This window comes from Paraplanobispora takensis (assembly GCF_016863195.1).
In the GTDB taxonomy this organism is placed as follows: Bacteria; Actinomycetota; Actinomycetes; order Streptosporangiales; family Streptosporangiaceae; genus Planobispora; species Planobispora takensis.
This window is the reverse complement of the sequence record NZ_BOOK01000013.1, coordinates 113,201-170,669: the sequence shown is the minus strand read 5'-3', so window position 1 is coordinate 170,669 and position 57,469 is coordinate 113,201. Positions and strand designations below refer to the sequence as shown.

Annotated in this window: 48 protein-coding genes and 1 riboswitch (2 of these 49 cut by a window edge); of the genes, 22 read left to right on the top strand and 26 right to left on the bottom strand. The window is 72.6% G+C overall.

The features are described from left to right. From Pta02_RS10270 to Pta02_RS10255, 4 genes are all read left to right on the top strand, one after another. On the top strand, positions 1-838 hold the 3' portion of the coding sequence (locus Pta02_RS10270; protein ID WP_203874494.1) for an ABC transporter ATP-binding protein. 233 nt of this gene lie to the left of the window's left edge; only the last 838 of its 1,071 coding nucleotides appear in the window; the start codon falls outside the window, past its left edge; its stop codon occupies positions 836-838. A gap of 96 nt (positions 839-934) precedes the next feature. Then, a complete protein-coding gene (locus tag Pta02_RS10265) occupies positions 935-2,149 on the top strand; it encodes a CehA/McbA family metallohydrolase (RefSeq protein WP_203874493.1) in 1,215 nt (404 codons plus the stop codon). After that, positions 2,140-3,210 carry a Gfo/Idh/MocA family protein gene (locus tag Pta02_RS10260; RefSeq protein WP_239130065.1) on the top strand — a complete coding sequence of 357 codons (1,071 nt, stop codon included), beginning with the start codon at positions 2,140-2,142 and terminating at the stop codon, positions 3,208-3,210. The genes Pta02_RS10265 and Pta02_RS10260 overlap by 10 nt, the downstream gene beginning before the upstream one ends. After that, positions 3,200-6,040 carry a glycoside hydrolase family 38 N-terminal domain-containing protein gene (locus tag Pta02_RS10255; protein WP_203874492.1) on the top strand — a complete coding sequence of 947 codons (2,841 nt, stop codon included), beginning with the start codon at positions 3,200-3,202 and terminating at the stop codon, positions 6,038-6,040. The genes Pta02_RS10260 and Pta02_RS10255 overlap by 11 nt, the downstream gene beginning before the upstream one ends. 36 nt (positions 6,041-6,076) lie before the next feature. On the opposite strand, the gene Pta02_RS10250 is transcribed toward Pta02_RS10255, so the two are convergent. Continuing rightward, entirely contained in the window at positions 6,077-6,286 is a 210-nt protein-coding gene (locus Pta02_RS10250; RefSeq protein ID WP_203874491.1) for a ubiquitin-like protein Pup, read from the bottom strand. A 213-nt stretch (positions 6,287-6,499) separates the two neighbouring features. Between Pta02_RS10250 and Pta02_RS10245 the strand changes: the two genes are divergently transcribed. The 4 genes from Pta02_RS10245 to Pta02_RS10230 all read left to right on the top strand — a co-directional run bounded on the left by Pta02_RS10245 (position 6,500) and on the right by Pta02_RS10230 (position 11,723). After that, entirely contained in the window at positions 6,500-6,904 is a 405-nt protein-coding gene (locus Pta02_RS10245; RefSeq protein WP_203874490.1) for a hypothetical protein, read from the top strand. A gap of 99 nt (positions 6,905-7,003) precedes the next feature. Further along, entirely contained in the window at positions 7,004-7,798 is a 795-nt protein-coding gene (locus Pta02_RS10240) for a serine/threonine-protein kinase (RefSeq protein WP_203874489.1), read from the top strand. Positions 7,799-7,985: 187 nt separating this feature from the next. Continuing rightward, a complete protein-coding gene (locus tag Pta02_RS10235; protein WP_203874488.1) occupies positions 7,986-8,876 on the top strand; it encodes a serine/threonine-protein kinase in 891 nt (296 codons plus the stop codon). A 99-nt stretch (positions 8,877-8,975) separates the two neighbouring features. Further along, a complete protein-coding gene (locus Pta02_RS10230; RefSeq protein WP_203874487.1) occupies positions 8,976-11,723 on the top strand; it encodes a putative bifunctional diguanylate cyclase/phosphodiesterase in 2,748 nt (915 codons plus the stop codon). A 78-nt stretch (positions 11,724-11,801) separates the two neighbouring features. On the opposite strand, the gene Pta02_RS10225 is transcribed toward Pta02_RS10230, so the two are convergent. The 6 genes from Pta02_RS10225 to Pta02_RS10200 form a co-directional block, all read right to left on the bottom strand. Beyond that, positions 11,802-13,172, bottom strand: coding sequence for a cobyrinic acid a,c-diamide synthase CobB (locus Pta02_RS10225; RefSeq protein ID WP_203874486.1), 1,371 nt, complete (start codon positions 13,170-13,172; stop codon positions 11,802-11,804). 46 nt (positions 13,173-13,218) lie between these two features. Then, entirely contained in the window at positions 13,219-13,821 is a 603-nt protein-coding gene (gene cobO / locus Pta02_RS10220) for a cob(I)yrinic acid a,c-diamide adenosyltransferase (protein ID WP_203874506.1), read from the bottom strand. Positions 13,822-13,875: 54 nt separating this feature from the next. Beyond that, positions 13,876-16,254, bottom strand: coding sequence for a magnesium chelatase subunit D family protein (locus Pta02_RS10215; RefSeq protein WP_203874485.1), 2,379 nt, complete (start codon positions 16,252-16,254; stop codon positions 13,876-13,878). A 110-nt stretch (positions 16,255-16,364) separates the two neighbouring features. Next, positions 16,365-16,934: a histidine phosphatase family protein gene (locus Pta02_RS10210; RefSeq protein ID WP_203874484.1), complete on the bottom strand. Its 570-nt coding sequence runs from the start codon at positions 16,932-16,934 to the stop codon at positions 16,365-16,367. Then, a complete protein-coding gene (locus Pta02_RS10205; RefSeq protein WP_203874483.1) occupies positions 16,931-17,722 on the bottom strand; it encodes a CbtA family protein in 792 nt (263 codons plus the stop codon). Before Pta02_RS10205 ends, Pta02_RS10210 begins: the two co-directional genes overlap by 4 nt. 7 nt (positions 17,723-17,729) lie before the next feature. Then, the gene (locus Pta02_RS10200) at positions 17,730-17,927 is read right to left on the bottom strand and encodes a CbtB domain-containing protein (RefSeq protein ID WP_203874482.1); all 198 of its coding nucleotides are present in this window, start codon (positions 17,925-17,927) and stop codon (positions 17,730-17,732) included. A 16-nt stretch (positions 17,928-17,943) separates the two neighbouring features. Further along, a riboswitch (adenosylcobalamin (AdoCbl) riboswitch) is annotated at positions 17,944-18,073 on the bottom strand. A 221-nt stretch (positions 18,074-18,294) separates the two neighbouring features. Here Pta02_RS10200 and Pta02_RS10195 point away from each other — a divergent pair. The 6 genes from Pta02_RS10195 to Pta02_RS10170 are packed head-to-tail and all read left to right on the top strand — an operon-like array spanning position 18,295 to position 24,572. Beyond that, positions 18,295-18,885, top strand: a complete 591-nt coding sequence (locus Pta02_RS10195) for a hypothetical protein (RefSeq protein WP_203874481.1) — start codon at positions 18,295-18,297, stop codon at positions 18,883-18,885. Beyond that, the gene (locus Pta02_RS10190) at positions 18,885-19,748 is read left to right on the top strand and encodes an SAM-dependent methyltransferase (protein ID WP_203874480.1); all 864 of its coding nucleotides are present in this window, start codon (positions 18,885-18,887) and stop codon (positions 19,746-19,748) included. The genes Pta02_RS10195 and Pta02_RS10190 overlap by 1 nt, the downstream gene beginning before the upstream one ends. A gap of 22 nt (positions 19,749-19,770) precedes the next feature. Then, on the top strand, positions 19,771-21,261 hold the full coding sequence (locus tag Pta02_RS10185; protein ID WP_203874479.1) for a Stf0 family sulfotransferase: 1,491 nt from the start codon (positions 19,771-19,773) through the stop codon (positions 21,259-21,261). Position 21,262: 1 nt separating this feature from the next. Then, entirely contained in the window at positions 21,263-22,039 is a 777-nt protein-coding gene (locus Pta02_RS10180; protein WP_203874478.1) for a 2OG-Fe(II) oxygenase family protein, read from the top strand. Continuing rightward, entirely contained in the window at positions 22,027-22,749 is a 723-nt protein-coding gene (locus tag Pta02_RS10175) for an SDR family NAD(P)-dependent oxidoreductase (RefSeq protein WP_203874477.1), read from the top strand. Before Pta02_RS10180 ends, Pta02_RS10175 begins: the two co-directional genes overlap by 13 nt. After that, complete coding sequence (locus Pta02_RS10170; RefSeq protein WP_203874476.1) at positions 22,746-24,572, top strand: RiPP maturation radical SAM C-methyltransferase; 1,827 nt, start codon at positions 22,746-22,748, stop codon at positions 24,570-24,572. The genes Pta02_RS10175 and Pta02_RS10170 overlap by 4 nt, the downstream gene beginning before the upstream one ends. A 46-nt stretch (positions 24,573-24,618) precedes the next feature. Here the strand turns inward: Pta02_RS10170 and dop are convergent, their stop codons facing one another. The 4 genes from dop to Pta02_RS10150 all read right to left on the bottom strand — a co-directional run bounded on the left by dop (position 24,619) and on the right by Pta02_RS10150 (position 30,432). Further along, positions 24,619-26,136, bottom strand: a complete 1,518-nt coding sequence (dop, locus tag Pta02_RS10165) for a depupylase/deamidase Dop (RefSeq protein ID WP_203874475.1) — start codon at positions 26,134-26,136, stop codon at positions 24,619-24,621. Positions 26,137-26,224: 88 nt separating this feature from the next. Then, the gene (locus tag Pta02_RS10160) at positions 26,225-27,367 is read right to left on the bottom strand and encodes an acyltransferase family protein (protein WP_203874474.1); all 1,143 of its coding nucleotides are present in this window, start codon (positions 27,365-27,367) and stop codon (positions 26,225-26,227) included. 231 nt (positions 27,368-27,598) lie between these two features. Continuing rightward, positions 27,599-29,362, bottom strand: a complete 1,764-nt coding sequence (gene arc / locus Pta02_RS10155) for a proteasome ATPase (protein ID WP_203874473.1) — start codon at positions 29,360-29,362, stop codon at positions 27,599-27,601. 200 nt (positions 29,363-29,562) lie between these two features. Continuing rightward, entirely contained in the window at positions 29,563-30,432 is an 870-nt protein-coding gene (locus Pta02_RS10150; protein ID WP_203874472.1) for a tRNA (adenine-N1)-methyltransferase, read from the bottom strand. Positions 30,433-30,528: 96 nt separating this feature from the next. Between Pta02_RS10150 and Pta02_RS10145 the strand changes: the two genes are divergently transcribed. After that, the gene (locus Pta02_RS10145) at positions 30,529-31,632 is read left to right on the top strand and encodes a GNAT family N-acetyltransferase (RefSeq protein WP_203874471.1); all 1,104 of its coding nucleotides are present in this window, start codon (positions 30,529-30,531) and stop codon (positions 31,630-31,632) included. Positions 31,633-31,920: 288 nt separating this feature from the next. Next, positions 31,921-32,490 carry a hypothetical protein gene (locus tag Pta02_RS10140; RefSeq protein ID WP_203874470.1) on the top strand — a complete coding sequence of 190 codons (570 nt, stop codon included), beginning with the start codon at positions 31,921-31,923 and terminating at the stop codon, positions 32,488-32,490. A 93-nt stretch (positions 32,491-32,583) separates the two neighbouring features. Here the strand turns inward: Pta02_RS10140 and Pta02_RS10135 are convergent, their stop codons facing one another. Further along, entirely contained in the window at positions 32,584-33,819 is a 1,236-nt protein-coding gene (locus tag Pta02_RS10135; RefSeq protein WP_203874469.1) for an aminotransferase class III-fold pyridoxal phosphate-dependent enzyme, read from the bottom strand. Between the two features lie 83 nt (positions 33,820-33,902). Beyond that, positions 33,903-34,811: a carbohydrate kinase family protein gene (locus tag Pta02_RS10130; RefSeq protein WP_203874468.1), complete on the bottom strand. Its 909-nt coding sequence runs from the start codon at positions 34,809-34,811 to the stop codon at positions 33,903-33,905. Positions 34,812-34,905: 94 nt separating this feature from the next. Between Pta02_RS10130 and Pta02_RS10125 the strand changes: the two genes are divergently transcribed. Next, entirely contained in the window at positions 34,906-35,559 is a 654-nt protein-coding gene (locus Pta02_RS10125) for a TetR/AcrR family transcriptional regulator (protein WP_203874467.1), read from the top strand. 79 nt (positions 35,560-35,638) lie between these two features. Here the strand turns inward: Pta02_RS10125 and Pta02_RS10120 are convergent, their stop codons facing one another. Continuing rightward, complete coding sequence (locus Pta02_RS10120) at positions 35,639-36,424, bottom strand: serine/threonine-protein kinase (protein ID WP_203874466.1); 786 nt, start codon at positions 36,422-36,424, stop codon at positions 35,639-35,641. Between the two features lie 119 nt (positions 36,425-36,543). Between Pta02_RS10120 and Pta02_RS10115 the strand changes: the two genes are divergently transcribed. Beyond that, positions 36,544-38,526: a cation:proton antiporter gene (locus tag Pta02_RS10115; RefSeq protein ID WP_203874465.1), complete on the top strand. Its 1,983-nt coding sequence runs from the start codon at positions 36,544-36,546 to the stop codon at positions 38,524-38,526. Between the two features lie 58 nt (positions 38,527-38,584). Here Pta02_RS10115 and Pta02_RS10110 read toward each other — a convergent pair whose 3' ends face one another. The 4 genes from Pta02_RS10110 to Pta02_RS10095 all read right to left on the bottom strand — a co-directional run bounded on the left by Pta02_RS10110 (position 38,585) and on the right by Pta02_RS10095 (position 43,296). Beyond that, positions 38,585-40,045: an FHA domain-containing protein gene (locus Pta02_RS10110; RefSeq protein ID WP_203874464.1), complete on the bottom strand. Its 1,461-nt coding sequence runs from the start codon at positions 40,043-40,045 to the stop codon at positions 38,585-38,587. Further along, a complete protein-coding gene (locus Pta02_RS10105; protein WP_203874463.1) occupies positions 40,042-40,479 on the bottom strand; it encodes a hypothetical protein in 438 nt (145 codons plus the stop codon). The genes Pta02_RS10110 and Pta02_RS10105 overlap by 4 nt, the downstream gene beginning before the upstream one ends. Positions 40,480-40,490: 11 nt before the next feature. Next, entirely contained in the window at positions 40,491-42,026 is a 1,536-nt protein-coding gene (locus Pta02_RS10100; RefSeq protein ID WP_203874462.1) for a hypothetical protein, read from the bottom strand. Between the two features lie 178 nt (positions 42,027-42,204). Next, positions 42,205-43,296, bottom strand: a complete 1,092-nt coding sequence (locus Pta02_RS10095; RefSeq protein ID WP_203874505.1) for a site-2 protease family protein — start codon at positions 43,294-43,296, stop codon at positions 42,205-42,207. Between the two features lie 168 nt (positions 43,297-43,464). On the opposite strand from Pta02_RS10095, the gene Pta02_RS10090 reads away from it, so the two are divergent. From Pta02_RS10090 to Pta02_RS10075, 4 genes are all read left to right on the top strand, one after another. Beyond that, positions 43,465-44,334, top strand: coding sequence for a RecB family exonuclease (locus Pta02_RS10090; RefSeq protein WP_203874461.1), 870 nt, complete (start codon positions 43,465-43,467; stop codon positions 44,332-44,334). Positions 44,335-44,422: 88 nt separating this feature from the next. Then, entirely contained in the window at positions 44,423-45,721 is a 1,299-nt protein-coding gene (locus Pta02_RS10085) for a sensor histidine kinase (RefSeq protein WP_203874460.1), read from the top strand. After that, a complete protein-coding gene (locus Pta02_RS10080) occupies positions 45,721-46,404 on the top strand; it encodes a response regulator (RefSeq protein ID WP_203874459.1) in 684 nt (227 codons plus the stop codon). Before Pta02_RS10085 ends, Pta02_RS10080 begins: the two co-directional genes overlap by 1 nt. Positions 46,405-46,640: 236 nt before the next feature. Beyond that, on the top strand, positions 46,641-48,314 hold the full coding sequence (locus Pta02_RS10075; protein ID WP_203874458.1) for a GGDEF domain-containing protein: 1,674 nt from the start codon (positions 46,641-46,643) through the stop codon (positions 48,312-48,314). A gap of 44 nt (positions 48,315-48,358) precedes the next feature. Here Pta02_RS10075 and Pta02_RS10070 read toward each other — a convergent pair whose 3' ends face one another. The 8 genes from Pta02_RS10070 to Pta02_RS10035 all read right to left on the bottom strand — a co-directional run. Beyond that, positions 48,359-49,510 (bottom strand): ABC transporter ATP-binding protein, encoded by a 1,152-nt coding sequence (locus Pta02_RS10070; RefSeq protein WP_203874457.1) that lies wholly within the window; start codon positions 49,508-49,510, stop codon positions 48,359-48,361. Continuing rightward, positions 49,507-50,499 (bottom strand): ABC transporter ATP-binding protein, encoded by a 993-nt coding sequence (locus Pta02_RS10065; protein ID WP_203874456.1) that lies wholly within the window; start codon positions 50,497-50,499, stop codon positions 49,507-49,509. Before Pta02_RS10065 ends, Pta02_RS10070 begins: the two co-directional genes overlap by 4 nt. A gap of 3 nt (positions 50,500-50,502) precedes the next feature. After that, entirely contained in the window at positions 50,503-51,399 is an 897-nt protein-coding gene (locus Pta02_RS10060) for an ABC transporter permease (RefSeq protein ID WP_203874455.1), read from the bottom strand. Between the two features lie 130 nt (positions 51,400-51,529). Continuing rightward, on the bottom strand, positions 51,530-52,534 hold the full coding sequence (locus Pta02_RS10055) for an ABC transporter permease (protein ID WP_203874454.1): 1,005 nt from the start codon (positions 52,532-52,534) through the stop codon (positions 51,530-51,532). Between the two features lie 3 nt (positions 52,535-52,537). After that, positions 52,538-54,217: an ABC transporter substrate-binding protein gene (locus Pta02_RS10050; protein ID WP_203874453.1), complete on the bottom strand. Its 1,680-nt coding sequence runs from the start codon at positions 54,215-54,217 to the stop codon at positions 52,538-52,540. Positions 54,218-54,549: 332 nt separating this feature from the next. Beyond that, a complete protein-coding gene (locus Pta02_RS10045; protein ID WP_239130060.1) occupies positions 54,550-55,644 on the bottom strand; it encodes an ABC transporter ATP-binding protein in 1,095 nt (364 codons plus the stop codon). After that, on the bottom strand, positions 55,641-56,696 hold the full coding sequence (locus Pta02_RS10040; RefSeq protein ID WP_203874452.1) for an ABC transporter ATP-binding protein: 1,056 nt from the start codon (positions 56,694-56,696) through the stop codon (positions 55,641-55,643). Before Pta02_RS10040 ends, Pta02_RS10045 begins: the two co-directional genes overlap by 4 nt. Then, a protein-coding gene (locus Pta02_RS10035; protein WP_203874451.1) for an ABC transporter permease crosses the window boundary here: on the bottom strand, positions 56,693-57,469 show its 3' portion. Its footprint extends 237 nt past the window's final position; 777 of the gene's 1,014 nt are visible here — the last part of the coding sequence; the start codon falls outside the window, past its right edge; its stop codon occupies positions 56,693-56,695. Before Pta02_RS10035 ends, Pta02_RS10040 begins: the two co-directional genes overlap by 4 nt.

Here is a 57,469-nt window from a genome sequence, read left to right as displayed (position 1 = left end):
CATGGTCTTCCAGGACTACGCGCTGTTCCCGCACATGGACGTCACCGCCAACATCGCCTACCCGCTGCGGATCAAGAAGGTGCCGCGGGCCCGGCGCGAGGCCGCGGCGGCGGAGGTGGCCGGCCGCCTCAGCCTGTCGGAGCTGCTCGGCCGCCGCCCCGCGCAGCTGTCCGGCGGGCAGCAGCAGCGGGTCGCCCTGGCCCGCGCCATCGCCTGCCGCCCCCAGGTGTTCCTGTTCGACGAGCCGCTGTCCAACCTCGACGCCCGGCTGCGGCTGGAGGCCCGCACCTTCCTCAAGCGCCTGCAGGACGACCTCGGCGTCACCACCGTCTTCGTCACCCACGACCAGAGCGAGGCGCTGGCCCTGGCCCACCGGATCGCCGTCATGGACGCCGGGCGGATCGCCCAGGTGGGCACCCCCGCGGAGATCTTCCGCCGGCCCGCCACCACCTTCGTCGCCTCCTTCATCGGCTCCACCCCGATGAACCTCCTGCCCGGCCGGGTCGCCGGCGGGACCCTGCGCGTCGCCGGGGCCGTCCTGCCCGCCCCGTCCGGCCTGCCCGACGGAGAGGAGATCGTCTACGGCGTCCGCCCGGAGTACGCCGAACTGTCGCCCATCCCCCGCGACGACGCCTTCGCCGGCGCCGTCACCGTCCTGGAGAACCTCGGCACCTCCACCCTCGTCACCCTGGAGGGCGGCGGACAGGACGGGGACCTGCTCGTCCAGGTCGTCGTCCCCGAGGGGGAGGAACCCCCCGTGGGCACCTCCGCCTGGGCCGTCCCGCACACCGGCCGCGCGCTGGTCTACCACGGCGACCGGCTGGCCGGGCCCGGGTGAGGGCGGCGCACCGCGCCGGACCCCGGACCCTGGAGGACCGCCCCGTAGAAAGACGGCGCACCGCGCCGGACCCCGGACCCTGGAGGACCGCCCCGTATGAAGGTGACGCGCCGCACCGGAACCTGGACCCTGCGGGACCGGCTGTCCGAACCGGTCCGCCAGATCCCCTTCGAGCTGCCCGCCGGGACGCGCGCCTTCACCGTCCGGCTGGCCTACGACCGCTCGGCCGGCGTGCTGGACCTGGGCTGCATGGGGCCCTCGGGCTTCCGCGGCTGGTCCGGCGGCGCCCGGTCCGAGTACACGATCACCCCCACCTGGGCCACCCCCGGCTATCTGCCGGGCGAACCCGAGCCCGGCCTCTGGCACGTCATGCTGGGCCTGTACCGCGTCCCGCCCGGCGGCCTGCCGTACCGGCTGCGGATCATCCCGCATCCCTCGCCGCCGGCCGTCCCGCGCCACGGCCGGCGCGGCCTGCGGCCCCCTCCCCCGCCGCCCCGCGCGCCCGCCGCGGTCAGGCGCGGCCTGCCCTCCCTGGGCGGGCTGCGCTGGCTGGCCGGGGACCTGCACACCCACACCGTGCACTCCGACGGCTCCCTCACCGTCGCCGAGCTGGCCTGCCTGGCCGCCGACCGGGGGCTGGACTTCCTGGCCGTCACCGACCACAACACCGTCAGCCACCACGCGGAGCTGCCCGCCGCGGCCGCCTACGCCGCCATCACCCTCATCCCCGGCCAGGAGATCACCACCGACCTCGGCCACGCCAACGCCTTCGGTCACCTGGGCTGGATCGACTTCCGTCAGCCGCCCGGCGCGTGGGCGTCCGCCGTACGGGAAGGAGGCGGAGTGATGTCGGTCAACCATCCCGTCGCCGCCGACTGCTCCTGGCGCCATCCCATGATCGAGCGGCCCGCCGTCGTCGAGACGTGGCACTGGAGCTGGCTCGACCGCACCTGGGGCGCGCCCCTGGCCTGGACCGGCGCCTGGACGCCCGAGCCCGTGATGATCGGCGGCAGCGACTACCACCGGCCCGAGGAGGGCCACCCGCCGGGCGAGCCGACCACCTGGATCCTCGGCGGCGCCGACCCCCTGGAAGGGCTGCGCGCCGGCACCGCCGCCGTCTCGACCGGCCCCGACGGGCCGCTCCTGCTGCGCCACGGCGAGGAGTTCCTCGTGCTGGACGCCGACGGGCTGATCCTGTGGGGCCCGGAGACCCGCCGGGTGATCGTCGGCGACCGGCTCGTCCTGCCCGCCCGGCCGGGACCGCACCGGCTGGAGACCTTCCGCAACGAGGTGGTGGCGCTGTGCGCGTGAACGTCGCGGTGGCCGGGCTGGGCGTGGCCGCCCAGGTCATGTACCTGCCGCTGCTGGCCAGGCGGCCGGAGCTGTTCGAGATCACCGCCGTGTGCGACCTCGACCCCGCCCGGGCCGACCTGGCCGCGCGCCGGACCGGGGCGCGCGCCTTCACCGACCCGTGGGCCATGCTCGGCCACGGCGGGTTCGACGCGCTCGTCGTGCTCACCGCCGGATCCCACGGCGCGCTCGTCGCCGCCGCGCTCTCCTCCGGGCACGCCGTCCTGTGCGAGAAGCCGCTGGCCTACAGCCGCGCCGAGGTCGCCGGGCTGGACCACGCGGACCGGCTGATGGTCGGCTACATGAAGCAGTACGACCCGGCCGTCCGGCGGGCCGTCGCCCTCCTGGACGGGCGGGCGATCCGCCACTTCGACGTCACCGTCCTGCACCCCACCGGCGAGTCCCAGCTCGCCTTCGCCCGGGTACTGCCCTCCCGGCCCTCCGCCGAGGCGCTGGAGCCGTGGCTGCGGGCCGACGAGGAGGCGCTCGACACCGCCCTCGGCCCCGCCGCGCCCGCGCCGTGGCGGTCGCTGTACGCCGACGTCGTGCTCGGCAGTCTCTGCCACGACCTGGCGCTCATGCGGACCTTCGCCGGCCCGCCCGCCACCGTCGAGCACGCCGCCGTCTGGGAAGGCCCCTCCATCGAGGCCGCCGGCGCGCTGGAGCACGGCCGATACGGCCTGCGCTGGCACTATCTGCCCGGCCACCCCGCCTACCGCGAGACCGTCGCGGTCCACCACGAGGACGGCTCCCTGGAGCTCGTCTTCCCCTCCCCCTACCTGCTGAACGCCCCCACCGTCCTGACCGCCGCCTCCCCCTCCGGCGCGGGCGAGACCAGGGCGGTCTTCCGCGACGTGTCCGAGGCCTTCGAGCTGCAGCTGGAGGCCTTCCACGCCCTGGTGACCGAGGGCACGCCCCCGCTCACCGGGCTCGGCGGCGCCCTCGCCGATATCGTGACCGCGCAGGCAATCATCAGAGCGGCAGCCGGAAACGCCATCGGAGGCGAAGCCAATGACGCATGACGCCGCCGGGCCCCGCGGCACTTCCCATGACGTCCCCCGTGACATCGTCGTCGTCCCGCACACCCACTGGGACCGCGAGTGGTACCTGCCCTTCCAGCGCTTCCGGCTGGGCCTGGTGCGCATGCTCGACGAGGTCCTCGACACCATGGCCGCCGACCCCGGCTACCGCTTCACCATGGACGGCCAGCTCGCCGCCCTGGAGGACTATCTGGAGATCCGGCCCGAGCGGCTGCCCCGGGTCGGGGAGCTGGTCGCCGAGGGCCGCCTGGCCGCCGGGCCCTGGCTCATCCTCGCCGACGAGTTCCTGTGCGCCGGGGAGACCCTCATCCGCAACCTGGAGTACGGCATGCGGGGGGCTCAGGCCCTGGGCGGCGCGATGCGCGTCGGCTATCTGCCCGACCAGTTCGGCCACTGCGCCCAGATGCCGCAGATCCTGCGCCTGGCCGGGCTGGAGCACGCCTGCCTGTGGCGCGGCGTGCCCGCCCGCGTCGACCGCGACGCCTTCGCCTGGACCGGCGCCGACGGCAGCGTCGTCCGCACCCAGTACCTGCCCGGCGGGTACGGCAACGCCGTCGCCCTGTTCAGCGGCCCCGCCGAGGCGCTGGGCGACCGGCTGGCGGCCTTCACCGAGACCATGCGCCCGTGGCGGCCCGACGGTCCCCTGCTGGCGATGTACGGCGCCGACCACAGCGCCCCGGCCGCCGACATCACCGCCGCCGGGCTGCGCCTGGCCACCCTCGGCGAGTACGTCACGGCGCAGGATCCCTCCGTCGCGGGCCTGCCCGTCGTGGAGGGCGAGCTGCGCTCCCACGCCCGCGCCAACATCCTGCCCGGCGTCATCTCCGCCCGCATCCCCGCCAAGCGGGCCATGGCCCGCGCCGAACGCGTCGTGACCCGCTACGCCGAGCCGCTCACCGCCCGCTGGCTGCCCGGCGACACCGCCGCCGCCAAGCTCCTCGACATGGCCTGGCGCCGCCTGATCGCCTGCAGCGGCCACGACTCCATCACCGGCTGCGGCGCCGACGAGACCGCCCAGCAGGTCGCCGCCCGCATCGCCGAGGCCGAGCAGATCGGCCAGGCCGTCGTGGACATGGTCAGCGCGTCCCTGGCCGACGGCGCCGGCCGCGGCGACCTCGTCGTGGTCAACCCCTCCCCCTTCACCCGGACGTCCCTGGTCCTGGCCGACCTGCCCGAGAGCCGTGCCCGCCTGCTGGACGCCGAGGGCCGGCCGGCGCCGCTGCAGCGGCTCGAACTCGCCCCGACCCTGCTCGACGAGAGCGTCATGGACGACCTCACCCGGCTCCTCGGCCGGATCCACGAGCGCGAGCTGTTCGGCCAGGAGATCGTCTCCTGGGAGGTCTCCGAGGACGGCCGCGGCAACGTCTTCACCGTCGTGGTCGGCCGCCACGCCACCACCGGGTACGACTACGCCGACCTGCGCCGAGCCGTCGTGGCCGCCGCCGGGCACCCCGGCCCGTGGACCGTCCGGACCCGGGCCGAGAGCGTCGTGACCGTCGCCGCTCTGGTCACCGTCCCCCCGCTGGGCCGCAGCGTGCTCACCTCCGCGCCCCCGGTCGCCGGGGAGTCCGGCGAGGCCGTGCGATTCCCCGAGAGCGCGGAACCCCGGGAGCCCGCGCCCGCGGAGCACCTGCCGGCGGGCCCGCGCGCCGCGCGTCCCACGGAGCGCATCCCCCCTGCGGCCGCGGCCGGCGGGCCCGTGCTCGACAACGGCCTGCTGCGCGTCACCGTCGAGGCCGACGGCACCCTCTCACTCGTCTCCGCCACCGGGGCGCGGGCCCGCGGCGCCGGTCGGATCGTCGACGGCGGCGACGTCGGGGACACCTACAACTACGCGCCTCCCGGCCGTGACCTGCTGGTCGGCACGCCCCTGTCCGTCGAGGTCGAGAGCGTGCACTCCGGGCCCCTGGTGTCGGTGCTGGAGATCCTGCGCACCTACCGCTGGCCCGCCTGCGAGGCCCCGGGAACCCGCTCCGGCGACACCGAGGCCGTCGTCGTCGCCACCCGCGCCGAGCTTCGCGCCGGCGAGCCGTACCTGCGCCTGGAGGTCTCCTTCGACAACCGCGTCCGTGACCACCGCGTCCGCTGGCACGCGCCGCTGCCCGGGCCCGCCCCGGAGTCGTTCTCCGAGGGACAGCTCGCGGTCGTCCGGCGCGGCACGGCCGGCGAGGGCGGCTGCGGCGAGGAGCCGCTGCCCACCTTCCCGGCCGAGGGCTTCGTCGCGGCCGGAGGACTGGCCGTCCTGCTCGACCAGGTCACCGAGTACGAGCTGACCGGCGGGGAGCTCGCCCTGACGCTGATGCGCTCGGTGGGCCACCTGTCCAGGAACCGCAACGCCTATCGTGACGAGCCCGCGGGTCCCCAGCTGCCCACCCCTGCCGCCCAGTGCCCCGGCCCCGCCGTGATGCGCTTCGCCGTGCTCCCCCTGGCCGGGACCTGGGACGAGGCCGGGCTGCCGCGCCTGGCCGAGCAGTACCGTCACGAACTGCTCGCCGTACCGGGCTCGGGCCGCACGCCCTCCCCAGGCGAGGACGCGCCGCCCGCCTTCCACGCCTCCGGAGCCCCGCTGGAGATCGAGGGCACGGGTGTTGTCATGGCGGCCCTGCGCGAGCGGGACGGCGTGCTGGAGATCCGTCTGGCGGCCGAGCATCCCGCCGCCACCGAGGCCGTCATCCGCGGGCCCTTCACCGCCGCCCGCCGCGCCGACCTGCTCGGCGTGGCGGGCGAACGGCTGGAGGTCGCCGGCGGCGCCGTACGGCTGCCGCTACGCCCCTTCGAGATCGCGACCGTCCACCTTCACCCCGGCGGGTGAGGGCGGCGCCGCGCTGCGCGAGTCAGACCTCTGCCGTCACTGCCCGCCCTTCTGGATGTAGGACCTGACGAACTCCTCGGCGTTCTCCTCGAGGACCTCGTCGATCTCGTCCAGGATCGCGTCCACGTCGTCCGACAGCTTCTCGTGGCGCTCCTGGACGTCGGTGGACTCCGCGGCCGCGGTCTCCTCGACCTCCTTGTCGGTCCGGCCGGTCTGCTTCTGCCCGCCGGTGTCCTTGCTCGCCATCTGTGGCACCTCCGCCTGGGGGACGTCTGTACTTCATATCTTCCCCGAACCGGGGGACATTTCGCGCGGATCGCTCCACGACCTTCGACCTCCCGCCTCGGGTGCTGCCCAGACAACCTCCCCACGCCCTCGGGGGGCAAATCCATTCTCTTGACTGGATAGCAGAACTATCCAATAATTGGGCAGCGACGCTATCCAATTGGGAGGCCAACCATGTCCCCGTCGTCCCTGAGCACCGCCGGTGTGCTGTTGATCACCGTGCCGGCCGTCGCCTTCGGCGGCGTCTCGCTTCTGGCGCACATCATGCGCTCCATCCCCGGCTACCTCGACAACCCCGTACGCCGGGGGCTGTGGCGGGCCGGGCACGCCCACGCGGGCGTGCTGGTGCTGTTCGCGCTCGTCGCGCTGCTCTACATCGACCAGGCGGACCTGTCCGACGGCCTGAAGAGCCTGACCAGGGTGCTGATCGTGGCGGCCCCGATCCTGATGCCGCTGGGGTTCTTCCTGTCGGTCGTCCGGCCCTCCGACACCAAGCCGAGCAAATTGATCTGGCTGGTGCCCCTGGGCGGGGCGTGCCTGGCGGCCGGAACCCTGCTGCTCGGGCTGGGTCTCGTGTGAGGCTCTTTACAACGTAGATTCATACCTGTTCGGCAGGTTATGTCCGCCACGGACCGTTCCAAGTAGGTCTCCACTCCCGATTGCTGAGATCATGCCGGGGTGAGCACCATCGTCGACGATCGCTACCAGCTCCTCGCGCCCGTGGGCAAAGGCGCGACCGGCGTCGTGTGGCGGGCCTACGACCTGTTACTCGAGCGCGACGTGGCCCTGAAGGAGATCGCCCTGCCCCCGGGACCCGAGGCGGCCGAGCGGCGCCGCAAGGTGGTGCGGGAGGCCAGGATGGCGGCCCGGCTCAGCCACCGGGGCATCGTGACGGTGCACAACCTGGCCGAGGAGTCCGAGCGGCTCTGGATCGTCATGGAGTTCCTGGAGGCGCTCACCCTGCACGACACCCTGGTGCAGGCGGGCCCGCTCCCCGTCGACCTGGTGGCCAAACTGGGCCGGCGCCTGCTGGAGGCACTGCGCCACGCGCACGCCGGCGGAGTGGTCCACCGCGACATCAAGCCCGCCAACATCATGCTGACCGGCGACCGGGTGGTGCTGGCGGACTTCGGTTTCGCCGCCTTCGAGAACGCCGCGACGACGTCGATGCGCGGCACTCCGGCCTTCATCGCCCCGGAGGTCCTGCAGGGCCGGGGCGGGACCCGCGAGGCCGACATGTGGTCGTTCGGGGCGACGCTGTACATGGCGGTGGAGGGCAGGACCCCGTTCAGGACCGTCGACTCGATGGCCGCCCTGGTGGAGGCGCTGCGGGAGCCCCCGCGCACGCCGCGCCGGGCGGGCGCCCTGGAGCCGGTGCTGCTGGGCCTGCTGCGCAAGGATCCGGCCGCCCGGCTGAGCTCCGAGCAGACGCACGCGATGCTCATGAATGTGCGCAGGCACAGCGCCGCATAGCCGTTCCGCTGCGGCGGCCCCGATTCCGGGAGCGCTTCTTTCTGGATCAAGAAAGGGAAACAATACTCCATTCACGAACGCGCCCGAATTGTTATGCGCAATGCGCAGAGCGGACGCGTCAATCGCGCTTCGGGATGAAAACATGAATCACTGAGGGGCCCGGTCTCTACGTGAAAACAGGTGGTTCATGGGGACGGAAACGGGAAAGCCTCGACCTCTCGGGGGGCGTTACCAACTGCTTTCACCGACCGGCAGGGACGGTGTGGGCATCATGTGGCGCGCGCACGACCTGCGGCTGCGCCGGGACGTGGCGGTCAAGGAGATCCAGCCGCCTTTCCGCGCCGACGGCGCCGATCTCGAGGAGGCGCGGCGGCGCGCGTTGCGGGAGGCGCGCTCGGCGGGGCGGCTGAGCCATCCGGCGGTCATCTCGGTGCACGATCTCCTGGAGGAGAACGGCCGGCTCTGGATCGTGATGGAACTGCTGGAGGCCCTCACTCTTGAGGAGACGGTCGGGCACCTGGGCCACCTGCCGATCCACTGGACGGCCTGGATCGGTTTCCAGCTGCTCTCGGGGCTGCGGCACGCGCACGGGGCGGGGGTCCTGCACCGTGACATCAATCCCGGCAACATCCTGCTGACGGGCGACCGGGTGGTGCTGTCGGACTTCGGCATCGCGGCGCTGGGCGGGGACCCGGCCATGTCCACGACGGTGCCGATCGGCTGCGCCCCGGCCTACGTCGCGCCGGAGCGGCTGCGCGGCGGCCGGGCCGACCCCGCGACGGATCTGTGGTCGTTCGGGGCGAGCCTGTACTTCGCGGTGGAGGGCCGCCCGCCGTACCCGGGATCGGACACGCTGACGGTGCTGGGCAGGGCGATGAGCGGCGAGCCCGACCCGCCGGTGAAGGCGGGACCGCTGCGCCGGGTCCTGGAGGGACTGCTGCGGCGCGACCCGGCCGAGCGCCTCTCCGCCGGCCGGGCGGCGCGGATGCTCTCGGAGATCCTCCGGTTGGAGGGCGTGACGGTGGCGCCGCCCTCCCTGCCGGGGCAGAGATTCCCGCCCGGCGCCTTCACCCGCTAGGCCCCTTTACACCGTAGATCGGGGAAAACCCCTCAGAACCCTCTCCCGGCCGCCGATGGACACCGGAGACATCGAATCGACCGGGAGAGGAGTCCAGGCATGAATGTCGGCCGGCACGAGCGCGCCGCCGCGTCGCGCGGCTTCATGGCCGCAGTCATGGCGCAACCGCTCCCGCGCGTCACCGCCGCGCTGGCCGTGTTCGGCGCGGGGTGGTTCGTCTTCAACGTCGGATCCCCCTCGGGGGCTCCCCTCGTCGCCTGGGCGCTGTCGGCGCTCTGCTGCTCGCTGGCCGCGCTCGCCTGCGTGCGCGTCGCCCGTTTCCCCGATCTGGCCGCGCCGACGCGGATGTTCTGGCGGCACTTCGCCGTCACCCTGACCGTCGCCGTGCTCGCACTGGCCAGCAACGCCTATGACGCGCTCGCCGGACCGCAGGCGCCCACCCAGCGCGTCAGCGGGCTGACCACGGCGCTGTACCTGACCGCCGTGACGGTCTTCCTGTGGGCGCTGCTGCGGCTGCCCGTGACCCGGCGCTCGCGTGAGGCCTGGCTGACCCTGGGCCTGGACGCCGGTGTCGTGGTCCTGGCCGCCGGGCTGTTCGCCTGGTACTTCATGTTGCGCGGCTCCTCGGAACTGGCTCTCACCACGGGTTCGGACCTGACCGCGGTGGCGATCATCACGCTGGGCGGCATCGACATCCTCGCCGCCGTCAAGCTGGCGCTGACCGGCACCGGCCCGATGGACCGCGGCGTCCTGTGGATCATGGGGCTGGCGGTCCTGGTGGGCGCCGGCGGCGGAGCCCTCATGCCGCTGATGCAGGCCAGCCCGCATATCACCACGACCCACCTCAGCATCCCGATCATCGCCTTCCTCGTCGCCGTGGCGGCCGAGCGGCAGCTGCGCGCCTCGGGCACGGGCACCGCCCGCCGCGCGGCCCGCCGCCGCCCGTTCAGCCTGCTGCCGTACGCCGCGATCGCGGCGACCGACGTCCTGCTGCTGGTCTCGACCTGGAACGCGGGCCAGGAGATCCGCCTGGTCGTGGCCGGCTCGATCGCCCTGACCGGGCTGGTGGTGGTACGCCAGATCACGGCGTTCTACGACAACGCCAGCCTGCTGGCCCGGCTGGACGCCAGCATGCTGGAGCTGAGCCGGCACGAGCAGCGGTTCCGCTCGCTCGTGCAGAACTCCTCCGACGTCATCACGGTCACGGCCATGGACGGGACCTACACCTACATCAGCCCGAGCTTCGAAAGCGTCCTGGGCCATCCGGCCGATTTCTACATCGGCCGGACGCTGCGGGAGTTCACCCACCCGCAGGACCTGCCGATCCTGCAGGACATGCGCGACCGCCTCGCCCGCGACCCCGGCCTCACGGTCACCTGCCAGGCGCGCATGCGCCACGTGGACGGGAGCTGGCGCTGGCTGGAGGTCGTCGCCACCAACCGGGTGGACGACCCCAGCGTCCAGGGCATCGTGGGCAACACCCGCGACATCACCGAGACCAGGCGCGCCCAGGACGAGCTGGCCCACCAGGCCACCCACGACGCGCTGACCCGGCTCGCCAACCGGACCCTGTTCACCCGGCGGGCCGCAGAGGCCCTGGCCGAGGCCGGGACCCGTGGCGTCGCCCTGGCGCTGGTCGACCTCGACGACTTCAAGGCGATCAACGACCGGCTCGGGCACGCGGTCGGCGACGCCCTGCTGACGGTCGTCGCCGACCGGCTGCGCCGGTGCGTACGGCCCGGCGACACGGTGGCCCGGCTCGGCGGCGACGAGTTCGCCGTCCTGCTGCGCGACGCCTCCCCGCAGGAGACCTGCCGCGTCGCCGGGGAGATCCTCGCGACGCTCCGCACGCCCATCAGCGCCCAGGGGCACGACATGCTCGTGCAGGCCAGCATCGGGCTGGTCGACGGCGCCGAGGGCATGGACGCCAGCGAGCTGCTGCGCCGCGCCGACGTGGCCATGTACGCCGCCAAGGAGCAGGGCAAGAGCCGCTCGGTCCGCTACTCGGCGGACATGGACGACCGGGCCGCCGAGGACGCCCGGCTGGGCGCCGACCTGCTGCAGGCGATGCTCTCGCAGGACCAGCTGTTCCTGCTGTACCAGCCGGTGGTCCGGCTGCCCCACGGCGACATCGCCGGCGTGGAGGCGCTGATCCGCTGGCGCCATCCGGAGCGAGGGCTGGTCTCCCCCGTGGAGTTCATCCCCGTCGCCGAGCGCAACGGGATGATCGTCCAGCTCGGCGACTGGGTGCTGCGCGAGGCGTGCCGTCAGATGGCCGAGTGGCGGCGGCTGCACGGCGACGGCGCGCCCTCGCGGGTGGGCGTCAACGTCTCGGCCCGGCAGCTGCGCGAGCCGGCGTTCGCCCGGACCGTGGCCGACGTGCTGGCCGAGACCGGGCTGCGCCCGGACGACCTGCTGGTGGAGATCACCGAGACGGCCGTGTTCGACGACGGCCCCGCGGTGGAGACGGTGGCCGCCATCCAGGCCCTCGGCGTCGCCATCGCCCTGGACGACTTCGGCACCGGGCACTCCTCGCTCGGCCTGCTGCGCACCTGCCCGGTCGACGTCCTGAAGGTGGACAAGCTGTTCGTCGAGGAGGTCACCGGCACGGCCGAGCAGGCGGCGATCGCCACCTCGCTGGCGCAGATCGCCCAGGCGCTGGGGCTGCGCGCCGTGGCCGAGGGCGTGGAGACCCCCGCGCAGGCCATGCGGCTGTACCAGATGGGCTACCGCCTGGCGCAGGGGTACCACTTCTCCCGGCCGCTGTCGGCCGAGGACCTGGGCGGTCTGCTGGCCGCCGAGGGCCGCGATCCCGACACGTGGGAGCCGCCCGCCCTGGCCGGCTGACGGCCCGGCCCATCGGCCGGCCGGGGCGGGCCGATGGGCCGGGCCTGCCGGTGGCGGGCCGCGGCGGACACCGGCCCGTCAGCGGCGGTCGCGGTGGACCGGCCCGCCGGCGGCGGCCGCGGTGAACCTGGCCGCCAGGTGCGGGCTGCCCGCCCAGTGCAGGTGCAGGTAGGAGGCGGTGACCCCGCCCTCGGCGAACCCGTCGGCGCCCGAACGCCAGCGGAACAGCGGCCGGTCGGGCGCGGGCCGGACGGCGGTGCGGTGGAACTCGTGCCCCCGGTAGCGCTCGCCGTCCCTGGTGAGCACCGAGTCCCGTACGGCCACCGCGTCGCGGTAGCCCAGGGTGAGCGTGCCCGTCATCCCGGCCTCGATGCCGAGGATCCCGCACATCGGCCGGCCGTCCAGCGTCCGCGCGAGATAGAGCAGGCCGGCGCACTCCGCCGAGATCGGTCCCCCGAACGCGGCGACCTCTTTGCGCAGCGGCTCGTTGGCGGACAGCTCCGTCGCGTACACCTCGGGGAACCCGCCCCCGATGACGATCCCCCGGGTCCCCTCGGGCAGGGCCTCGTCGGTGAGCGGGTCGAAGGTGACGACCTCGGCCCCGGCCGCGCTCAGCAGTTCGGCCTGCTCGGTGTAACCGAAGGTGAAGGCGGGACCGGCGGCCACGGCGATCCTGGTCCCCTCGGGGACGGAGGGCCCGGCCGCGGCGCCGGGATCCCGCGGGTCGGGCGTCCACGGGCGGGCGGCCAGGGGCGGCGCCGTGCGCGCGAGCCGCAGGAGCCCCTCCAGGTCGCAGGAGGAGGCGACGAGGTCCTCGGCGGCCTTCATGGTCTCCCGCGCCAGGGCGCGGCGCTCGGCGACGGGCACCAGGCCGAGATGACGGGAGGGCGTGGCGACGGCGTCGGTGCGGCGGATCGCGCCCAGGACCGGGACGCCGCTCTCGGCCAGGGCCTCGCGCAGGAGATCCTCGTGGCGTTCGGAGCCGACCCGGTTGAGGATCACCCCGCCGAACCTGAGCCGGGTGTCGTAGGAGGCGAACCCGTGGACCAGGGCCGCCACCGAGCGGCTCTGCCTGGCCGCGTCGACGACCAGGACGACCGGGGCCTGCAACAGCCGGGCCACGTGCGCGGTTGAGGCGAACTCGCCGGCGCCGGCGCCGTCGTACAGACCCATGACGCCTTCGACCACGGCGATGTCCGCCCCGGCCGCGCCGTGCAGGAACAGCGGAGCGACGAGGTCCTCCCCCACCAGCCACGGGTCGAGGTTGCGCCCCGGGCGGCCGGTGGCCAGGGCGTGGTAGCCGGGGTCGATGTAGTCGGGCCCGACCTTGTGCGGGGACACCGCCAGCCCGCGCCCGGCCAGCGCGGCCATGAGCCCGGTCGCGACGGTGGTCTTACCCGCCCCCGAAGCCGGAGCCGCGATCACCAGCCTCGGCACCGAGGCGCTCATCCGCCCGCCTCTCCCGCACCCGGCGCCGCCGTACGGCGGGACGGGGTCACCACTCGATGCCCTTCTGACCCTTCTGGCCGGCGTCCATGGGGTGCTTGACCTTGCCCATCTCGGTGACGAGGTCGGCGGCCTCGATCAGGCGCGGGTGCGCGTCGCGGCCGGTGATGACGACGTGCTGGTTGCCGGGGCGCGCCGTGAGGGCGGCGACCACGTCCTCGACGTCGATCCAGCCCCACTTCAGCGGGTAGGTGAACTCGTCCAGCACGTACAGCCGGAAGGTCTCGGCGGCCAGGTCGCGCTTGATCTGCTCCCAGCCCTCGCGCGCGTCGGCGGCGTGGTCGGCCTCGCTGCCGGGGCGCTGGATCCAGGACCAGCCCTCCCCCATCTTGTGCCACGACACCGCCCCGCCCTGGCCCGACTCGCCGAGGACGCGCAGCGCCCGTTCCTCGCCGACCCGCCACTTGGCGGACTTGACGAACTGGAACACCCCGATGGGCCAGCCCTGGTTCCACGCGCGCATGGCCAGGCCGAAGGCCGCGGTGGACTTGCCCTTGCCGGGGCCGGTGTGCACCATCAGCAGCGGCCGGGTACGGCGCTGCCGGGTGGTCAGGCCGTCCTCGGGCACCACGGCCGGTTTCCCCTGCGGCATGTTCATGCCCCCTTCCGCATGCTCACCGCATGCCGGTGTCTGCTCGGTACGTGCTCACGCGGCGGTCCGCCGTTCGCGGATCATCCCGGCGAGATCGGTGAGGTCGTCGAGGCGCACGGTCTCGGCGCCCATCCGGCGGGCCAGGGAGCGGGCCAGGCCGAGGCGGACGTGCCCGCCCTCGCAGTCGACCACCACGCTCGTCACCCCGGCCAGCAGCCCGGCCGCGCGGTGGGCCTCCCCGACGGTGCCGGAGGTGGCCCGGCCGTCGGTGACCACGACCAGCAGCGGCCGCCGGACCGGGTCGCGCAGGCGTTCCACGCGGAGCACGTCGGCGGCGCGCAGGAGCCCGGCGGCCAGCGGGGTGCGCCCGCCGGTGGGCAGCTCGCGCAGCCTGGCGGCGCCGGCCTCGACCGAGGAGGTCGGCGGCAGGACGAGGTCGGCGCGGGCGCCCCGGAAGGTGATGAGGCCGACCTTGTCGCGGCGCTGGTAGGCGTCGAGCAGGAGGCTGAGCACGGCCGCCTTGACGGCGCGCATGCGCTGCCGGGCGGCCATCGAGCCGCTGGCGTCCACGACGAAGAGCACCAGGTTGCCCTCGCGTCCCTCCCGTACGGCCTCGCGCAGGTCGCCGCGGTTCAGCAGCAGGCCCGGCCCGTTCCTGCCGCGTTCCCGCTGGTACGGCGCGGCGGCCAGGACGGTCGCGGTGAGGTGGACCGAGCCGGGACGGCCCTGGGGGACGCGGGCGCCGGTGGTACGGCCGAGCGGGGTCCGGGCCCGGGACCTGCGGCCGGGGGCCCCGGCGCCGATCCCCGGCACGGTGAACAACCGGGTCCGGCGGGACGCCTCGACGTCGGCGCCGGAGACCCGCCCCTCGCCCGCCGGGGACCCGCCGTCGAGTCCCTCACCCGCCGCCCCGCCGGGACGGACGCGCCCGCCCCCCCGGCGGACACCGTCTCCGCCCGGCGGGCACCCGTCCGGCCGGACGCCGTCCCCTCCGGACTCCTCGGGCCGGTCACGCCACCAGTCCTCTTCCCGCGCACCGCTCCCGTCCGGCCGGGTACGCCACCGGCCCTCCTCGCGCGAGCCGTCTCCGTCCGGCGAGTGCGCGTCCGGCCGGGCGCCGGCTTCGCCGGACCCGTCACCCCGGGCATCGTCCCGGCCGGAGCCGTCGGGCCGGGTGCCGTTTCGGCCGGACTCGTCGGCGCGGGCCCCGTTCCGGCCGGGACCGTCCGGCAGGTGGCCTTCGGAGCCGGGGCCGTCTCCGTCCGGGGAGGGGCCGTCCGGGCCCGGGGTGCCGGGGCCGGGGTCGTCGTCCTCGGGGTCGTCGGGGACCTGGGCCAGCAGGTCGTCGAGCCGGGACTCGTCCAGGCCGGGGGCGTCGAAGGGGTCCCTGCGGCGGCGGTGCGGCAGGGCGAGTCTGGCGGCCTCGCGGACGTCCTCGGCGGTGACCCGGGTACGGCCCCGCCAGGCGGCGTGGGCGATGGCCGCGTTCGCGGTGATCAGGTCCGCGCGCAGGCCGTCCACGTCGAATCCGGCGCAGACCGTGGCGATGCGCCGCAGCGCGGAGTCCGGCAGGACCACCTCGGCGACCCGGGCGCGGGCCTCGGCGATCCGGGTCGCCAGCTCCGCCTCCCCGCTCGCCCAGTCCGCGGCGAAGGCGGCCGGGTCCGTCTCGAAGGCCAGGCGCCGCCGTACCACCTCGGCCCGCTCGGCCGGGTCCCGCGAGGCCCTGACCTCCACGGTGAGCCCGAAGCGGTCGAGCAGCTGCGGGCGCAGCTCCCCCTCCTCCGGGTTCATGGTGCCCACCAGCATGAACCGGGCGGCGTGCCGCACCGAGACGCCCTCGCGCTCGACGTAGCAGGTGCCCAGGGCGGCCGCGTCCAGGAGCAGGTCGACGAGGTGGTCGTGCAGCAGGTTGACCTCGTCGACGTACAGGACGCCGCGGTGGGCCGCGGCCAGGAGACCGGGCTCGAACGCCTTCACGCCCTCGGTCAGGGCGCGCTCGATGTCGAGCGAACCCGCCAGGCGGTCCTCGGAGGCGCCCACGGGCAGCTCGACCAGCCGGGCGGGCCGAACGGCCGCCGCCCCGGTCCGGTGCGGCCCGTCCCCGTGGGGTCCGTCCTCGTGCGGCCCGTCCGGGCATCCGGGGTCGGGCGCGGCCGGGTCGCAGGAGAACCGGCAGCCGCGCACGACCCCGACCGGCGGCAGCAGCGCGGCCAGCGCCCGCACGATCGTGGACTTGGCGGTGCCCTTCTCGCCGCGGACCAGCACGCCGCCCGCGCGCGGGGAGACCGCGTTGAGGATCAGGGCGAGCTTGAGGTCGTCGAGGCCCACGACCGCGGTGAAGGGATAGCGCGCGTCCCGCGCCGGGGCGGCCGCCGTCACCGGGGCCGCCGTGGAGGTGTCGCGCACCGTCGGGTTCTCCTTGAGGTTCATGGTCCGGCGAGGTTCATGGTCCGGCGAGGTTCATGGTCCGGCGAGATTCACGGCCTGGAGAGATTCACAGTCCGGATTCACAGTCCGGCGAGGTTCACGGTCGGGTGAGTTCATGGCCCCGGGTAGCCGAGCCGCCAGCGCCCGCCGCGGCCGGTGAGGGTCACGCGGGCCAGCGGCGCGACGTCGACGCGCCAGAAGGACAGGGCGGGGGCGCCGAGGGCGTGGACGATCGCCGCGCGGATGACCGAGGAGTGGGTGATCGCGACGGTCCTGCCCGGGCCCCTGGTGGCCAGCCACGCGGAGACCCGGCCGAGCAGGCCGACGACCGTCTCCCCTCCGTGCGGCGCGGCGGCGGGGTCGGTGAGCCAGGCGGCCAGCGCCTCCGGTTCGGCCGCCTCGACCTCGCCGAGCGTCAGTCCGCGCCAGCGGCCGTAGTCGTACTCGGCCAGCAGCGGGTCCGGAGCGGACTCGATCCGCAGGCCGAGCGCCTCGGCGGTCTGCACGCACCGCCGTTCGGCCGCGCAGACCGTCACCGCGCCGCCGGGCACGCGGGTGCGGGCGGCCCGGCGCAGGCCGGCCTCGTCGAGGGGCTCGTCGGCCGGGAACGCGGCCCGGACCGTCGCCCGCGTCGAGGCGTGGCAGACCAGCAGCAGGCGGGCGACCCCCGAGGGGGGCCTCACGCCGGGCTGGGCACGCGCGAGGCCGGGACGCGCCCGCGCGCGGCGAAGGCGAACAGGGTGCCGACGGCGAGCCAGAACACCGCCTGGGTGCCGAGGGAGGCGATCCGGAAGTCCCACAGCAGGTCGGCGGGGAAGCCCGGGGGCACCTCGCCGATCTCCGGCAGGAGGATCCAGGCCGCGATCACGGGCAGGAGCGTGCACGCGCCCGCCGCCAGCCAGCGCAGCCGGGGCTCCGCGCCGGCGGCGTACCGGTGGGTGGCGGCGCCCGCGGCGACGGAGAGGATCCCGACGGCCACGGCGACGAGGTAGAGGACGGTGCGCTCGTTGATCGTCTCGGGGTCGCCGACGGCCGGCGGGTTGGCCGGGTACTTCAGGAAGGGCACCAGGACGACGGCGACGAACGCGGCCGCCGCCAGGGTCACCGCGAGCGCCGGCTCGGAGCGGGGACCGGCCCTGCCGCGCACGGCCGCGTAGGCGAGGGCGAACAGGCCGCCGACCGCCAGGCCGTACAGGGCCAGGGCGAGGAACAGCCCGAACCGCTGCCCGTCCCGGCTGACGAGGGCGTCCTCGCCGTGGGAGTGACCCCCGGCCGCCGCCTCATCGTGGGAGTGGCCGTCCGCCCCTTCCCCGGAGTGCGCGGCGGCCTGCGCCGGGGAGCTCGCGGCCGCCTCCTCCAGCGCGATGGCCCGCTCGATGTCCGGCTCGCCCACGGCGTAGGCGAACACGGCCGCGAGCAGGCCGGCGAGCAGCCCGGCGAGCATGCCCCGGACGAAGAGTTTGGTGATCACCTGTGGCTCAGTGGCACGGAACGCCGAGGAGGTGGCGTCCGTCGTGCATGAGCTCGTGCAGGTAGTTCCCGGCCTGGGAGATCGCGCCCTGGTCGAAGGTCACCAGGTAGGCCAGGAGCAGCAGCGCCGGTACGGCGAGCAGCATCCAGCCGGTGAGCGAGGACCACGGAACGGGGCGGCTGTGCGGAGCCGAGATCTGGCTCACGGCTACCTCCTTCAGGGATTACGCGTCCCTCTCGTAGGTAGTGGCGGCCGAGTGACCTGACTCCCGGCACGTAGGGCCGGTCACAGTGGCGCGACCGCACCGGAATCTCACCGGATTTCCCTCGCACCGCCACAAAACACCCGGACCGTATCCCGTGATCCTCTTCCCCGTCAATTCCGTGTGCGACCGGCCGGGTGCACCGGCGGCGGCCGCCGGGGCGGGGGCCGGTTCCATGTCCAGTTTTGAAGGCGCGTTGACGTGGCGGTCCCTGCCGCGATCGTCGGGAGCGGAAGGATGGCGGTGATGCTTGAGACGCTGCCGGGCACCATGCGTCAGCAGTACGGTGCCCGTCGAGAAGAGGGCCATCGTGGACGACTTCCGTCGCGTTCTTGACCGCGTTCAAACGGACTACGACTTTTATCTCTCGATCCTCACCGACCCGGACGGGGCGCTGGCTCCGTTCGAGCTGACGGACGCCGAACGGGCCGTGTTCACCTCCGGCCGGGAACGGCTCTGGGACCGGCTGGCCGGGCACCGCCTGGAGGACGACCCCCCGCCGCCACCGCCGGGACCACCGCCGCCCGGCCCGCCGCCACCGCCACCGCCGGGACCCCCGCCACCCGATCCCCCGCCGCCACCCGGCCCGCCGCCACCGCCGCCACCACCGCCGCCACCCGGTCCACCGCCGCCGCCGGGACCGCCGCCCGGCCTGCCCGTGCACATCGGCATCGGCCCGGTCCCGCCGGGTCCGCCCCCACCGCCGCCGCCCCCGCCGGGGATCGGCATCAACATCAGCGGTCACCACAACTTCTTCAACATCTTCAGGAGGGAGAAGGAGGAGGAGATCGAGGACATCATCCGGGATCCGGAGGTGGTGACCGCGGTGCGCGACATCCGCGCGGCCGGGAGCCCGGCCGAGCGCGCCGAGGCCGTCGGCCGGCTCGTGGGGAGGCTGTGATGACGGACTGCACGCCGCTCCCCTGGGACATCGCCGTCGTCGGTCTCGGCATCCGGGGGATCCACCAGATGACCCGGGAGGTCGAGGAGACCGTACGCCGGTGCGCCAAGACCTTCGTCACCGACATGGCGCTGGGCGTCGTGGACCACCTGCGCACCCTGTGCCCCGAGGTGGTCGACCTGTCCTCGGCGTACCGGCCGGGCAACCACCGGGTGCTCATCTACCGGCAGATGGCCGCCCAGGTGGTCACCGCGGCGCTGGAGAGCCCGCCGGTCTGCTTCGCCTCCTACGGCCACCCCAAGGTGTACTGCTATCCGACGACCCTCATCCAGCGGGCGGCGCGGGTGCTCGACCTGAAGGTGACCGTGCTGCCGGGGATCTCCTCCCTGGACTCGCTGCTGGTGGACCTCAACCTGGACCCGGCGCTGGACGGCCTGCAGGTGTACGAGGCCACCGACCTCGTCGTGCGCGAGCGTCCGCTCCAGACCGACGCGCCCTGCGTGCTGCTCCAGGCGCCGATCGTCCTGGACGCCTTCAACAGCGGCGGGGTGCCCCGCGTGGACGACGTCGGCCGGGTGCAGGAGTACCTGCTGCGCTTCTACCCGCCCGATCACTGGGTCACGCTGCTGGTCTCGGCCGTCCACCCGCTGCTCGAACCGATCCGCAAGGGGGTGCGCGTGGCGGATCTGACCCGGGCGCTGCGTCAGGCGCCCACCGTGTCCACGCTCTACATCCCGCCGGTCGGCAGCCGTCCCGTCGCCGACAGGGAGCTGGCGGAGCGGATGCGGCTGCCGGACACGGGGAACGGGAACGGGCCGCCGCGCCGGCCCGGACGCCCGCCCATCGGGCCGCGGGCCGAGTGACGCAGTGGAACGGGAGACACCGATGACGGCACCCGAACCGGTGGTCCGGTACATCGTGGCGGCGACCCCGCGGACGGGCAGCAGCCTGTTGTGCGACGGCCTGTTCGGAACGGGCGTCGCGGGCAGGCCGGGAGAGGTGTTCGCACCGCTGTTCCGGCCCGTGTGGCGCGAGCACCTGGGGCTGTTCGGCCACCCCTCGTTCGAGGACTACCTGCGGGCGGCGGTGCGCTACGGCACCACGGACAACGGCGTGTACGGGATGAAGATCCAGTGGATGCACGTCTCCGCCCTGGCCGGCGAGGCCGGTCAGGAGGGCCCGCCGGCCGGGGTTCTGGAGCGCCTGTTCCCCGGCTCCCGGTTCGTCAACATCGTGCGGCGGGACCGGCGCGCCCAGGCGCTGTCCTGGTACCGCGCCGGGAAGACCCGGGAGTGGTGCCGGTGGGCGGGGGAGGCGCCCCCGCCCACGTCGGGCCTCACACTCGACGCGGCGGCCGTGCGGTCCATCGAGGACACCATCGCCGGGCACCAGGCGGCCTGGGAGCGGTACTTCACCGCTGAGGGCATCGAGCCGCTGACGGTCGAGTACGAGTCGCTGGTACGGGACTACCGCGGGGAGATCGAACGCGTCATGACGTTCCTGGGGCTGGACGCCGGGAGAGCCAGGACCCTCCCGGCCCCCCGGCTGACCCGGCAGGCCGACGAGCTCACCCTCCGCTGGCGCGAGGAGATGGACGCCGGCGAGCGGCGGACCCGGCCCCGGCCCCGGAGCCGGGAGCGGGACGGAACGGCGGAGGCACGGCCCAGCGTCATCGTGCTCGACAACTTCTACCGGCACCCCGGGACGGTGCGCGAGTACGCGCTCCGGCAGTCGTACTACACCCCGTACGAGGACGGCACGGAGGTCGCCGAGGGCCGGCGGCGGGCGACCTGGTGGGCCAGCGGGTTCCGGCCCGCCGACAGCTGCCCGTTCAAATCCTCCGCGGCGCTGCTCTCCGTTCTGGAGCGGGCCGTCGGCGAGCCCGTCGACATGGGGCACTGGCGCGGGGACTTCCCGGTGGACGCCGGCTCCAGGCCGCTGCCGGAACCCGGTCGCGAACGGCGGACCTGCCTGTGGAACGCCTGTTTCCACGTCAAGCCGGCCAACGGCCAACGGCTGGGGGACGGGGTGCACAACCACGTCACCGACGGATGGAACTCGGTGGGGGCCCGGGGCTGGAGCGGGATCGTCTATCTCGACCCGGCCGCCCCGCTGGACGGCGGGCTCCACCTGTGGCGCAACATCGACCCCGCGCGGCGGTTCGACTGGATGACCCCCGCCGGGAACTGGGAGCTCGTCGACTCCTTCGGCAACCTCTTCAACCGCATGATCCTGGTGCGCGGGGACGTGCCGCACAGCGGCGCCGGGGGCTGGGGCGACCGGCTGGAGAACGGCCGTCTCTACCAGACGTTCTTCTTCCGCACCGTCGCCCGCAAGACGGAGTGGTCCGTCCCGATGCCCGAGATCGGAGCCTGAGATGGCCGCCCTCGGATCCGTCATCGGCAACCGGGCGTGGTTGCGGCGCAACCACCCGTTCCCGCACGTGGTGGCGCGGGACGTCTTCTCCGGGGACTTCTACGCCGCCCTGGACGCCCAGGTGGCCGGCATCCTCGGCAGGGGGCTCAGCGAGACGCCCGATCCGGGCCGGTTCTCCCGCAACATCCCCGGATACGACTCCTACGGCATCGGGTTCGGCGCCGCCGCCCCGGGGCCCGTGGGACTGTTCCTGACGGCGCAGTGGCGGGACACGATCTGCGACCTGTTCGGCGTCAAGGCCACCCCGTACGTGTTCGCCGGCGCCCACCACCACGCCGTCGGCAGCGCCAGCGGGTTCGTCCACAACGATTTCAACCCCGTCTGGTTCCCCCGCGCGGACGAGGACGCGATCCGGACGCCCGACGCGGCGCGCTGCGACTACAAGACCGGGACCGGCCCGCTCCCCGAGGAGGAGAAGGTCCAGGTGGTACGGGGCGCGGTGGTGCTGTTCTTCCTGCGCAACCACGGATGGCGTCCGGGCGACGGTGGGGAGACGGGGCTGTACGCCGACGCCCGCGACCCGGTGGACGCGCCCGCCCTGCGCTGCCCGCCGGTCGACAACAGCCTGGTGGCCTTCGAGTGCACGCCGCGGTCGTTTCACACCTACCTGAGCAACACGCGCCTGCCACGTACCTCGATCATCATGTGGGTGCACCGCACCCTGGACGAGGCCGGGCGGACCTTCGGCACGGAAAAGCTGGAACGATGGAAGAACTGACCCGCACGTGCGTGCTCACCGGCGCCAGCGGCGCGCTGGGCACCGCGTTCATCAGGCGCCACGCCGGCGACTACCGGATCCTCGCGGTGCACCACCGCTCCGCGATCGACGGCGCCACCCAGGACCAGTCCTATGTGGACCCCCTGGACCCCATCCGGCACCTGCCCGAAAACGAGCGTCCGGTCCGCGCGTTCCGGGCCGACCTGGGCGACCCCCGGGACATCGACCGGCTGGTCGGCGACCTGGCGGCCCACACCGACGGGGTGGACCTGGTGGTGCACGCCGCCGCCGTACGGGGCTGGACGTCGTTGCTGGCCGAGGGGGTCACCGAGCTCGCCCGGGCGGTCTACCAGATCAACGTGCTGGCGCCGCTGCAGCTCACCTGCGCGCTGGCCGGCCGGTTCTGGCGCGCCGACCCGGACGCCAACGCGCTGGCCGGCCGGAACGTGGTCACGGTCTCCAGCACCGCCGGCCTGTACCTCTACCCGGACCTGGGGCAGGGCCTGTACGGCTCGTCCAAGGCGGCCCTCAACCACCTGACGTACCACCTCGCCAGCGAGTTGTGGGACATCGGGATCAGGGTGAACGCCGTGGCGCCCGACACCTTCCCGGGCAGGGTCGCCACCGAGGACGTGCTGGAGGCGATCACCGGCTTCGACCGGTCCGACCAGACCGGGGTCGTCCGCACGCTCGATCGGCGCCCGGCATGAAAGTCCTGTTCGCGGTCATGCCGTTCGGCGGCCTGCGGCCCGCCATCGGGGTCAGCCTGCTCACCGCCCATCTGGAACGCGCCGGGACGAGCGCCGAGATCCGGTATCTCAACCTGCGCTTCGCCGAACTGGTCGGCGGCGCCGACTACGACTACGTGGCCGAACGCCTCCCCACCCAGGCCCTCGCCGGGGACTGGATCTTCGCCAGGGCCGCCTTCGGCCCGGACGCGGAGGCCGACGCGGCGTACCTGGCCATGCTCGGGGAACGCTTCCCGGCCATGCGCGGCGACGGCGCCCTGGACGCGCTCCACCGCTGCCGGGCCGCCGCAGACGGCTTCCTGGAGGAGGCGCTCGGCTCGGTCGACTGGGGAGCGTACGACGTCGTCGGTTTCACCTCCACCTTCACCCAGCACGCCGCCTGCCTGGCGATGGCCCGCCGCGTCAAGGAGCGCTTCCCGCAGGTCACCGTGGCGTTCGGCGGCGCCAACTGCGAGGCCGAGATGGGCCTGCAGCTGCACCGCTCCTTCCCGTTCGTCGACATCGTGTGCAGCGGCGAGGCGGACATCAGCTTCCCCCGCGTGGTCGAGGCGCTGCGCCGGGGCGGGGACCCGCACGAGATACCCGGCGTCATCGCCCGGCACGGGGGCCGCAGCCGTCACACCAGCCTCACCCCCGAGCGGGTCGAGGACCTGGACGCGCTGCCCTACCCCGACTACGACGACTTCTTCGCCCAGGCCGGCCGCCCGCCCCTGGCCGGGCGCGGACGGCCCGGCGTCCTGATGGAGTCCTCCCGCGGCTGCTGGTGGGGGCAGAAGCACCACTGCACCTTCTGCGGGCTCAACGGCCTGTCGATGGCCTTCCGGAGCAAGAGCGCCGCCAGGGTCCTCGACGAGCTCACCGCCCTGTGCGAGCGCTACTCCCCCGCGCACGTCGAGATGGTGGACAACATCCTCGACATGCACTATTTCCGCGACCTGATCCCGGAGCTGAAGCGGCGCGGCCTGGAGCTCGGCCTGTTCTTCGAGGTGAAGGCGAAGCTGAGCAAGCAGCAGGTGCGGGACCTGTACGACGCGGGCATCCGGACCATCCAGCCCGGTGTGGAGAGCCTCAGCACGCCCGTGCTGACCTCGATGCGCAAGGGCGTCACCGCGGTGCAGAACGTGCAGCTGCTGAAGTGGTGCAAGGAGCTGGGGGTCAAGCCCTTCTGGAACCTCATCTACGGCTTCCCCGGCGAGGACCCCGGCGAGTACGAGGCCACGGTCGCGGTCATCGAGGCCATCGGGCACCTGCAGCCGCCGTACTCGGTGGGCCGGGTACGGCTGGACCGCTTCAGCCCGTACTTCTTCGACGCCGCCCTCCTCGGCATCCGCGGCATCCGGCCCGACCGCAGCTACCGCCACATCTACGGGCTGCCGGAGGACGAACTGGCGAACCTGGCCTACTACTTCGAGTACGACTACGCCGACGGCCGCGACCCGGAGGCCTACGTCGACCGGACCAAGGACGCGGTACGGCGCTGGCACGAGGAGGCGCACCACCGGGGCCTGATCTCGGTGGACCACGGTGACGCGCTGGCGGTGTGGGATCTGCGGCCGCGGGCGGCCCGGACCCTGACGATCCTGGAGGGCTCCCGGCGGGCGGTGTACCTCTACTGCGACCAGCACCGCTCCGCCGACGACGTGGCCGCCCACCTGGCCGACGACGGCCGGGCGGGCGCGGGCATCCTCGACGACCTGGTCCGCGACCGGCTCATGATCCACCTCGACGGGAGGTATCTCAGCCTCGCGGTGCCCGCCCCGCCCGATCAGCAGGTCCCCGGATGACGGGGGCGCGCCGGGGCGGCGGCCCCGGCGCGCCCGCTGGGGATCGCTATTCGCCGGTGAGCGCGGTGACCAGCTCGGCGGCGGTGCGGCACCGGTCGAACAGCTCGCCCACGTGGGCCTTGGTGCCGCGCAGCGGCTCCAGGGTCGGGACGCGCTGCAGGGACTCGCGGCCGGGGATGTCGAAGATCACCGAGTCCCAGGAGGCGGCGGCGACCGAGTCGCTGTACTGGCTCAGGCAGCGCCCGCGGAAGTAGGCGCGGGTGTCGCTGGGCGGCGCCTCGACGGCGCGCAGCACCTCCTCCTCGGTGACCAGGCGCTGCATCTTGCCCCGGGCGACCAGCCGGTTGTAGAGGCCGCGGTCGGGGCGGATGTCGGAGTACTGCAGGTCGACGAGCTGCAGGCGCGGGTGGGACCACGCCAGCCCGTCGCGCGAGCGGTAGCCCTCCAGCAGCTGCAGCTTGGCCACCCAGTCGAGCTCCCCGGCCAGCTGCATGGGGTCGTCGGCCAGCCGGGTCAGGACCGACTCCCAGCGGTCCAGGACGTCCTTGGTGGGCTCGTCGACGCCGCCGTTGCCGCTGCGGGTCTCGGCGTACTTCCTGGCCAGCTCGAGATACTCCATCTGCAGCTGCACCGCGGTCATCTTGCGGCCGTCGCGCAGCTGGATCTCGTAGCGCAGCGTGGGGTCGTGGGAGACCGCGCGCAGGGCCTGGACCGGGTTCTCCACCGCGAGGTCGCGGGTGAAGAAACCGTCCTCGATCATCGCCAGGATCAGCGCCGTGGAGCCCAGCTTCAGATAGGTGGAGATCTCCGACATGTTCGCGTCGCCGATGATGACGTGCAGCCGGCGGTACTTCTCCGGGTCGGCGTGCGGCTCGTCGCGGGTGTTGATGATCGGCCGCTTGAGCGTGGTCTCCAGGCCCACCTCGACCTCGAAGAAGTCGGCCCGCTGGCTGATCTGGAAGCCCTCGCCCCGGGAGTCCTGCCCGATGCCGACCCGGCCGGCGCCGGTGACGACCTGCCGGGAGACGAAGAAGGGCGTCAGATATCTGACGATGTCGGCGAACGGGGTCGCCCGCCGCATCAGGTAGTTCTCGTGGCAGCCGTAGGAGGCGCCCTTGTTGTCGGTGTTGTTCTTGTAGAGCTGGATCGGCGCGTTGGACGGGATCGCCGAGGCCCGGGTCGCGGCGTCGTGCATGACCCGCTCGCCCGCCTTGTCCCAGATCACCGCCGCCCGCGGGTTCGTGCACTCCGGCGTGGAGTACTCGGGGTGGGCGTGGTCGACGTACAGCCGCGCGCCGTTGGTGAGGATCACGTTGGCCAGGCCGAGGTCCTCGTCGGTGAGCTGGCTGGCGTCCGCCACCTCCCGCGCGAGATCGAAGCCCCGCGCGTCCCGCAGCGGATTCTCCTCCTCGAAGTCCCAGCGCGCCCGCCGCGCCCTGGCCGCCGAGGCGGCCAGATAGGCGTTCACGACCTGCGAGGAGGTCACCATCGCGTTGGCCCCCGGCTGTCCGGGCACGGAGATGCCGTACTCGGTCTCGATGCCCATCACCCGCCGTACCGTCATGCGCACCCTCTGTTCATCTGGGGCTGTCTCATCCGCCGTGTATATATCCCCGAGCCTAGACCTTCCACCGTGCCCTGTGGCCAGACAGTTATGGCACCGGGGTTTTTTCCACCGCGATTCGCCGCTCTTCGATGACAGCCTCGACCGGAATTGCGACGCGCCGCCTCCTGGCCTTGACAAAATCCTGGACCGGGCGTTCAGCCAAACGGTAAACCAGATACGAGAACACCGCCACGGCCAGCACGGTGAGGGCGGCGGCAAGCCAGGGCGGCAGCGTGTCGCGCAGCGCGGGGATGATCAGTACGGCCCCCGCGGTGTGGAACAGATAGACCGGATAGGTGATCGCCCCCAGCACGACCAGGCCGCGCCGGCGCAGCCGGCGCAGCCAGCCGAGCGCCACCATGGCCATCAGGACGTAGAAGGCCGCCACGGTGGCCACCACGGCCCAGTCGGGCACGGGCATGGCGGCATAGCCCACGGCGTCGATGCGCCGGGCCACCCGGTCCAGGGCGGCGTCGGCCGCCAGGCCCGCACTGATCCCCGCCATGCACCACAGGACCAGCCGGGGGCCGTACCTGGTCATCAGGTAGAAGGCCATGCCGCCGACGAAGTAGGCCGCGTACTTGGGCATGATCAGCAGCTCGACCCAGTAGTCGTCGCTGCCGGCGAAGAACCCGGCCGCCAGCAGCCACACGCCCATGAAGACCAGGCAGCGGCCGAGCGTGGGCCCGACGATCACCAGGACGGAGATCAGCAGATAGAAGCGGAGCTCGACCCAGAGCGACCAGTAGACGCCGTTGGCGTCGTAGACGCCGAGCAGGCGCTGGATCATGGTCAGGTTGGCCGCGTAGCCGCCGGCGTCCAGCTTGGGGTCCAGGGCCGTGGCCGAGGTCAGGCCGTACAGGGCCGCGGTGACCCCGACACTGACCCAGTAGGCCGGATAGAGCCGGACCACGCGCGACAGGGCGAAGGCGCCCAGGCCGCGCCCCCAGATGCTCATCAGGATCACGAAGCCGCTGATCATGAAGAACAGCTCGACGCCGAGGATGCCCAGCCCGGAGATCGTCGAGATCGCCGGGAACAGCTCGGCGGGCGTCTCGCCCCACACCGAGCGGAAGGCGATGAAGTAGTGGAAGGCGAGCACCGCCATGGCGGCGGTGAAGCGCAGGAGATCCAGCTCGGCGAGGCGGCCGCCGTCCCGGACCGCCCCGCTGGATCCCGAGCCGGTCACCCGGCGGCCGACCCGAAACGTTCATGCACGCCTGTTGGACGGCGAACCCCTCAGTTGGGTTCCAAGTGACGACATTTCACTTTTGTGGCGAATGTGAAAGCCGTTGCCGTACGGCCCCGCCCCGGACCCGGGCACGCGCGGACCCCCGCGCGGGCCCCCGCGCGCGGACCGGAGCCTGCGGACGCGGAACGGCGCGGCGCCCGAGCCGGGTGCCGCGCCGTTGCCGTGGTGCTAGAGGTACTGACCGGTGTTGGCCACCGTGTCGATGGACCGGCCGGCCTCGGCGCCCTGCTTGCCGGAGACGAGGGTGCGGATGTAGACGATCCGCTCGCCCTTCTTTCCGGAGATGCGCGCCCAGTCGTCCGGGTTGGTGGTGTTGGGCAGGTCCTCGTTCTCGGAGAACTCGTCCACGCAGGCGGTCAGCAGGTGCTGCACCCGCAGGCCCTTCTGCCCGGTCTCCAGGAACTGCTTGATCGCCATCTTCTTGCCGCGGTCGACGATGTTCTGGATCATCGCGCCGGAGTTGAAGTCCTTGAAGTACAGGACCTCCTTGTCACCGTTGGCGTAGGTGACCTCCAGGAAGCGGTTCTCCTCGCTCTCGGTGTACATCCGCTCGACGACCCGCTGGATCATGGCCGCGATGGCACCCTCCCGGCTGCCGCCGTTCTCGGTGACGTCGTCGGGGTGGAGCGGAAGATCCGGGATGAGGTACTTCGAGAAGATGTCCTTGGCCGCCTCGGCGTCCGGCCGCTCGATCTTGATCTTGACGTCCAGACGGCCGGGCCGCAGGATCGCCGGGTCGATCATGTCCTCGCGGTTGGAGGCGCCGATCACGATGACGTTCTCCAGGCCCTCGACGCCGTCGATCTCCGACAGGAGCTGGGGAACGATCGTGTTCTCGACGTCGGAGGAGACGCCCGAGCCTCGGGTGCGGAAGATCGAGTCCATCTCGTCGAAGAACACGATCACCGGGGTGCCGGCCGAGGCCTTCTCCCGGGCCCGCTGGAAGACCAGGCGGATGTGCCGCTCGGTCTCACCGACGTACTTGTTGAGGAGCTCGGGGCCCTTGATGTTGAGGAAGAAGCTCTTGCCCTCCTGGCCCGTCTTCTCCGCGACCTGCTTGGCCAGGGAGTTGGCCACGGCCTTGGCGATGAGCGTCTTGCCGCAACCGGGCGGGCCGTACAGCAGCACGCCCTTGGGCGGACGGAGCTTGTGCTCACGGAAGAGGTCGGCGTGCAGATAGGGAAGCTCGATGGCGTCCCTGATCTGCTCGATCTGCCGCATGAGCCCGCCGATCTCCTCGTAGGAGATGTCGGGCACCTCCTCCAGGACGAGCTCCTCGACCTCGGACTTGGGGATGCGCTCGTAGACGTAACCCGAACGCGGCTCCAGCAGCAGGGAGTCACCGGCCCGGATCGGCTGGCCGATCAGGGACTCGGCGAGCTTGACCACCCGCTCCTCGTCGGCGTGCGAGATCACCAGTGCGCGCCGGCCGTCCTCGAGAAGCTCCTTGAGCATCACGATCTCGCCGAGGTCCTCGAAACCGAGGGCCTCGACGACGTTGAGGGCCTCGTTGAGCATGACCTCCTGGCCACGCTTGAGTTCCTCGACGTCCACCGCCGGGCTGACGTTCACCCGGAGCTTGCGGCCACCGGTGAAGACCTCCACCGTGCCGTCTTCCCTCGCCTCAAGGAAGACGCCGAACCCGGATGGCGGCTGCGCCAGCCGGTCGACCTCCTCCTTCAGCGCGACGATCTGGTCTCTGGCTTCCTTGAGGGTCGCCACCAGACGTTCGTTCTGGCCGGTGACGGCCGCGAGATTCGCCTGGACCTCGTGGAGACGCTCTTCGAGGATCCTGGCCTGCCGGGGAGACTCCGTCAGCTTCCGACGCAGCGCGGTGACCTCCTCCTGCAGGAAGGAGACCTGTGTTGTGAGATCAGCGACCTCCCGTTCGCGCTGCGCGGCTCGAGCCTCAGCGTCGTCGCGAGCTGCCACGCCGTCACCTCCTTCCCAGTCGAGACCGACTACTCAAAACCCTACCCATCTGAGAGCCGCCCGTTACCTGTCCGGGCAGTGTTCGTATGGCTACGTTAAGCGAGCAGTGATTAATCCCTTATGGTGCGTTTAGTGCTGAGAGCATGAGAACACGGCATTCTGTACTCGTGTCTACCACGACATGGGTCGTGGCCGAATCGTCATGTGGCGGAGGTCGTCGACTCCTCGCCATACGCCCCCTTCGCCGGACGCCTGCGCCGGGGTGGTGGGGTCACCCCGTCCGCCATGCGACGGGCGGTGACGAGGAAGCCGGTGTGGCCGACCATGCGGTGGTCGGGCCGTACGGCGAGCCCTTCGACGTGCCAGTCGCGAACCAGGGTCTCCCACGCATGGGGCTCGGTGAAACTCCCGTGCTCCCGCAGAGTTTCCACCGTGCGCGACAGCTGCGTCGTCGTCGCCACGTAACAGCAGATCACGCCGCCCGGCGTCAGAGCCTTGGACGCCGCGTCCACGCACTCCCACGGGGCGAGCATGTCCAGGATGATCCGGTCGACGTCGGTCTCGTCGAGCGCGTCGACGAAGTCGCCCACGACCAGGCGCCACTGGTCCATCGGCCCGCCGTAGAACTTCTCCACGTTCTTGGTGGCGACCTCGGCGAAGTCCTGGCGGCGCTCGTAGGAGGTGACCTTCCCCTCGGGCCCGACCGCGCGCAGCAGGAAGCAGGTCAGCGCGCCGGAGCCGACCCCGGCCTCGACGACGCGCGCACCCGGGAAGACGTCGGCCATCGCGACGATCTGCGCGGAGTCCTTGGGGTAGATGACGGCCGCGCCGCGCGGCATGGACAGCGTGTAGTCGGAGAGCAGGTGCCGGAAGGCGAGGTACTGGGTGCCGCCGGAGGACCGCACCACCGAGCCCTCGGGCTGCCCGATCAGGTCGCTGTGCGGGATGAACCCCTTGTGCGTGTGGAAGACCCCGTCCTCCTTCAGCGTCACCGTGTGGCGCTTGTTCTTGGGGTCGGTGAGCTGAACCTGATCCCCGGCCTGAAACGGCCCATGCCTGCGAAAACCCATGCCCGCAAGGGTATCGGCGCCCGGCCGGGGGAAACGCCGGTCCGGCCGGGGGGAAAACGGTTCGCCGCGCCCGCCGCGACCTGGTAGCACTGGAGGATGTTTCCCCGAGAAGTGGTCCCCGCCGGTCCCGTCCTGCTGCGGGAGCCCACCGAGGCCGACACCGACGCGATCGTCCGCGGCTGCTCCGACCCCGAGATCGCCAGGTTCATCCCCAACGTGCCGGTGCCCTACACCCGCGACGACGCGATCTCCCATCTGAAGGCCGCCGAGCAGGACTGGCAGCGCGGCGGCGCCTCGTTCGCCGTCGCCGACCCCGGCACCGGCCGGTGGCTGGGCAACATCGGACTCAAGCCGCCCAACCCCCGCGGCGGCGTCGAGATCGGCTATCTGATCGCCCCGTGGGCGCGCGGACGCGGGGTGGCCGCGGCGGCCACGGCGGCGCTGAGCGCCTGGGCCTTCGCGCACGGGGTGCACCGCGTGGAGCTGCTGGCCGAGGTGGAGAACCTCGCCAGCCAGCGGGTGGCCATGGCCGCCGGGTTCCAGCGTGAGGGCGTCCAGCGCCACGGCACGCCCGCGCGTGACGGCGCCTACCGCGATCTTGTGTCCTTCGCCCGGCTGAGCACCGACTCCGGCGAGCGGGTCCGCCCGTTCCTGCCTCCCCTGCCCGGCGGGTCGCTCTCGGACGGGGTGGTACGGCTGACGCCGCTGGAGGCCGGGGACGCCGCCGACTATCACACGCTGCAGAGCCTGCCCGACGTCGTCCGCTACAGCGTCCCCCCGGAGGCCCCCACCGCGCAGGAGAGCGAGCAGTTCTGCCGGGAGGCGGGCATGCTCTGGCTGACGGGCGCACGGGCGGAGATGGCGATCCGCGGCGCGGACGACGGCGCGTTCGCCGGGCACATCCAGCTCAGCAACATCGTCCCCCCGCTGCGGCAGGCCATGGTGGGCTACAGCATGCTGCCGCGGGCGCGCGGCAGGGGCCTGGCCACCCGCGCGGTGAACCTGGTGACGGAGTGGGCCTTCGGGCACACCTCGCTGGCCCGGGTCGTCGCGGGCACCTCCCCGGCCAACACCGCCTCGCACGGGGTGCTGGAACGGGCGGGCTTCACCCGCGACGCCCTCCTGCACGGCGCGCTGCCCGGTCCCGGCGACACCCGCCTCGACGACCTGCAGTGGTACCGCCTGCGGCCCTCCGGCTGACCTCCGGGGCGCGGCGGACCTGCGGGGCGCCGCGCCCGGACGCCCATTGATCGGTGCTTCTTCACGCCCCTTCCCGCGTTCGGTCCGCCCATCGCAAATGTTTACGCCTTTCTCCCAGGTCACTGCATATTCGTCTCGGCTCAGGGAACCCCCCCGTCACGTATGTCCCACATCCCGCATGCGGGGGTGGCCAAGCGGGGTTATGACGGGAATACTCCGAATCGTGCTACCCCAGGCCCACCACCGTTTCGGCGTGGGCACCCGGCTCGACGAAGCGAGGGACAAGGGATGAGCATCACCCACCAGGTCGGACTGGATCACAGCGCCGCTCTCTGGTACAGCGAGCCTGAGGACTCCCTGCAGAGCCTGATCGAGACCTTCACCGGCCTGGACGCCGACGACCTGATCGACCAGGTCGTCGCGGCCGCGGCGACGGTGTGCTCGACCGGCTACTCGGGGCTGGTCCAGGTCGATCCTGTGCAGGAGAGCGCGACGCCGATCCGGCTGCACACCCCGCCCGGCGACCCGCTGGCGGTGGAGGGCTGGCTCCAGGACGGCTCGGTGCTCAAGACTCTGGCGACCCGGTGCCATCCCATCCGCCTGCCGCGCGACAGCGTCCTGGGTCATCCGGGCTTCCTGGCCGTCCCGGTCCCGCTGGCCACCCGGGAGGAGGCCTACCTGTGGGTGGCCGGACGCCCCTTCGACCACCGCGACGAGGACCTGCTGGTGCGCTTCGCCACCGCGGCCGGGCGCGCGATGGAGGCGGCCAGGGGGTTCGAGGCCGCCTCCCGCCTCCTGCGGTCGGTGCACGCGTTCGCGCGCCGCCTGCCCCGCCGCGGCGGAGCGGGCCCGAAGTGATCCGCGCCTGATCCAGACGACGACCGGCAGGGGGCCGGGCCCGCGTTCGGCGACGGGCCCGGCCCTCGGCGTGCGGGCCGTACGGGGAACCGGTCAGTCGGCGCCGAACTTGGCCCGCAGCCGCGCGAAGGCGGCGTCGGTGCCCTGCAGCGCGCGGTCGATGTCGGCGTCGGTGTGGGCGGCCGAGATGAACCAGTTGTGCCAGGGGTGGAGGTAGACGCCCTCATCCAGGCAGGCCGAGGACCAGAACATGCCCTTCTCCAGGGTCGCGTCGCCCTCGAAGGACAGCCACGGGATCTGGACCGGGCCGGTCTGGTTGATCGCGAAGCCGTGGGCGGCGGCCTGGGCGGCCAGGCCCTCCCGCAGCCGGGTGCCCGCCCGCTCCATCAGGGCGACGCCGCCGACGGCGTGCAGGGTCTCGATCGTGGCCTTGGCGGCGGCCATCGGCGCCGCGTTGAACCAGAACGAGCCGGTGGAGTAGATCGTCTGGGCCGGGCCCCGCAGGGCGTCCACGCCGGTGACGGCGGCGATCGGGTGGCCGTTGGCCATCGCCTTGCTGAAGGCGTACAGGTCGGGGCGGACGGCCAGGGTCTCCCAGGAGCCGCCAAGGTCCAGCCGCCAGCCGCCGCGCACGTCGTCGATCACCAGGGCGGCCCCGATCCGGTCGGCCAGGGCGCGCAGGCCGCGGGCGAACTCGGGCTCGGCCAGCTGCTGGTCCTCGAAGGAGTCGTGCTTGAACGGCGTGACGATGATCGCGGCGACGTCCGACCCGTCCGGGCCCTCGGCCCGCGCGGCGGCGGCCTCGGCGCTGGCCAGGTCGTTGTAGGTGAACTCGATCAGGTCGGCGCGCTCGTTGGGCGTGGTGCCCGAGGGGCTCGGCGTGCACCAGGGGTCGGCGCCGTGATAGGAGCCGTGGGCCATGAGCACCTTGGTCCGCCCGGTGGCCGCGCGGGCGATCATCAGGGCCTGGGTGGTGGCGTCGGTGCCGTTCTTGGAGAACATCACCCAGTCGGCCTGCGGGATGGTCTCCACCATCAGTTCGGCGAGCTCGACGTAGATCGGGCCCGGCCCGTTGAGGCAGTCGCCGGCGGCCAGCTGGGCGGCGACCGCCGACTCCACGGCCGGGTGGCGGTGGCCGAGCACGATGGGCCCCCAGGAGCACATCAGGTCGACGTACTGCCGGCCGTCGGCGTCGAACTGGCGGCATCCCTCGCCGCGCACGAAGAACTGGGGATAGCCCGGCCCGTGCAGGGCGGCGTTGAGGTGGCCGTACATGCCGCCGGGGACGACCTTGGCGGCCCGGTCGCGGAGGTTGGCGTCAGTGGACATCGCTGGGAACATCACCTTTCGTTCTGTCACGTGACAGCGTCGGATCACGGGGCCGGGTCACAGGGCCGGGTCACGGGGCCGGGTCACAGGGCGGACAGGTCGACGCCGTCCAGGCCCGCGTCGGAGCCGAGCCCGCCGGCGACGCGGGCCGCCACGGCGGTGCCGAGCCGGGCCGAGCCGAGGACGTCACGGCCCCGGGCCAGACCGGCGATGAACCCGGCGCAGTAGGCGTCGCCGCAGCCGGTGGTGTCGACCACCGGCACATCCAGGGCGGGCACCCGGGTGATCCCGGAGGCGGTCGCCACCAGGCTGCCCTCACCGCCCAGGGTGACCAGCACCCCCTTGGGCCCCTCGGCCAGCAGCTTGACCGCGGCCTCCTGCGCGTCGGCGGCCCCGCTCATCATGAGCGCCTGTTCCTCGTTGGGCAGCAGATAGTCGATGTGCGGAAGAAAAACACGCGCTCCCTGCATCAGATCGGGCATGTTGGACAGGAGGTCCATCGTGACGACCGTCCCCGCGGCCCGCGCCTCGTCCAGCAGCGTGAAGAACCCCGGGTCATGCAGACCCCAGGTCACGTCCATGCCGCCGAGGTGCAGGACCCGCGCGCCCCTGATCCGCTCGTGGTCCAGGTCCTGCGGGGCCAGCACGAGATTGGCGCCGGGCACGTGGAAGGAGGGACGGCCTCCGTCGGGCCGGATCGGCAGGATCGAGGCGGCGGTCTGCTGGCCGGGCCTGCGCACGATCCCGCCGACGTCCACCCCGTGCCTGGCCATGATCATCAGGAGGAAGTCGCCCAGCTCGTCGTCGCCGATCGCGCCGGCCGAGGCGACCTCCAGACCGAGCTTGGCGAGGTCGACGGCGGTCCCGGCCGCGGCGCCCGCCGCCGTGATGCGGATCTGCTCCAGCAGATGGGTGTCCTGGCCGGCCGGGATCGACTCCACGGGCCGGGCGAGCACGTCCACGATGTGCACTCCGACGGTGACGACAGTCATGGCGAGCCCTCCTCATGTCTTGACGGTCCTGAGCGGATAATAGACGGGCGCCCGAATACCATGTCAACGGAGCGAGCCGGGGAGGACGGGAAGAGTGCCGAAGATCGTCGATCACAACGAGCGTCGCGAAGAGGTCGTCGAGGCCGCGCGCCGCATCATCCTCCGTGAGGGGATCGAGGCGGCCACGACCCGGGCCATCGCCAGGGAGGCCGGTTACTCCAACGGCGTGCTCACGCACTACTTCGCCGACAAGGACGACATCATGCTCTCGGCGCTGCGCTCCTCGCACCGCCGCATCGTGGAGCGGCTGCGCGCCAAGCTCTCCGGGCGCACCGGGCTGGCCGCCCTGCGCGAGCTGCTCCTGGACAACCTGCCGCTGGACGACGAGCGCACCCGGGAGAGCGGCCTGGAGGTCGGCTTCTGGAGCCGGAGCCTGACCAGCCCGGCCCTGCTGGAGGCCCAGCGCGCCGAGGCGCGGGAACTGCACTATCTGGTGCGCAGCCTGCTCGGCACGGCGGCCGAGGCGGGCGAGATCGCGACCGCCGAGGATCTCGACGACGTCGCCGAGCGGCTGCTCGCCCTGGTCGACGGGCTCAGCGTGCACCGGCTGCTCTATCCCGACCGGCTCGGCGCCGCACGGATGGAGAGGCTCCTGGACGCCGAGCTCGACCGTCTCCGGGCCTCTCCCGCCTCCCCCCGGCCCGTGCGGGGGCACGGGGACGGGGAGGCCTCCCAGAGGAGCGCGTGATCCCGGCCGGTCACCATCCCGGCCGGGGCCTCTCACGGGGACAGACGATCCCGGCCGGTCGGTCCCGGCCGGGGAGGGATCAGAGGAGCGCGTAGATCCGGTCGGCCACTCCCCTGGCCGTGGGCCGCTTGGCGGCGTCCCCGATGCAGGTCTGCACCAGCTCGGCCAGCTCGGGCCCCAGATCGCCGACCACCGAGGGCGCGGTGCTGTTGATCTTCCGCAGGGTCAGCAGCGGGTCGTGGGTGGGCAGATCGCCGTACAGCCCCCTGCCGGTGGCCGCCCAGTGCAGCGTCGCGCCCAGCGACCACACGTCCCCGGCGGGCGTGGGCTTGTCCCCCTGCAGCAGCGCCGGGTCGGTGAACTCCACCGAGCCGATCCCGCCCATCCCGGTCACCGTCGCACCCGGCGTCAGCACCTGCGACAGGCCCAGGTCCGACAGCTTCCCCCCGGTGTCGGTCAGCAGCACGTTGCCCGGGGTGATGTCGCGGTGCACGATCCCCTCCTCGTGGAGCGCCTGCGCGGCGTGCGCGGCGCAGGCCACGGCGCGCAGCGCGTGCTCCCGCGACGGCGGCTCGACCGGGCGGCTCAGCGACCCGGCGGGCAGGTACTCCATCGAGTAGTAGAAGATCCCGCCCTGCTGACCCGCGTCGTAGAGCGTCACCAGGTACGGCGAGCGCACCGCGGCGAACGCCTTCAACTCCCTGGTCGCCCGCCGGAAGGCGTCGGCGCCGGTGCCGCCGAGAACCTTCACCGCGACGAACTCGGTCTCCACCGGCAGTCGCTCGGGCTTTTTCGCTAAATAGAACTCGCCGTGATTGCCCGCCCCCAGCGATCGGACGAACTCATAATCGGCGATGCCTTCCACCGGCGCTCTCCCCTCCCTGCCCCCGGCCATTCCCGGCGGCGTTCTCCACACGGTAACGTCGCCTGGTCATTGTCGGGGCTTTTCTTCACTTACGGGAAGCGTGTTCACCGGTGCTCCACATGGATCTGCTCCTGCTCGACCTGGTGATCGTCCTGGCCGTCGCGCGGCTGTTCGGCGCCCTGGCCCGGCGTCTCGGCCAACCACCGGTGGTTGGCGAGATCCTGGCGGGCATCCTGCTCGGTCCCACCCTGCTCGGCCCGCTGCTGGGAGAGACGCTCTTCGGTCCGGAGATGAAACCTCCGCTGCAGGCCCTGGCCAACGTCGGCCTCGTCCTGTTCATGTTCGTCGTCGGCCTGGAACTGGACCAGAAACTGGTCCGGGGCAAGGGCCGCATCGCGGTGACCGTCGCGCTCGGCTCCACGCTGCTGCCGTTCGTGCTGGGCTGCGGGCTCGCGCTGTTCATCGCCGGCGACCACGTCGGCGGTGACAAGACCCTGCCGTTCGTGCTGTTCATGGGATCGGCGATGGCCGCCACCGCCTTCCCCGTGCTGGCCCGCATCCTCACCGACCGGGGCATGCAGCGCATCACACTCGGCGGCCTGTCCCTGGCCGCCGCCGCGGTGATCGACGTCCTCGCTTGGACCGTTCTAGCCGTGGTGGTGGCCGTGGCCGGGGCGGGGGACGCCGAGGGGCAGTGGAAGGTCCTGCTGGCGCTGCCGTACGCGCTGGTGATGTTCCTGGTGGTCCGGCCCCTGCTGGCGCGGCTGGTGCCCGCCTACGAGCGGGCCGGGCGGCTGACGCCCTCGCTGCTGTCGCTGGTGCTCATCGGCCTGATCGCCTCGGCCTGGGCGACCGAGTGGATGCACGTGCACTTCATCTTCGGCGCGTTCCTGTTCGGCGCGGTGATGCCGCGTGAGGGCGCCGAGCGGCTCAACCACGAGATCCTGGAGCGCCTGGAGCAGCTGGCCGTCCTGCTGCTGCTGCCGATGTTCTTCGTGGTGGCCGGGCTCAACGTGAACCTGCGCGCGCTGGACCTGTCCAGCCTGGGCGTCCTGGCCGCGATCCTGGCCGTGGCGATCGGCGGCAAGATGCTGGGCTCCTACGTCGCGGCCCGCATGCAGTCGGTGCCCTCGCGGCAGTCGTGGGCGCTGGCCACCCTGCTGAACACCCGGGGACTGACCGAGATCGTCATCCTCACCGTCGGCCTGCAGAAGGGCGTGCTCGACAACGAGCTGTACTCGCTGATGGTCGTGATGGCGCTGGTCACCACCGGCATGACCGGCCCGCTGCTGCGCAGGGTCTATCCCGACCGGCGGGTGGCCCGCGACATCGCCGAGGCCGAGCGCGCCGCCCTCGGGGTGACCGCCGCGCACCGGGTGCTGACCGTCGTCCCCGAGCCGCCCGCCGAGCAGGGCCCGCTGGTGGACCTGGCCGCCACCCTGGCCCGCGTGAAGTCCCCCTCCGAGGTGGCCCTGGTCCATCTGCGGCCCTACCCCAGCGGCCGGCTGGAGGTCGGCACCGGCCTGTCGTCGGAGCTGGCCGAGATGGCCGAGACGCTGCACGAGCTGGAGGAGCTGGCCGGCACGGCCAGGGTCCAGGGCTCGCAGTCCCGGGTGGTCAGCCGCTTCGCCACCGACGTGGCCGCCGAGCTGCCCGAGGTGGTCGGCGGGGCCGAGCCCGACCTGGTGGTGCTGCCCGCGGGCGTGCCCGGCTACGCCGAGGTCCGCGCCGCGGCCGTGTGCCGCGTGGTGACCGTGCTCTCCCCCGACCAGTCCGAGGCCGCCGACGTCGGGACCGGGCCCGTCGCGGTGCACCACGGCTCCGACGCCGCCACCCACGTGGCGCTCATCCTGGCGCTGCTGCGCGACCGGCCGCTGGTCATCACCGGAGGCGGCCGGGCCTCCTCGCTGGCCCAGCGGCTGAGCAAGCTCGAGGTGCGGGCCACCGCGGGCGAGGCCCCGGCCGGAGCGCTGGTCGTGGCGCCCGACAACGGGACCGTCCCGGGCGGCGCGCACCTGCTGGTGCGCGCCGAGCAGGACGCCGACCCGGTCGACTGGGCCGCCGCGGTCACCGCCCTGCGCACCCCGGTCCCCCAGTCCTGAGAACACGCGAGGGGCGGGCCGGGCTCACGGCCCCGCCCGCCCCTCCGCCGTCGCCGTTCTAGTTGTTGCGGTGCGACTCGTAGCGCATGGTGCGCGAGACGCCGATGCGCACGGTCGTGCCGGGCGCGATCGTGACCGGCTCGTTCGGCGGGATGTCGTAGAAGTTCGGATCGCCGGGCGGCTGGATCTGCGTGCCGTTGACCGAGCCCAGGTCGACCAGGTTGACGTCCCAGCCGTCCAGCGCCACCCGCAGGTGGCGGCGGGACACCGAGCCGTCGGGGCTGGTGACCTTGGCGGGGCGCACCGCGCCCTCGGCGACCTCCGGGGCCCGCTCGGGGTCGCGGCCGAGCAGGTAGTCGGTGTCCAGGCGCAGCGTCATGCCGTCGTCCAGCAGCAGCACGCCCAGCGGCGGGCGCGGCCCCTTGTAGGGCACGAGCGTGCGCTGCACCAGCGCGATGCCGCAGACCGCGCAGTACGGCACCCGCGGGTCGTTGAAGTGGTCGTTCTTGCAGTCGACGCCGTAGACCAGGGGCCGCGCCTCGGGCTCGGGCATCATCGGCATGTCCGGCGCGGTCCCCGAGGGGCCGGGCGCGCCCGGGGTCAGCAGCTCGTACTCGAACGACTCGTTGTGCACGTCGATCGGGTCGCCGCCCATCCCGTTGGCCCGGGCGGTGTCCACGTCCTCGTGCGAGGGCACGGCGGGGGCCGGTCCGGACCCCGGCCCCTGGGAGGGGGCCGCGGGCATGGGCTCGGAGTGCCACCCCTGGGGAGCGGGGGCCTGCTGCTCCATCGGCGGGCCCGCCGGCGGGTAGGGGTCGGCCGGGCCCAGCGGGTACGGCGGCGGCCCCGCCGGGGCGGGCTCCATCACGGGTCCGGGCCGCTGCTCCATCGGCGGACCGGCGGGCTCCATCGGCGGCGGCCCCCAGTCGGGCGCCATCGACGGGCCGGGGGCCGGACCGGGTCCGGCTCCCATCGAGGGCATCGGGGGCGCCTGGACCGGCGCCGGAGCGGGCTGGGCCGCGCGCATGGGCGGCTGCGCCGCCTCGCCCGTCTCCGAGGGGTCCCACTGGACCCCGCCGCCGGAGATCACGCCGCCGTCCAGCCGGGCGAAGCGGTGCGCCGAACCGGCGTCGGGCAGGCGCAGCTCGACCCGGGTGACCGGGCCGGGCACCAGCCGGTCGGACCAGGTGAGCGCGTCGCGCCCGGCCAGGTGCACCTCTCCCCCGGACCCGGTGACCGACGCCGAGGCCTGGCCGCTGACCAGCACGGCGACGCCCTCGGGCACGTGACCGGCGACGGCGCACGCCACGGGCTCGCCCATCATGGCGGCCAGCACCTGGGCGACGCGCCGGGCCAGGGCCCGCCCGTCGCCGCCCGAGGCCGCGGTCTCCCGCACCGCCCCCAGCAGATCCTCCGCCACGGCCTCGGCCGCGTCGCATACCAGCAGCAGCCCGCCCACATGGGCGACCAGCCCGTTGCCCGGAAGCGGACGCACCACCCCGAAGCCCTGGTCGGTCACAGAACTCTCCCTCCCCGGAAACGCCATCGGATGAACGGCACCCTCATCGGACCGTTCGCCACTAGCCACATGGATACCCAGACGACGGTGAAGTGCGTCCAGAACGCGGCCGCCGGAATCGGGTCTATGAAACCGACCGCACCGGACCGTAGCAAAAAGTACAGCAGAAGACCTTCGGGAACGAGTGTGAGCAAACCGAACATGGTCGGCCAGTCCTTCTCCCACCTGAACTGCATGAGGAAGTGATAGATCAGCTCCCAGCCGATGCCCAGCACCCCCACCGCCACCAGGACGAGCAGACCGGTGACATAGAGCTCGCCGAGCGGGGCGGTCACGCCCGGCACGATCGGCATGATGAGCAGCGTGACCACCACGCCGACGGTGGCGAGCAGGAACAGGCGCGTCTGGATGCGCCCCATCAAGGTCGGAACCACGGAGACACTCCTTATACCGGCGAGTTGAAGACCCACTTGAACCACTGCGCGGTCGAGCGCAGCGGTCCCATCTTCCGGACGAACCCGCGTCTGGCCAGATCGTCGGAGATCTCCTGGGCCGCGATCTGCAGCCCGAGGAAGGTGTCGACGCCGGGGAAGTAGCCGCCGAGGGTGGCCGACCCGGAGGCGTACAGCGCGCCGTCGCCGCTGGCGGTCCCCTTCACCTCGAAGTGGCGCTCCACCTCCAGGCGGCCGACCGGGTTGCGGTAGGCGCCGCTGTTCTGCAGCAGGTCCGCGAAGACGCGGTGCTCGGAGATGTCGGCCTCCAGTCCCGTGCAGTCGATGATGTAGTCGGACACCGGCTCACGGATGATGCCGTCGCTGCTGCGCACGTAGCTGACCAGCCGGCCGTCCTCGGTGCGCTCCACCCGGTCCACCGTGCCCTGCACGGCGTGGTAGTAGCCCCCCTCGCGCCCGGCGCGCATCTGCTCCTGCCAGTGCCGCCGGTAGGGGGTGTTGGTGCCGCCCATCTGCTTGTACTTGGCCGCGCGCTCGGCGCCCTCCAGCTTGCGCATCTCCGCCTTGAGCTGGCCGCCCCACACCGACTTGGGATAGTTGAACCCCTGGTAGGCCCAGCCGTCGCCGCCCTTGCGCCGCGACCAGACGTGCGGGCCGTGGGAGCCGGTGACGAAGGTCCGGAAGATGTGGATGATCTGGGTCTTGAGCCCGAACTTCTTGCGGTCGTCGAACAGGCGCTGGAGCACCCGGGAGGCGACGATGCCGCCGCCCCGGATGACCACCGTTCCCGGGCGGGTCTTGAGGAACTCGTAGACCTGCTCGTGCGGCTCGTAGGCGTTGACGACGTGCTGGTAGTCGGAGTATTTAGTCCGGAACTCCTGCAGGTCGGGCAGGAACTTCAGTCCCGGGTAGCCGACCGCGATGTGGACGAACCGCGAGCGGAAGACGATGCGCTTGGTGGGCGCCGCGCCCTCGGGCGGGGTGACGACGGTGAAGTAGCCGCCGCCGGCCCTGCGCCGCACCATCCGGACCTGGCCCTTGACCAGCATGTCCCAGTAGTTGATGCGCTTGGCCTCGCGCTCCAGGTTCTCGAAGACGGTCCCGGCCCGCGGCGTCCAGTAGTCGTTCAGGAGCGGCTCGGTGAACAGCTGCCACAGGTAGGCCGGGTTCTTGTCCTTCCAGGCCTCCTCCAGCGCGTAGGAGGGGAAGCCCCACAGGTTGTCGGGGCGCGAGGAGGAGTCGGAGCGGATCCGCTCACCGCGCGGGATCTGCGAACACCTGGTGAGGAACTCGTAGGTCTGCCACGGATGGTCGATGTTGGAGATGACCCGCATCTGCGAGGTGGGAACCCCGTAGACCCGCAGATAGTCGACGGTCACGAACGACCCCATGCCCCCGCCGATGCTGACGAAGGGGATGTCGTACATGGGAATGCCCGCGGACGCGACCATCTGGTCGGTCCACTCGGGGGTGCCGAGAAGTTCCGGCGTCAGGTCACCGGCCGGGGCCGGCGTGCTGGGGGGTGCCAATGTGATGCGTCCCTCGAAGATACGTGGCCAACCGGTTCAGTTGGCCAGAAGATTAGTCCCGGTCCGCGCTGAAAACGAGTGGGACAGACCGGGCGATCTTTCCCCCCGCACCGATACGCTGCCCCTTGTCTCGTTCCAACGCAATATTTCAGACGTCTGAAAAGTGCCGGAGGTTCGCTCAGACACCGGTGAACAACCGGTTCACGTCCGACGTGGCGAGCACACCGAAGATCTCTCCTCCGCGTTCGACCAGAAGATACTCTCCCGCGGGGCTTTCGCGCATGGCCTCGATCAGGGATTCTCCCGTCAGATCGGCGGCCAGCACCAGCGACGGCTCCAGGTTGCGGGCCAGCGATCCGACCGCCACCCACGGGCGGCGGTTCTCCGGGGTGGCCTCCACCGCGATCTCGTTGACGATCCCCGTCGGGCGGCCCTCGTGGTCCACCACGACGATGGCGCCGGCCTGGGCCTCGGTCGTACGGCGCAGCGCCTCGGCCAGCGGCACGTCGGCGGTGACCGCGATGGCCCGCCGGGCCAGGGCCCGCGCGTTGACCTGCGGGATGCGGGCCCGCATCCGGGCCCCGCGCAGCGCCTGCGTGGCGCCGAACCAGATGAAGGAGGCCAGCAGCACCGACCAGATGAGCGGGCCCCAGCTCGGCTCCTGGCCGCTCATCAGCGACAGGACGGCCGGCCAGACCACCAGGACGACCGCCAGCCCGCGTCCCACCCAGGCCGCGGCGATCGTGCCGGCCCCGGAGCTGCGGGTGAGCTTCCACACTCCGGCGCGCAGCATGCGGCCCCCGTCGAGCGGCAGGCCCGGCAGCAGGTTGAACACTCCGACGATCAGGTTGGCGAGCCACAGCTGGTAGCTCAGCACGCCCAGGATCGTGTCGGGGTCCAGGAACCGGTCCAGCGCGAAGCCCACGCCGCCCAGCCCCAGGGAGAGCAGCGGCCCGGAGAAGGCCACCATGAACTCCCTGCCCGGGGTCTGCGGCTCGCGCTCGATCTCCGAGACGCCGCCGAGCAGATAGAGCGTGATGCGCCGGACCGGCAGGCCGTACATCTTGGCGACCACGCAGTGCGCCAGCTCGTGCAGCAGCACCGAGACGTACAGCAGCACCGCGAAGACCAGTGCGACCAGATAGGACAGGCCGGTGCTCAGCTCGGGCAGCCGCGACACCACCGCGGGCTGGAAGGTGAAGGTGATGAACGCCGCCACGATGAACCAGGTCGGCGAGACGTAGACCGGGATGCCGAACGGACGCCCCATCCGCAGACCCGGGTTGTCCTGGCGCGGGCTCTCGCTGCTCACCGGTGGCTCACCACTCCTCGAATCACTCGGGCTCCGGCCTCGATGCTACGCGCCCGGGGTCGCGGGGGCCGCGCCGGATCTCCACTCCGGGCGCAAACTGTCGCCGAGGTGACCTACAGTGCGGGCATGTCACTGACCGAGCCCACGATCATCGGAGCGCTGTCGCCGTCCCGCGCCGGTGACTTCATGACGTGCCCGCTGCTCTACCGGTTCCGGGTGATCGACCGGCTGCCGGAGCCGCCGTCGCCCGCCGCGGTGCGCGGCACGATGGTGCACTCGGTCCTGGAGCGCCTCTACGACCTGCCGGCCCCGGCGCGCACCGTCGCCGCGGCCCTGGACCTGGTGGAGCCCCAGTGGGAGCGCCTGCTGGCCGAGGAGCCCGCCTACGGTGAGATGTTCGCCGGCGAGCGGGAGCGGGCCGAGTGGCTGGCCCAGGCCCGCACCATGCTGGAGCGCTACTTCACGCTGGAGGACCCCCGCGTCCTGGAGCCCGCCGAGCGGGAGCTGTACGTCGAGGTGGTGCTCGACGACGGCCTGATGCTGCGGGGTTACATCGACCGGCTGGACGTCGCGCCCACCGGCGAGGTCCGGGTGGTCGACTACAAGACCGGCAGCGCGCCGGGCCCGTCCTTCGAGGCCAAGGCGCTGTTCCAGATGAAGTTCTACGCGCTGGTGCTGTGGCGGCTGCACGGCTCGGTGCCCCGCCTGCTGCAGCTGATGTACCTCGGCGGGGCCGGCGAGATCCTGCGCTACGCCCCCGACGAGGCCGACCTGCGCGCCACCGAGCGCAAGGTGCGGGCGCTGTGGAAGGCCATCGAGCGGGCCCTGGACACCGGCGAGTGGGTGGCCAGGCCCAGCCGCCTGTGCGACTGGTGCAACTACAAGGACCTGTGCCCGGAGTACGGCGGCACCCCTCCGCCGCTCCCCGCCCGGCAGCCGGGCGACACGGTGCGCAGCACCCGCCGCACGACCCGGGCCGCCACCGACGAGATCTGATCCGCCCCGGCGGGGTCATCCGAGGGGATGAGGGGGATTTCCCCCTGCAGCAGGGTGGCGCGGGTGACAGGGCGCCTAAATTGATTGTGTGCGCAACACCCTGGGCGGTCCGTCCCCCCGGTCCCGCGACCGCCGGCTGGTCTCGGACGCGGTGCTCGCCGTGCTGCTGGCGGCCGCCGCGGTCCCCTTCGCCTACCTTCCCTCCCCCTTCGGCTCCTCCTACGGCGGCCCCGCCGCGCCGTACTCCCCCAGCTGGCCGGGCCTGACCCTGATCGTGGCCGGGTGCCTGGCCACGGCGTTGCGCCGCCGCCGGCCGTTCCTGACGCTCTGCCTGGTCGTCCTCGTCGACATGACGCTGGCGGCCCTGGCCCAGGGCGGCTCCCTGCTCTGGCTGGCCACGTTGTGGCTGGTCTACACGGTCGCCGCGCACCGGGGCCTGGCGCTGAGCCTGTGTGCGCTCGCGGTGGGCTTCGCCGGCCGTCTGGCCTCCGGGGCGCTGCGAGGCGACCTCGGCGACTGGAGCGCGCACCTGCTGGTGGTCGTGCTCGCCACGGCGCTCTGGCTGGCGGGCCGGAGCCTGCGGCTGCGCCGGGCCTACCTGTCGGAGCTGCGCGAGCGCGCCGGGCGGATGGAGCGGGCCAGGGAGGCCGACACCCGCGCGGCCAGGGCGGAGGAGCGCTCCCGCATCGCCAGGGAGCTGCACGACGTGGTCGCCCACCACGTGAGCGTGATGACCGTCCAGGCCGCCGCGGCCCGCCGGGTGCTGGCCAGCAACCCCGACGGGGCGCGCGAGGCGCTGTCGGCCATCGAGAAGATGGGCCGCACCGCGATGGCCGAGATGCGCAACATCGTGGGCGTGCTGCGGACCGACCCGGGCGCCCCCGCCGAGCGCGAACCGCAGCCCGGCGTGCACGAGATCCCCTCCCTGGTCGCCCAGATGCGCGAGGCGGGCCTGCCCACGCGGCTGGACATGGCGGGCGCCTGTGAGGCGCCCGCCGACGGCGGGGACCCGTTCGGGCCGCTGCCGCCGGGGGTGGACCTGGCCGCCTACCGCCTGGTCCAGGAGGCGCTCACCAACAGCCTGCGCCACGCGGGCGCGGGCGCGCACGCCTGGGTGACCGTACGGCACGAGCCGGGTGAGCTGACCGTCCACGTCGAGGACGACGGCCGGGGACCGCAGGGGGATCGCGCCGCGGACGGACCGGCGGACCGGGGCCGGGACGGGGGCGGCCGCACCGGGGGCGAGCGGGCCGCGGCCGAGCGGATCGGCCACGGATTGGTCGGCATTCGTGAACGGGTCGCACTCTATGGTGGAATTCTGAGGATCGGCCCGCGTCCGGAGGGCGGATTCGAGGTACGAGCCCGGTTCCCTCTCAAGGACTCATGATGACGATCAGAGTGCTGCTCGTGGACGACCAGCCACTGCTGCGCACCGGCTTCCGGCTCATCCTGGAGGCCGAGCCCGACGTCACGGTGGTCGGCGAGGCGGGCGACGGCAAGGCCGCCCAGGACCAGTCGCGGGCGCTGCTGCCCGACGTGGTGCTGATGGACATCCGGATGCCCGGCGTCGACGGCATCGAGGCGACCCGCCGGATCGTCCGCGAGGCCTCGGGCGGCGCCCACGTGCCCCGGGTTCTGGTGCTGACCACCTTCGACCTGGACGAGTACATCGTGGAGGCGCTGCGCGCCGGGGCCAGCGGCTTCCTGCTCAAGGACGTCCCGCCGGACGAGCTGGTGCAGGCCATCCGGGTGGTCGCCGCGGGCGACGCCATCGTCGCCCCGAGCGTCACCCGGCGGCTGCTGGACAAGTTCGGCGCCCGGCTCCCCTCGGCCCACCAGCAGTCCACCCCGGCCCGCCTGGACCGGCTCACCGAGCGTGAGCTGGAGGTCCTGCGGCTGATCGCCCGCGGCATGTCCAACGCCGAGATCGCCGCCGAACTGGTGGTGAGCGAGACCACCGTCAAGACCCACGTCGGCAACGTGCTCACCAAGCTGAACCTGCGCGACCGCGTCCAGGCCGTGGTCCTGGCCTACGAGACCGGGCTGATCACCCCCGGCGCCATCCCGTAACCGGCGCTCCGCCGACCGGTCCGGCGGATCCCGGCGGTCCGCACGCCGCCCGGTCCCGCCGGCGCGTACGCGCTGCGGGGCGGCGCGGGCAGGCCTCGCCCGCGGCCGCTCCCGTTCTGCAACCGTCCCGCTACCGACAGGCATCCGCCGGCCGGTTGGATGGACGGGAAATCCCTGCCGTGACATCCGTATCCGGCACCCGCGCGGGGGCCGGGACGCCGCCTGGACCAGAGGCCATGAACCGTTCGCTCACCACCGCAAGCAGCCCGGCCGCCGGGCGGCCCGGCGTGCGCGGACGTCGTCTGCCGCCCGCGTGGGTCTGCTGCCTCCTCACCGGTGCCGCCCTGATCGCCCTGTACTACGCGCTCCCGTTCCTCGGCGCGTCCGACGACGTGCAGTCGGGGCTGTACTGCGTGATCAGCGGGGGATCCGCGGCCGTCATCGCCGCCGGGATCCGGTGGCGGCGGCCGCGGGCGAGGATGGCCTGGTGGCTGCTGGCGGCCAGCCAGGTGATGTACACCCTGGGGGACCTGGCCTACTCGTTCATGCCGAGCGACTCCGGCAGCAGCTATCCGCTGCTGGCCAACATCTTCTATCTCCTGCAGTACCCCTTCCTGGGGCTGGCGCTCATCCTGCTCATCAGGCGGCGCACGCCCGGGGGCGACGTCCCGGCCATGATCGACGCCTTCGTCATCTCGATCGGCGCCGCCCTGCTGTACTGGATGTTCCTGATCGGCCCGGTGATGGTCACCTCGTCCCTCCCCCCGGCCGATCAGTTCGCCACACTGGCCTTCCCGGTGGTGGACCTGCTGGTGCTGGCGCTGTCGCTGCGCCTGGTGTTCGGCGGGGGCGAGCGGAGCCGGTCCTACCATCTGCTGATCGGTTTCCTCTCCCTGGTCCTGGTGGCCGACATCGGCTACGGGATGCAGGCCCTGTTCGGCGAGTACATCCCCGGCACCGCGCTGGACCTCGGCTGGCTGAGCGGCTACGTGCTGCTCGGCGCGGCCGGGCTGCACCCGTCGATGGCCAGGATGGGCGAGCAGGTGCCCGCCCGGCCCGCCGACGCCTCCCGTCACCGGCTCGTCCTGCTGGCCACCGCGACCCTCATGGCGCCGATGGTCCTGCTCGTGCGCTACCTCCAGGACGGCGACATGGAGCTGCTGGTGCTGGCCGCCGCCTCGGCCTCCCTGTTCCTGCTGGTCATGGCCCGCATGTCCGGGCTGGTCGCCGCCCAGCGGCGGCTGGCCATGACCGACGCGCTCACCGGCCTGAGCACCCGGCGGCTGCTGGAGGAGAGCATGCACGGCGAGATCTCCCGCTCCGATCGCCACGGCACCACGCTGGGCCTGCTGCTCATCGACGTGGACCACTTCAAGCGGGTCAACGACACCTTCGGCCACCCCGCCGGGGACGCGGTCCTGGCCGAGACGGCGCGCCGCATCCGCGCGGTCTGCCGGGACGGCGACCTGGCCGCCCGCTTCGGCGGCGAGGAGTTCGCGGTCCTGGCGCCGCACACCACGGCAGGGGGGCTGGCCCTGCTCGCCGAGCGCATCCGCGCCGTGGTGGCCGCCGCCCCCGTGGCCGCCGGCGAGTCCACCGGCGTGCCCGTCACCGCCTCGGTGGGCGGCGCGATCATGCCACTGCACGCCCGGACGGCCGACGACCTCATCCGGATCGCCGACGAGGCGCTGTACGCCGCCAAGAACGCCGGCCGCAACCGGGTCCTGATCGGCCCGCTCCCCCAGCCCCCCGCCGAGACCGAGCCCGAGGCCGGCGCCGGTCCGGCCGCCGGATCCGTCCAGGCGACCGGCGGACCCGGCCACGGGCCCGTCCGGGCGACCGGCGGACCCGGTCGCGGATCCGGTCACGGGCCCGCCGGCGAGCCAGAGCGTTTCCGCCCCGTGGCCTGACCCGGCCGGACGGCTTCGCCCGGCGGCCCGGCCCCCGCGGGCCCTCACTTCACGGCGGGGGTGCCCACCTCGGTGGCGGTGGGGTCCTGGGCGCTCGCGGCGGCCCGGATCGTCCCCGTGGCGATCTCCTCCGCCCAGTGGCAGGCGACCTTGCGGCCGGGGCGCATCTCCCGCAGGTCCGGCGACTCCTCGGCGCAGCGCGTCGGCTGGCGGAAGGGGCAGCGGGTGTGGAAGCGGCAGCCGGACGGCACGTCCACCGGGGACGGCAGGTCGCCGGTGAGCAGGATCCTGCGCCTGCGCTCCTCCACCTCGGGGTCGGGGATGGGGATCGCCGACATCAGGGCGATCGTGTAGGGGTGCAGCGGCTCGGCGTACAGCTCGTCGGAGGGGGCCTCCTCCACCAGCGCGCCCAGGTACATCACCCCGATGACGTCGCTGACGTGCCGCACGACGGCCAGGTCGTGGGCGACGACGACGTAGGTGAGGCCGAGCTGCTCCTGCAGGTCCTCCAGGAGGTTGACGATCTGCGCCTGGATCGAGACGTCCAGCGCGGAGACCGGCTCGTCGGCGATGATCAGGTCGGGGTTGAGGGCGATCGCCCTGGCGATGCCGACGCGCTGGCGCTGCCCTCCGGAGAACTCGTGCGGATAGCGGCCCGCCGCCCCCGCCGGCAGCCCCACGATGTCCAGCAGCTCGCGCACCCGCCCCTGCCTGTCGCCGGGGAAGCCGTGGGCGCGCAGCGGCTCGGTGAGCGCCGACTCCACGCTCTGGCGGGGGTCGAGGCTGGCCAGCGGGTCCTGGAAGACCATCTGCATGTTCCGCCGGAGCCGGCGCATGGGCTCCGGCCCCTGCCCGCCGAGGTCGACGCCGTCGAACACGACGGTCCCGGCGGTGGGCTCGACCAGGCGCAGCACGGCCTTGCCCAGGGTGCTCTTGCCGCAGCCGGACTCCCCCACCAGGCCGTAGGTCATGCCGCGCCGTACCTCGAGGTCGACCCCGTCCACGGCGCGCACGTGGCCGACGACCCGCTGCAGCAGCGTCCCCTTGCGGATGGGGAAGTGCACCTTCAGCCCGCGCACGGACAGCAGCGGCTCACCGGGGACCGCCGCGCCGTTCGAAGGCGCGGGCCCGGCGGACGCCGCGGCGCCGTCCGGAGGCGGCGGCCCGCCGGGGTCCGCCCTACCGTCGGAGGTCATCGGGGGGCCACCTCCTGCACCGGACCGGACCGCAGCGGGTTGAAGCAGCGCAGCCCGTGGCGCCCGCCCAGCAGCTCCGGGGTCGCGCAGGTGCACTCGTCCACCCGGTTGGGGCAGCGGGGCGCGAACGCGCAGCCCCGGGCCCAGGCGATGGTGTCGCGGGGCGAGCCGGCGATGGGCGCCAGGCGCGTGCCGCGCGGCTGGTCCAGGCGGGGCACCGAGGCGAGCAGACCGCCGGTGTAGGGGTGGCGGGGCGCGCCGAACAGATCGTGGCGGGGCGCCCGCTCGACGATGCGGCCGGCGTACATGACGTGGACGGTGTCGCACATCCCGGCCACCACGCCCAGGTCGTGGGTGATCAGGATGAGCGCGGTCCCGGACTCGGCCACCAGCGTCTTGAGCAGTTCCAGGATCTGCGCCTGGATGGTGACGTCCAGCGCCGTGGTGGGCTCGTCGGCGATCAGCAGCCGGGGCCGGCAGGCCAGCGCGGTGGCGATGAGCGCCCGCTGCCGCATGCCCCCCGACAGCTGGTGGGGATACTCCCGCAGCCGCCGGGAGGGGTCGGGGATGCCCACCCTGCGCAGCAGGTCCCCGGCCTCCCGGCGGGCCTCGCCCTCGTTCAGGCCCCGGTGGCGCACCAGCACCTCGGTCACCTGCCTGCCGATGGGCACCACGGGGTTCAGCGAGGTCATCGGGTCCTGGAAGACGACGGCCAGTTCCCTGCCCCGCAGGGTGCGCAGCTTGTCGGGGGGCAGGGTGAGCAGCTCGGTCCCGTCGAAGGCAACGCTCCCCTCCACCCGCACGCCGCGCCGGGGCAGCAGTCCCATGACCGCCAGGGAGGTGACGGACTTGCCGCAGCCCGACTCCCCCACCAGGCCGACGGTCTCGCCGGGGGCCACCGAGAAGCCGACGCCGTCCACGGCGCGCACGTCTGGGCGGCCCCGCTGCCGGAAGACCACCGTCAGGTCCTCCACTCGCAGAAGAGTCACATCTCACCGCCGGTACTTGGGATCGAGGGCCTCGCGCAGCGACTCCCCCAGCAGGGTGAAGCCGAGCGCGGCGATGATGATGGCCAGGCCGGGGAAGACCGCCAGCAGCGGGGCGCTGGACAGATAGCGCTGGGTGTCGGCCAGCATCCGGCCCCATTCGGGGATGCTCGGGTCGTTGCTGGACAGGCCGAGGAAGGCCAGGCCGGCCGCGTCCACGATGGCGACGGCCAGGGTGAGCGTGCCCTGCACGATGACCGGGGTCAGCGAGTTGGGCAGGACGTGGCCGAGCACGATCCGCCGCCGCCGCACCCCCACCGCCTTGGCGGCCAGCACGTAGTCCGACTGGCGCTGGGCCAGCATCTGGCCGCGCAGCAGCCGGGCGAAGATCGGGACGTTGACCACCGCGATGGCGATCATCACCGCGTCCAGGCCCGAGCCGAGCATGGCGGCGATGCCGATGGCGAACAGCAGGCCGGGAACCGACAGCATGATGTCGACCAGGCGCATCACCAGGCCGTCCACCCAGCCGCCGAAGGCCCCGGCCAGCAGGCCCAGCACCATCCCGCCGATCAGGCCCAGCAGCAGCGAGACCACCCCGATGACCAGGGACCAGCGGGCCCCCCACAGCACCCGGGAGAACTCGTCGCGCCCCAGGTCGTCCAGGCCGAACCAGTGCTCGGCCGACGGGCCGGGGATGGAGGTGGGGGTGACCTGGCCGACCGGCTTGTCCGGCGGGTACGGCGCCAGCCAGGGGGCCAGCAGCGCGAGCGCGACGAACATGATCACCAGAATGGCGCCGACGATCGCGACGGGGTTGCGGCGCAGCCGCCGCCAGGCGTCCCTGCCGAGGCTGCCGCCGGTCTCCTCGGGGGCGACGGTCTCCACCTGGGCCAGGCTCATGCGCCGCTCCTCTCCCGGCGGGCCGCCGGCCGTTCCGGCCGGTCCCCGCTCACGCCATCCCCGCACCGGCGCCCGCTCACACCGCCCGCGGGCCGATGCCGGCTCACGCCGCCCTCGGTCCGGCGCCCCCTCACCCCGCCCTCACCCTCGGGTCGACGACCCCGTAGGTCACGTCCACCAGCAGGTTGACCAGAACGAAGATCACCGCGGTGAACAGGATGAACCCCTGCAGCACCGCGTAGTCCCTGGCGGCGATCGAGTCGGCCACGAACTTGCCGAAGCCGGGGAAGGCGAAGACCGTCTCGGTCAGCACGGCGCCGCCCAGCAGCAGGCCGACCTGCAGGCCCACGACCGTGACCACCGGGAGCAGGGCGTTGCGCAGCACGTGCCGCCCGCGGATCGTGCCGGGCCGCAGTCCCTTGGCCTCGGCGGTGCGCACGTAGTCCTCGTGGAGCACGTCCAGCACCGAGGCGCGGGTGATGCGCACCACGATCGCCAGCGGGATCGTGCCCAGGGCGATCGCGGGCAGGATCAGGTGCGTCACCGCGTCCCAGGCGGCCTCGGGATTGCCGGTCACCAGACCGTCCAGCACGTAGAACCCGGTCGGATGCTCGGCGTCGATCAGCGGGTCCTGCCGTCCGTCGGTGGGCAGGATCCCCAGTTTCTCGGCGAAGACGAACTTGAGCATGTACCCCAGGAAGAAGACCGGGATCGTGATGCCGAACAGCGATCCGGCGACCGAGAGGTGGTCGGCCCAGGTGCCGTGACGGCGGGCGGCGAGATAGCCCAGCGGCACGCCCACCCCCACCGCGAAGATCATCGCGGTGAGGGCGAGCTCCACCGTGGCGGGGAAGGTGCGCAGCAACTCCTCCACGACCGGGTGCTGCGTCCTGCTGGAGACCCCGAGGTCGCCCTGGAAGACGTTGCCCACCCAGGTGAGGTACTGCTCGTACCAGGGCCGGTCGAGGCCGTAGAGCCGCTTGACCCGCTCCACGGCCTCGGGTGTGGCCCGCTCCCCCAGCAGCGCCTCGGCCGGCCCGCCGGGCAGCGCCCTGACCCACAGGAACAGCAGGATCGACAGTCCCAGCAGGATCGGCACGAGCAGCGTCAGCCGCCTGACGACGAACCGCAGCATCGGTCAGTTCAGCGAGATCGTGGAGAACTTGTCGTTGAGCACCGGGCTCGGCACCCAGCCCCGGACGTTCTTGGCCGCGGCCGAGAACGAGGGGCTCTGCGCGTACGGCACGCCGGGCACGAAGTCGGCGATCAGGGCGTTGGCCTGCTTGTACAGCGCCTCCCGCTTGGCCTGGTCGGGTTCCTTCTCCGCGTCGCCCAGCGTCTTGAAGATCTCTTCGTTCCTGAACGACCACTGGTTGGAGAAGGACTGGAAGAACGTGCCGAGGAAGTTGTCCGGGTCGCCGAAGTCGCCGTTCCAGCCCAGCAGGAACAGCGGGCAGTCACCGGCCTGGGTGGTGTTGAGATAGTCGGGGCTCCACGGCGAGGTCTTCGGTGTGACCTTGAAGCCCGCGGCCTCCAGGTCGGCCTTCATCAGCTGGAAGTTGCCGGCCGGGTCGACCATGTAGGCGCGGCTGACCCCGCTGGGATAGCAGAACTCCAGCGTCGGGTCGGACACGCCGGACTCGGCGATGAGCTGCTTGGCCTTGTCGACGCTGTAGTCGTACTCGGTGAAGTCCTCGGTGTAGCTCCACAGGCTGTCCGGCATGAACGCGTTGGCGACCTTGGCGCCGGTGGCGTACTTGGTCTTCACGACGTTGTCACGGTTGATCGCGTGGGCGATCGCCTGGCGGATCTTCTGGTTCTGCATGATCTCGGTCCGCTGGCTGAAGCCGAGATAGCCCATGTTGAACGGCGCCCGCTCCAGGACCTGCACCCCGGCGCTCTTGAGCGACTCCAGGTCGGCCGGGTCGGCGTAGTCGAAGGCGTGGACCGATCCGGCGCGCAGCGCCTGCGCCCGGTCGGCGGCCTTCTCGATCGGCCGGAATATGATCCTGCTGAGCTTGGCCTTCTCGCCCCAGTACTCGTCGTTGCGGACGATCTCCAGCTTGTCGCCGCGCGTCCAGCTGCCGAACTTGAACGGCCCGGTGCCGACCGGATGCTCGGTGCCGAAGGTCCCGGTGAACTGCGGCGACTCGGCGGTCCCGCTCACCTGGTCGGCCTTGTAGTCCTTGAGCGCCTTGGGGCTGGCGATGGCGAACGACGACAGCGTCAGCGCCGACAGCACCACGGCGGACGGCTCGGTGAGCTTGAGCTCGACCGTGCCGTCGTCCTTGGCCGTGCAGCCGCCGTACAGGCTCTTGCCGAGGGTGTCGGACTCGTTCTTGGCGAAGCCCCGGAAGACCGTCACCCAGTAGTAGGAGACCGAGTCCGCCTGCGCCAGACCGGTGAAGTTGTACCAGCGGTCGAAGTTGGCGCACACGGCCGCGGCGTCGAAGGGCTCGCCGTCGTGGAACTTCACGCCCTGGCGGAGCTTGAAGGTGTAGGTCCTGGCGTCCTCGCTGACCTTCCAGCTCTCCGCGAGGCCGGGGACGACGCCGGTGCCGCCCTCCTCGGTGGCCACGAGCGTCTCGAAGATCTGGTTGGTGACCCGGGAGGACTCGCCGTCGCTGTGGAAGGCCGGGTCGAGGATGGCCGGGTCCGCCGAGGAGGCGAAGATGAAGGCCGAGCCCTCCGCCGCCTGCGTCCCGCCCGTCCCCGGCTCCGCGTCGTCTCCGCCGCCGCAGGCCGCCGCCGAGATGGCCAGGGCAAGGCCCGCCACCACCGCCGCCGGTCTGCGCAGGGGCATACCGTCTCGTCGCATGCTGCACACCTCATCGCCGTCTTGCGGCCGGGTCGCGGCCGCCGTGCGGACTCCCCGTTGATCGCAGGATCTACGGCACCGCGGGGGCTGACCACCCCCCGGCCAGAGGCTGTGGCGTAAATGTGACAGTCGGCGGCCCGGAGGAGACCTGGAGCGTTTCATCGCCCGGGCGGCGTGCCCGCAGGACGCGGACGCCCGCCGGGTACGGCTCGCGCGAGCCGTACCCGGCGGGCGTTCACCGGGTCCGCGGCACCGGGGAGCGGGCGGATCCGACCCCCGGGCGGTGTTCAGGACGGGAAGGTGTCCAGAGCGGGACGGTGCTCAGAGCGCGCTCAGGCGACCGGCCTCTTGGGGTGCAGGGCCTCGTCCGCGTTCTCCACGATCTTCGCGGCCGCGTGGGACGACACCTTGTCGGCGTTCTCCGGGAAGTGGCAGGCCACCTGGTGACCCGGGGCCAGCTCCACCAGCGGCGGCTCCTCCGTCTTGCAGATCACCTGGGCCTTCCAGCACCGGGTGTGGAAGCGGCAGGCCGGCGGCGGGTTGAGCGGGCTGGGCACGTCGCCCTGCAGGCGGATGCGCTCGCGGTCCTTGCGCCGGGCCGGGTCCGGGATGGGCACGGCCGACATCAGCGCGTTGGTGTACGGGTGCATCGGCGACTCGTACAGGTTCTTCCGGTCGGCCAGTTCGACGATCTTGCCGAGGTACATGACCGCGACCCGGTCGCTGATGTGCCGGATGACCGACAGGTCGTGCGCGACGATGACGTAGGTCAGGTCGAGCTCGTTCTGCAGGTCCTCCAGGAGGTTGACCACCTGGGCCTGGATGGAGACGTCCAGGGCGGAGACCGGCTCGTCGGCGATGATCAGCTTCGGCTTGAGCGCGAGCGTGCGGGCGATGCCGATGCGCTGGCGCTGGCCGCCGGAGAACTCGTGCGGATAGCGGTTGTAGTGCTCGGGGTTGAGGCCGACCAGCTCCAGGATCTCCTGGACCGCCTTCTTGACGCCCTGCTCCGTCTTGATGCCCTGGATGCGGAAGGGCGCGCCGACGATCGCGCCGACGGTGTGGCGCGGGTTCAGCGAGGAGTAGGGGTCCTGGAAGATCATCTGGATGTCGCGGCGGAGCGGCCGGATCTTCGCCTGGGCCATGTGGGTGATGTCGTGGCCGTCGAAGAGGACCTTGCCGGCGGTCGGCTCCAGCAGCCGGGTCACCAGGCGGCCGGTGGTGCTCTTGCCGCAGCCGGACTCGCCGACCAGCCCGAGCGTCTCACCCTTGCGCACGTCGAAGCTGACCCCGTCGACCGCCCTGACCGCGCCGACCTGGCGCTTGAGCAGGCCCTTGGTCACCGGGAAGTGCTTTTTCAGGTCCTGGACGGACAGCAGCGCGTCGGAGGCGCTCACACCCACGCCCCCATTCCGGTCCGCGCTCACGAGCCCTCCATCATCGGCTTGATCTCGTTCTCCCAGATGGCCCGCCGCTCCTCGCGAGGCATGTGACAGCGCACCAGGTGCCCGCCGTCGCTCTCCACCAGTTGCGGCACCTCGGTGGTGGCCTTGCCGCCGGTGCGCTCCCGGTAGGGGCAGCGCGGGTTGAAGGCGCACCCGGAGGGCACGTTGATCAGGGAGGGCGGCGTGCCCTTGATCGGCATCAGCCGCTCGGTGGGCTCGCGGTCCAGGCGGGGCATCGATCCCAGTAGACCCCATGTGTAGGGGTGCTCGGGCCGGTAGAAGATGTCCTCGGCCGCGCCGTACTCGATGCACTTGCCGCCGTACATCACCAGGATGTCGTCCGACAGCTCGGCGACCACGCCGAGGTCGTGGGTGATGATGATCAGCGCGGAGTTGAACTCGCGCTGCAGGTCCAGCATCAGGTCCAGGATCTGGGCCTGGACCGTCACGTCGAGCGCGGTGGTCGGCTCGTCGGCGATCAGCAGCTCGGGGTCGCACGACAGGGCCATGGCGATCATCGCGCGCTGGCGCATGCCGCCGGAGAACTCGTGCGGGAAGCTGTCGACGCGCTTGTCGGGCTGCGGGATGCCCACCCGGCCGAGCATGTCGATCGCGTGCTTGCGCGCGACCGCCTTGCTGACGTTGTGGTGGATCCGGTACGCCTCGATGATCTGCTGGCCGACCGTGTAGAACGGGTGCATCGACGACAGCGGATCCTGGAAGATCATCGCCATCTTCTTGCCGCGCAGCGTGCGCACGTGGTCCGGGCTGGCGCCGACGAGCTCCTCGCCGTCCAGCCAGATCTCACCGGAGATCTTCGCCCGGCCGCCCTTGTGCAGGCCCAGGATGCCCAGGCTGGTCACGCTCTTGCCCGAGCCCGACTCGCCCACGATGCCCAGGGTCTTGCCCCGCTCGAGCCTGAAGGACAGGCCGTCGACGGACTTGACCAGGCCGTCCTCGGTGGGGAAGTGGATGCGCAGGTCGCGCAGCTCCAGGAAGGAGCCGGGCGCCGGAGATGCGGAAGGGGTCGTCATGACAGCCTCACCCTCGGGTCGACCACCGCGTACAGAACGTCCACGACGAGGTTGGCCAGGACGATGAAGAAGGCCGCGAACAGGGTGACGCCCAGCACGACGGGCAGGTCGTTGCCCCGGATCGCGTCGATGACCAGCTTGCCGATGCCGGGGATGGAGAAGGTGCTCTCGGTGAGCACCGCGCCGCCCAGCAGCAGGCCGACGTCGAGGCCGAAGATCGTCAGGATGGGGGTCAGCGTGGCGCGCAGGGCGTGCTTGCTGACCACCGTGCGCTCCTTGAGGCCCTTGGCCCGGGCCGTGCGGATGTAGTCCTCGCCCATGGTCTCCAGCATGCCCGCCCGGGTGAGCCGGGCGTACAGCGCGGCGTACAGGAACGCCAGGGTGACCCAGGGGAGCACGAGCGCCTGGAACCACATCACCGGGTCCTCGGTGAAGGGGGTGTAGCTGCCGCCGCCGGGGAAGATCCCGAGCGTGTAGGCGAACAGGGCCAGTGAGACCAGGCCGGTGAAGTAGATCGGCAGGGAGACGCCGGCCAGCGCCACCGTCATCGCCAGGCGGTCGGTCAGGGTGCCGCGTCTCAACGCCGAGATCACGCCGATGCTCACGCCGGCGACGAGCCAGATGATCGCCGCGCCGATGGCCAGCGACAGGGTCGCGGGCAGTCTGTCCAGAAGCGTCGGCCAGACCGGCTGGTTGTTGTTGAACGAGTAGCCGAAGCAGGGGGCCGGGCACTGGACCATGCGGGGGCCGATGGAGTACTCCTGGCCGGCGAC

Bases quoted from the DNA above. Each gene is read 5' to 3' on its own strand.
- Pta02_RS10150 (WP_203874472.1), bottom strand. From the start codon at position 30,432: ATGGGTTTTCGCAGGCATGGGCCGTTTCAGGCCGGGGATCAGGTTCAG.
- Pta02_RS10140 (WP_203874470.1), top strand. From the start codon at position 31,921: ATGAGCATCACCCACCAGGTCGGACTGGATCACAGCGCCGCTCTCTGG.
- Pta02_RS10175 (WP_203874477.1), top strand. From the start codon at position 22,027: ATGGAAGAACTGACCCGCACGTGCGTGCTCACCGGCGCCAGCGGCGCG.
- Pta02_RS10225 (WP_203874486.1), bottom strand. From the start codon at position 13,172: ATGAGCGCCTCGGTGCCGAGGCTGGTGATCGCGGCTCCGGCTTCGGGG.
- Pta02_RS10255 (WP_203874492.1), top strand. From the start codon at position 3,200: ATGACGCATGACGCCGCCGGGCCCCGCGGCACTTCCCATGACGTCCCC.
- Pta02_RS10075 (WP_203874458.1), top strand. From the start codon at position 46,641: ATGAACCGTTCGCTCACCACCGCAAGCAGCCCGGCCGCCGGGCGGCCC.
- Pta02_RS10230 (WP_203874487.1), top strand. From the start codon at position 8,976: ATGAATGTCGGCCGGCACGAGCGCGCCGCCGCGTCGCGCGGCTTCATG.
- Pta02_RS10055 (WP_203874454.1), bottom strand. From the start codon at position 52,534: ATGCTGCGGTTCGTCGTCAGGCGGCTGACGCTGCTCGTGCCGATCCTG.
- Pta02_RS10130 (WP_203874468.1), bottom strand. From the start codon at position 34,811: ATGACTGTCGTCACCGTCGGAGTGCACATCGTGGACGTGCTCGCCCGG.
- Pta02_RS10235 (WP_203874488.1), top strand. From the start codon at position 7,986: ATGGGGACGGAAACGGGAAAGCCTCGACCTCTCGGGGGGCGTTACCAA.
- Pta02_RS10115 (WP_203874465.1), top strand. From the start codon at position 36,544: ATGGATCTGCTCCTGCTCGACCTGGTGATCGTCCTGGCCGTCGCGCGG.
- Pta02_RS10095 (WP_203874505.1), bottom strand. From the start codon at position 43,296: ATGGGGCGTCCGTTCGGCATCCCGGTCTACGTCTCGCCGACCTGGTTC.
- Pta02_RS10245 (WP_203874490.1), top strand. From the start codon at position 6,500: ATGTCCCCGTCGTCCCTGAGCACCGCCGGTGTGCTGTTGATCACCGTG.
- Pta02_RS10170 (WP_203874476.1), top strand. From the start codon at position 22,746: ATGAAAGTCCTGTTCGCGGTCATGCCGTTCGGCGGCCTGCGGCCCGCC.
- Pta02_RS10265 (WP_203874493.1), top strand. From the start codon at position 935: ATGAAGGTGACGCGCCGCACCGGAACCTGGACCCTGCGGGACCGGCTG.
- Pta02_RS10215 (WP_203874485.1), bottom strand. From the start codon at position 16,254: ATGAACCTCAAGGAGAACCCGACGGTGCGCGACACCTCCACGGCGGCC.
- Pta02_RS10180 (WP_203874478.1), top strand. From the start codon at position 21,263: ATGGCCGCCCTCGGATCCGTCATCGGCAACCGGGCGTGGTTGCGGCGC.
- Pta02_RS10145 (WP_203874471.1), top strand. From the start codon at position 30,529: ATGTTTCCCCGAGAAGTGGTCCCCGCCGGTCCCGTCCTGCTGCGGGAG.
- Pta02_RS10185 (WP_203874479.1), top strand. From the start codon at position 19,771: ATGACGGCACCCGAACCGGTGGTCCGGTACATCGTGGCGGCGACCCCG.
- Pta02_RS10250 (WP_203874491.1), bottom strand. From the start codon at position 6,286: ATGGCGAGCAAGGACACCGGCGGGCAGAAGCAGACCGGCCGGACCGAC.
- Pta02_RS10060 (WP_203874455.1), bottom strand. From the start codon at position 51,399: ATGAGCCTGGCCCAGGTGGAGACCGTCGCCCCCGAGGAGACCGGCGGC.
- Pta02_RS10040 (WP_203874452.1), bottom strand. From the start codon at position 56,696: ATGACGACCCCTTCCGCATCTCCGGCGCCCGGCTCCTTCCTGGAGCTG.
- Pta02_RS10050 (WP_203874453.1), bottom strand. From the start codon at position 54,217: ATGCGACGAGACGGTATGCCCCTGCGCAGACCGGCGGCGGTGGTGGCG.
- Pta02_RS10080 (WP_203874459.1), top strand. From the start codon at position 45,721: ATGACGATCAGAGTGCTGCTCGTGGACGACCAGCCACTGCTGCGCACC.
- Pta02_RS10190 (WP_203874480.1), top strand. From the start codon at position 18,885: ATGACGGACTGCACGCCGCTCCCCTGGGACATCGCCGTCGTCGGTCTC.
- cobO (WP_203874506.1), bottom strand. From the start codon at position 13,821: ATGCCGCAGGGGAAACCGGCCGTGGTGCCCGAGGACGGCCTGACCACC.
- Pta02_RS10135 (WP_203874469.1), bottom strand. From the start codon at position 33,819: ATGTCCACTGACGCCAACCTCCGCGACCGGGCCGCCAAGGTCGTCCCC.
- dop (WP_203874475.1), bottom strand. From the start codon at position 26,136: ATGACGGTACGGCGGGTGATGGGCATCGAGACCGAGTACGGCATCTCC.
- Pta02_RS10070 (WP_203874457.1), bottom strand. From the start codon at position 49,510: ATGACCTCCGACGGTAGGGCGGACCCCGGCGGGCCGCCGCCTCCGGAC.
- Pta02_RS10090 (WP_203874461.1), top strand. From the start codon at position 43,465: ATGTCACTGACCGAGCCCACGATCATCGGAGCGCTGTCGCCGTCCCGC.